Below are 57057 nucleotides of genomic sequence, written 5' to 3'. Positions count from 1 at the left end.
CGATTCGCAAACCAATTGAGCGTTTCGGCAGCGCAATCGGGCGAAACCAGCAGCACAAACCCGATTCCCATGTTGAAGGTGTTGAACATCTCCAAGCGATCGACATTGCCTTGAGATTCCAACCATTCGAACACGGGCGGAATCGGCCAGCTTGTCGAACGAATTGCGATCGCCTGATTCGATTGAATTGATCTCGGTAGATTTTCTGGCAGGCCGCCGCCTGTGATGTGCGCCATTGCGTGAATGTCCAGTCCGGCTTTTTGCGCTGCCAGAATTGACGAAACGTAGATGCGAGTTGGAGTCAGTAATTCTGCGGCTAAGGAGCGATCGCCAAACGCCGCAGCGTCTAAGCTGCGCCCCTCAATGATTTTTCGCACCAAACTAAAGCCGTTGCTGTGAACGCCAGAGCTTGCCAGCCCGATCGCCACATCGCCAACCTGCACTCGCGAACTGTCTAAAATTTGACTTTTTTCGACAATGCCAACCGCAAATCCCGCCAAATCGTATTCTCCAGGCTGATAGAAACCGGGCATTTCTGCGGTTTCGCCACCAAGCAGCGCACAGCCTGCCTGCTCACAGCCGATCGCAATGCCGCTGACAACCTGCGCCAACTGTTCTGGCTGCAATTTTCCGGTTGCCAAATAATCTAGAAAAAACAGCGGTTCGGCTCCACAAGTCAGCACATCATTCACGCACATTGCAACTAAATCAGTGCCGACCGTATCGTGCCGATCGATTTGCTGCGCCAGCTTTAATTTTGTGCCAACGCCGTCCGTTCCAGAAACCAAAATTGGCTCTTGATAGCCTGCTGGAAGCTGAAACATTCCGCTGAATCCGCCCAAATTTCCTAATACTTCGGGGCGGCGAGTGCGATCGACCATGCTGCGAATTTGCTGTACAAAGGCGCGGCCTGCTTCAACATCAACACCTGCTGATTTATAGTCCATAGCAAAAGGGGAATTTCTAGAGAATGTGAGATGCGATCGCGTGCTTCGATCGACTGCATCATATAGCGTTCTATAAGATCTTTGTCGCCTCTAATTTTTATAGCGGCTTCGTTTACCCGGATAAAATAATCGCCAAAATCTCACCAAAATTAAAGATTTGAAGTTCTCAGTCGTCAACTCATATCATCACTTGTTGATTCATTTGTTTCTGCACTTTTGTTTTTTCAAGCTGATTGGGCGATCGAATGTTTAAAGAACTCTTTTGAAACTTCAATTCTGCGATCGCTCAACAAACTAATTTTTGCGAAAGCATCAGTGCTCGATCGAATTTCTTTTGACATTGTTTTGATTCGGCTTGCAAATTCTCTTCCTACGCACGGCTGCTTGATGCAATCACGAAGCTTGCCGAACGGTATCGCTTTGCTAAACCTCGTCGTCTGAAATTATCGCTCAGCTTGGCGGCTTTGCTTCAACAGAATATGCAGAATTTTTCAATTGACGGTGCTTCTGCTGCTCAACAACTTCCACATCGCCAAGATTTCGACAAATAAAACAGATTCCACTTGCGATCGTCGGTCTGCACGTCCGGTTCGATGGCGTACTGGTGCCGGGGTGGAGCGATCAGACGGAAAAGGGAATGATCTCCGTGCGGCTGGAACTTCCTGGCCTAGAATAATTCAAAATTAGGAGAACGCTACTGTTGTTTCAGTTTTTGAATCGTTAAACGCTGCCATGAAGAAGTTTTTTCACCTGCCAAAACCGCTGTCACCCTTGCTGGCGGGTGCATCGCTGCTGGGAATGCTGATGCTGGCTCCAGTTCCAAGTTTGCGTCCGACCGTTTTTGGGGTCACAGCCGCTTACGCGCAATCTGCCGTCAGCAATCAAGAAGTTCAAAACTACGCGCGATCGATTCTTGAAATTGAACCGCTCCGTCAAGCCGCCTACGACCAAATTAAGCGCATCACCGGATCGGACGTGCCGCCGATTATGTGCAATCGGCCCGAGAGCCTGAACCGTCTCAGCCGCGAGGTACGGCAAATTGCCGTGAATTACTGCAATCGATCGGTGCAAATTGCTGCGGGTCACGGGTTGCCAGCCGATCGCTTCAATGCTATTACTGCCGCTTTGCAAAATGATCCTGACCTTGCTGCCCGCATTCAAGAAGCAATGGTGCAGATTCAGCGCAATCGCTAAAACCTGTGTTGCAGCAGGACTTGAAGAGCAAGAGTTGAGGAGTAAGCCGTCCGCTGGCGCACGACCTGTGCCAAAGTCAGCAGTCGTTTTGGTTTTCTATCGAAGTCGCGAACGCACAAGCTGCTCAAATCGATCGCGTCCATTGTCTAGTTCGGGCGGCACACCGTTTGGATAAGTTTCAGAAATGAGAGCTTGGAGACGCTGGACGCGATTGCCCGGATCAGGGTGCGTGCTGAAAAATTCCGGTTGCCGTCCGCTACGCGACGCTTGGGCGAGGATTTGCATCAGTTCCACGATGCCCGTTGGGTTGTATCCGGTTTCGGTCATGAACCGGAAACCGAGGCGATCGCTTTCCAGTTCATCTTCTCGTCCATAGCGCAAGCTCACCATTTGATTGACTGCCTGCGCCAAAACTGCCGCTTGCCGTCCACCGTCTTCACCGTCGCTGGCCGCCACGCCGATCGCCGTCACCAGAGCTTGTCCTAGCTGCTGTTTGGCAAGATGTTCGGCTCCGTGTCTGGCAACCACGTGACCAATTTCGTGACCAAGGACTCCGGCAAGTTGCGCTTCAGTGGAAAGTCGAGACAGCAGGGCGGCGGTGATGAACACTTGCCCACCCGGAAGGGCAAAAGCGTTGACGGTTTGGGGATCGCGCAAGAGGTGGAACTCGAACGGATAGGGGGATTGTCCTGCTGCCGATCGCTCCACAATCCTTTCACCAACGGTATCGACGTACTGCTGAAGCTGCTGATCGGGAAATAGTCCGCCGTGCTGAGCGGCCATTTCCTGGCGCGCCTGCAAACCAAGCTGAATTTCCTGCTGGGCAGAAAGCTGGATGCGCTGCTGCTCTCCGGTAATCGGATTGTCTGAGGTAGTGCTGCAATAGCTAATCAGTCCAAACAGCGCGAACAAAAGCCCGATCGCCAAGCGAACAAGAAACCTCATGGCACTATCCAAACTTTGCCTCAGAAACTACCACAGTTGAGCTATTTCGAGCATCTGTCTGGAGATAAAGCGCGAGCTAGGGCGCGATCGATCCCAGCATCGCCTCTACTGCTTCGACCGAGAGTGGCTGAGCGAACAGGTAGCCCTGACCGTATTCTGCACCGAGGGCTTGCAGTTGAACGAGTTGCGCGACAGTTTCGACACCTTCGGCAATTACGCTCATGTCGAGCGTGTGGGCAAGAGAGACGATCGCTCGGACAATTTCTGACTGGTCACTTTTGGAATCCATGCCGCTGACAAACGACTGATCGATCTTCACCATGTCGAAGGGAAATCGATGCAGGTAGCTCAGTGATGAGTAGCCTGTGCCGAAATCATCGATCAGCAATTTCACGCCTAGATCTTTAAGCTGTTGCAAAAGCGCCGTCGCCTTATCGGGATTTTCCATGATCGCGCTTTCGGTAATTTCCAGCTTCAGGTCGAGCGTCAAGCCGCGAATCTGGGTTTGCTGCAAGATTTGGTGAACCTGCTCCATCAAGTTCGTCTGCGTAAACTGTTTGGTGGAGAGGTTGACGCTCATTGACAGCGGCAGACAGTGCGGAAATTGCGCTTGCCACGATCGCAACTGCTCGCAGGCTTGTGTGAGAATCCACTGGCCGAGCGGCACAATCAGTCCGGTATCTTCGGCCAGTGGAATGAATTCAGCCGGATCGATCCAGCCGCGATCGGGATGCTGCCAGCGCACCAGCGCTTCAAAGCCCACAATGCAGCGAGTATCAAGCGCGACGATCGGCTGATAGCGCAGTTGAAATTCAGGAAGCTGAAGCGGAGCGCGGCTGAGAGCACGACGCAAATCGGTTTCCAGTTGCAGCAGCGCGACGACGCGATCGCGCATTGCCTGATCAAAAACGGCATGGCGATCGCGGCCTCTAGCTTTCGCCTGATACATCGCTGTGTCTGCATTTCGCAACAGTTCTTCGGGACTGCTGACGCCATCTTTCAGGGCAATGCCGATGCTGGCGGCGGTGAATACTTCTTGTCCGCGCAGGCGAAACGGCGATCGCAACCGTTGCCGCAAACTGTTGGCAACGTGAATGGCCTGCGAGTGATCGGCATCCAGCAGCAAAATTGCGAACTCATCGCCGCCCCAGCGCGCGATCGTATCTTCGGCATCCAGGCAGGATTGCAGACGACGCGCGATCGCCACCAAAAGCTGATCGCCCAGTCCGTGCCCCAAACTGTCGTTGATCACTTTGAAGTGGTCAAGTCCAAGAAACAGCACGGCAAACGCCTGATCAGTTTGCGTCAGCGATTCGAGGCGCTGCAAAAATAAGGTGCGATTTGCCAGTCCGGTCAAGCTGTCGTGCAAAGCATCGTGGCGCAGTTTGGCTTCAGCCTGTTTGCGATCGCTGATGTCTAGTCCGACAAAGACGGCGGCTTGATTTTGCGAATATTTTTGGGCGGCAATTAAAAAGCTGCGCGGGATGCCGTCGATCGTTGTGTCGATTTCGATCGCACCTGCGGTGTCTGAATTGCCAATGAACGATCGCACAAATTCAGCAAAGCTTGATTTTGGCGTGCTGTCCGACTGAAATCGCGCATCCATGAAGCCAAGCGGTTGACCAATCACCTGAGCAGGATCAAGCTTGAACGTTGCTGCTAGATAGCGATTGATCCCCAAATAGCGCAGGTCGGCGCTGAACCAGGAAACGCAGGCCGGAACTGCATCGAGCACGGCCTGAAGCTGATTTTGCGCCTGCTGCAAGTCGGCTTTGACGCGCTCATGCTCTGGAGCGATCGATCGGCCTCGAACCGCCACAGCGATCGCTTGTCCATCCACGCTGATCGGCTCAAGCGTGATGCTCAGTTCTGCTAGTTCTGTGGTGAAAGCAGCGCCTTGCAGGGCGCGATCGTAGCAGGTTGCCCAGCGCGATCGCGCCTCAGTTGGCAGGCAAGTCACCAAGTTCAATCCGGCAATCGGCAAGATCTGATAGGCGGCTTCAAACCACTGTTGAAAGGCCGAGTTGCCCGCGACGAGGCAATAGCTGGAATCGATCGACCATAGTGCTTCTGAAGCAAGATTGGTCAGAGCAAGCAGATGGGCAGACAAAGCGACTGAGGCAGATGCATTGTGAGGGTCATCAGATGCAACAGCCGACGAAATGTTCATGCGAGTCGATCAAAGAGTGAAGAAATTGCAGCAGAACCGTGAAATTAGCAATGCGCCGCCAGCGAAGCTCGATCGCTAGCTTGAAAAATCGCCACAAAAATAAAGCTTTGTGAAGCATTCAATCAAATTTTCGTGATGCAAACCTGAAGTCCGGAATAGATGCAGGAATCATAGAAGCGGGTGAACCCCGAATCGGTTCTTTGCAGAGTAAGGGATATAACACTTCTAGCCTCCTTGATTTTACTTAGGAATTTCTACTGAGTTGCAGAGCAACTGTGTAAATTCTTGATGATTTTCAATTGAAGGTTTTTGAAGCCGCAGAAAACCAAGCAAGGTGATTCATGAACGGTTAACATTTATGAAGGCAATCGATCGGCCATTTTCCACCCTGGAGACTTCAATTTCATGCTGCGACTCGAACATATCAGTAAAATTTATCCGACTGGCGAAGTCCTCAAGGATGTCAGTTGGGAAGTGAAGGTGGGCGATCGGATCGGCTTAGTGGGTGTCAACGGAGCCGGAAAATCGACGCAGCTCAAGATCATTGCCGGAGAAATTGAACCAACCAGCGGCGAAGTCATCCGCCCCAACAGTCTCCACATTGCCTATCTCACTCAGGAATTCGAGGTTGATCCCACACGGACGGTACGCGAAGAATTTTGGCGGGCGTTTGGGGAAGCCAATCGCGTTCATGAAGCTTTAGGCGAAGTGCATCGGCAGATGGAAACGGCGGATGCGAAAGAACTCGATCGCCTGATTCACAAAATGGATAAGCTTCAGCGTCAGTTTGAAGGCATGGATGGCTACGGCCTAGAAGCGCGAATCGAGAAAATTCTGCCGGAATTGGGCTTTGAAGCGGAAGATGGCGATCGACTGGTGAGTGCCTTCAGCGGCGGCTGGCAGATGCGAATGAGTTTAGGAAAAATTCTCTTGCAGTCGCCGGATTTGCTGCTGCTGGACGAACCGACAAACCATCTCGATCTGGAGACGATCGAATGGCTGGAAATCTATCTCAAAGGCTTAACAACCCCGATGGTGATTGTCTCTCACGACCGGGAATTTCTCGATCGACTCTGTACGCAAATTGTCGAAACTGAACGCGGCGTTTCCACCACTTATCTGGGTAATTATTCGGCTTATCTGGCACAGAAAGAAGAAGCAAAACTCGCGCAACTGAGCGCTTTTGAGCGGCAGCAAAAAGAATTAGAAAAACAGCAGGCGTTTGTCGATCGATTCCGCGCCAGTGCGACGCGCAGCACCCAGGCAAAAAGTCGTGAAAAGCAATTGGAGAAAATTGAGCGAATTGAAGCGCCGGATAGCGATGTGCGATCGCTGCAATTTCGGTTTCCTCCGGCTCCGCGTAGCGGGCGCGAAGTTGTGGAGATTAAAGATTTGACGCATACCTATGGCGAGAAAATTCTGTTTTTGGGGGCGGAGTTATTGATTGAGCGGGGCGATCGGATTGCCTTTGTGGGTCCCAACGGAGCCGGAAAATCGACCCTCCTGCATTTGATCATGGGCATGGAGGAGCCGACCGAGGGCACGGTGATGTTAGGAAACCATAACGTGATCCCCGGTTATTTTGAACAGAATCAAGCGGAAGCACTAGACTTAGAAAAGTCGGTGATGGACACCATTCACGACGAAGTACCGGACTGGACAAATGAAGAAGTTCGGACGCTCCTGGGACGATTTTTGTTCAGCAGCGATACGGTCTTCAAGTTAGTTTCAGCCCTCAGCGGTGGAGAAAAAGCGCGGCTTGCACTGGCAAAGATGCTGCTGCGTCCCGCGAATCTTTTGATCCTCGATGAGCCGACCAATCACCTCGACATTCCGGCCAAAGAAATGCTGGAATCGGCCATTCAAAACTACGATGGGACGGTGATTGTCGTGTCGCACGATCGCTACTTCATTTCGCAAGTGGCGAACAAAATTGTCGAAATTCGCGATGGAGAACTGCGCCTCTATCGAGGCGACTATCACTACTATTTAGATAAGCTGGCCGAGGAAAAAGACAAAGCCAGACTGGAAGCGATCGAAGCCGAAAAAGCTGCCAAAGCCGCTGCTAAGCGTGAAAAGCAAAAGCAGAAGGAAAAGGCGAAAAAAGCTTAATCGGTGATCACAACAGGCGCTACCGTAGCAATTGCGAAACTCCATCAGGGCTTCGATGCTATTATTGCTGAGAAAAACTTCTACACAATCGAAACAAGGGCTATCCACATGGCACAACCGCCAGTTTCTCCTGTGGTGCTGGTGATTTTAGATGGTTGGGGATATCGAGAAGACGCGGAGGGAAATGCCGTTGCTGCGGCCAATACGCCCGTGATGGACAGCCTGTGGGCAGCATATCCTCACACCTTGATTCGCACATCGGGCAAAGATGTTGGTCTGCCAGACGGACAGATGGGCAACTCCGAAGTCGGACATCTCAACATCGGCGCGGGGCGCGTCGTGCCGCAGGAACTCGTGCGGATTACGGATGCGGTCGAAGACGGCTCGATTCTGCAAAATCAAGCACTGCTGCAAACCTGTGACAAAGTGCGCCACTCGTCCGGCAAGCTGCACCTGATCGGCTTGTGTTCTGAGGGCGGCGTTCACTCGCACATCAGCCATTTGCGCGGCCTGCTTCAGCTTGCCAAAGCGCAAGGCATCTCGGAAGTTTGCATCCATGTCATTACGGATGGACGCGATACAAAGCCGACGGACGGCATTGAGGCGATCGCCACCATCAACCGCTACATCGCTGAAATCGGCGTCGGTCAAATGGTGACAATGGGCGGACGCTACTTCGCAATGGATCGTGACCACAGATGGGATCGCGTCAAGCAGATGTACGACGTGATCACCACAGACGGCGCAGGCGCAGGCAAATCGGCAACCGAAATTCTGCAAGCCGCCTACGCCGAGGGCACAACCGACGAATTTATTCCGCCTGTGCGCCTCGCGCCCGGAGCGATCGCTCCCAGCGACGGCGTGATTTTCTACAACTTCCGACCCGATCGCGCCCGCGAACTGACGCAAGCTTTAATCGATCCCGATTTCAAGGGCTTCGATCGCGACTTGATCGCACCTTTGGCCTACGCCACGTTCACCCAGTACGATCCCAGCTTTCCGGTTGCAGTCGCCTTTGAGCCGCAAAACCTCAACAACATCCTCGGCCAGGTGATCGCCCAGCACAACCTGAAGCAGTTCCGCACGGCAGAAACCGAAAAATACGCCCACGTCACCTACTTCTTCAACGGCGGCATCGAAGATCCGTTCCCCGGTGAAGACCGCGAACTCGTGCAAAGTCCGATGGTGGCGACTTACGATCGCGCTCCGGCCATGTCTGCCGCCGCCGCCACCGATGTTGCGATCAAAGCGGTCGAAAAGCAAATCTATTCGCTGATTGTGATCAACTACGCGAATCCCGATATGGTCGGCCACACGGGGCAGATGGACGCAACGGTGAAAGCACTGGAAACGGTCGATCGCCAGCTTGGTCGGCTTTTGGACAGCATCATTCGCGCAGGCGGAACGACGATCATCATCGCGGATCACGGCAACGCCGAAGTCATGTTTGATGAGCAGGGCAATCCCTGGACGGCACACACGACTAATCCGGTTCCGTTTATTTTGGTAGAAGGCGAAAAGCGCAAAATTCCCGGTCATGGCACAGACGTGAATTTGCGATCGGATGGTCGCCTGTCCGACATTGCGCCGACGATTCTTGACATTTTGCAACTGCCGCAGCCCGAAGAAATGACGGGTCGATCGATGATCGTTCCAGTTGAATTCGACGTTCGCGCCAATCGCACTCCGGTTCGCCTCTCTCTCTAGGCGATGTGGAACAATAGAAACTACTGCACCTTTTGGATTCCCGTGACGTTGAGACTATGACCCTGACAACCATTCTTCAAGTAATTTGGGCGATCGCCGCTGTTGGCCTGATCGTGCTTGTCCTCCTGCACAGTCCCAAAGGCGACGGCTTGGGCGGCTTGGGCGGACAGGCGCAACTGTTCACCAGCACCAAAAGCGCCGAAACCACGCTCAATCGCGTGACGTGGACGCTGACCGTTTTGTTTATGGGCTTGACGGTGATTCTCAGTGCGGGCTGGCTGGCGTAGAGCGCTCTGCTGGGCGATCGCGCTGATCGCCTCCCTTTCACTGAGCCTGCTGCTTCCCGTTCACGCGCAAGAATCGTTCTTTGATTCCAATCCGCGATCGAGCGACATCGCACCTATCCCACAGGTGCATCCGCTTCCTGCCTCTCTCAATCGCTGGCAACCTGACGATCAAGGCGACTACTTCGAGCAAATCGAACCGATCGCAATGGGCTATCTCATCTGGTCGCGCTTTCCGATTCGCGTCTTTGTCGAACCGTCCGATCGATCGAACTGGGTGGACGCTGTGCAGCAGGCGATCGGAGAGTGGACGGTGTATTTGCCGCTGGTGACGGTCGATCGCGCTGAAACTGCCGACATTGCGATTTGGTGCAGAACGCCGCCCTTACAGTGGAACCGAGGCGAATTGGGACGGGTGCGATCGGCAGAGACACGATTTGAAGTGGGGATCGATCGCTCCACCGATCCCCCACTTCTCGCGCACCGCTTGCAAATCTGGCTGCGTCCTGACCAAACGGCGAATTATCTGCAAGCTGCCGCCCGTCACGAACTCGGTCACGCTTTGGGAATCTGGGGACACAGCTTGGAGCCGACTGACGCGCTGTACTTTTCTCAGGTTCGCAATCCAGCCGCAATTTCTGCCAGAGACGTAAACACGCTCAAGCGAATTTATCAGCAGCCGACGCGGTTGGGCTGGGCGATCGAGTGAACCTTTCAGCCACCAACCACGTGCGTCACTTGATACAGATGAAACTCATTGCGAGCCAAACCCTTCCAATATGGTTCATCCGGGTTGAATCCGGGCTGTTTCAAAATTGCCTCAAACGCTGCTTGACTTTCCCATTGGCCGTAGTTGAACATGCGTGTGCCGTCGAGACTGCGGTGAAAGGTGGCTGAGATCAAGCCGGGTGAACTCATGGCGCGATCGAGTTCTTCAGTTGTGCGCTTCACCATTTCCGGTTGGTTGACAGGCTGCATTCTAAATTCGGCCAAGTGAGTGATCGTTGTACCGACCTTGATTTCCACCTCGGTAGACGTTGATCGACTGGCAGTTACTTCAAGCTGAAGCGCATCGGGCGGGAAAAATTCGGCAAATCGCTCCAGACGATTCAAGCTGCGGTGATCAAACTTCGGCTCCCACTGGCTGTAAGTGAAAACACGAACACCATCGAGACTGCGGTGAACGCTGGTCGATCGAAAGAAAGGATTCGCGCTCCAGGCTTGAATCTGCTCCGCGATCGCTTCGACTAAATCCGCCTGATGACGATCGGCAACCGTGTACAGATCCAGGCCAACGCTGATTGTATTTGCGCGATCGATCTGCACCATTCCACAGGCTCCAGAACTAAAAATCTGACTTGATTATTCTTCAATCATCACGATAATGTCTACTGCCGGAGTCGATCGATCGCTGCTTGCAGTTTCGATCGCAACCGTTGCGCCCAAGCATACGCATCAGAAGTGGATTGAAATGAATCTTGATCGAGTCGCTCGATCGGCTGAATGAAGTAGTGCAGACGCGATCGCACCGCCCAAACGCCCAGCGAAGGAAACAGCACAAACGCTACAACGAGGGGCGAAATGGGAAACAGCGGCAGCTTCAGCCAGCGTCCGAGCTTCGCAAGATTGACGGTGAACGGATGCAGATTTTCGCTGCCGATGCAGATGGTGGGCAGGATCGGAACTTGGTGGCGATCGCACAGTCGCACAAAGCTGGGATCAAACGTCGTGAGCTGATAGCGATGCCGCCAGCCTTTTGCCAGACCGCGCCAGCCTTCCGGGGCATAGAGTAATGCTTGATTTGGAGTATCGGCAAGCGTGGCGATCGCTTCAGCAAACGGTTCGCGCTCTGCCCGCACCCCGCCCAAAACTTGCGACCAGCCAGAGGGAAGCCACCAGCGCAGCCAGGGATGATCGAAAAACAATTCATGCGCTACAGGCTGCACCGTCCAATCCCGTTCACGACCCAGCAGCACACCCAGCGCGATGAAATCCCAGGGAAAGCACATTCCGGCATGATTGAGCGTGACGAGAATTGAACCTGCCGCAGGCAAATTTTCAGCCTGATGCAGTTCAGCACGAAAGTAGCGATCGACGATCGGCACTAAAATTTCATCGCGAAACGCCTGCTGATACTGCAAATCCACAGGCTGATCCGAAGGACGGGGCGATCGACAGCCCAACCGCAGCCAGCGAATCAGCAGCGCGACGTAAAAGCCTGCGGGAACCAAAAACAAAGCATATTCCAGCCAGTTCCAGCCGTCGGGATCATCGTGATAGTGCTGCCAGTGGCGATTAAACAAAATCAACCAGGCAGGCGGATACCACAGACAGAATCGATCGAACCAACTCCAGCGATCGCCGAATGCAGGCTGAACGACCATGAGCGGAGTTAGGGTTGTCTTCATTGCACTACCGAGTGGAGTCGATCGAGATTCAGTCTGCCCTAGATATCCTCGATTTTAGACAGTTCAGCGTCTACCGCAAGTTAGGGGTGAGGGGTGAGCGTGAGGGAAGCGAGTAGCACGAGGGACGCGGCGGGAAAGCAAATGCGAAGCGCGACATAACCTTGCGAGTAACCCCTTGCGTCGGGTGCATGGGAGGACTCTCCCTGCTGGGGTTGGAGGTGTGTGTGGGGGCAACCCCAACACTCCACTGGCTCGGAAACCAGAAGTAGTCTGAAGGGCGATCCGTTCCGGATCAGCTTTGCTGGCCGCGAAGCGCTGTCCGCAGGAATCGATCCAATTCGCAAAAAGAATGATTTGATTGACGTGCGATCGCTGCCGCCAATCGATCGCGCTCAGTCCATCAGAACTTATGGCATTCTGGATCATACGCTTGCGAACTTTGGGCTTCGTCCGCAGCCGCATCCGACGAACCAATGCACCGAATTTTTGAGCGCTGGCGCAAGAATTACTCAACCTAGAAGCAGGAAGGAACTGATGGACGACAAACTCATGCTGATGATTCCGGGGCCGACTCCCGTGCCCGAAAAAGTCTTGCTGGCAATGGCAAAGCATCCGATCGGCCACCGCACCAAAGACTTTGAGAGCATCATCGCGGAAGTCACACAGGGCTTAAAGTGGCTGCACCAAACCGAAAGCGACGTGCTGATCCTTACCGCGAGCGGCACAGGCGCAATGGAAGCAGGCATGATTAACTTTTTGAGTCCGGGCGATCGCGTCTTAGTCGGCAACAACGGCAAATTTGGCGAACGGTGGGTGAAAGTGGCCGAAGCCTACGGATTAAACGTCGAACCCGTGACCGCAGAATGGGGCAAACCGCTCGACCCGGAAGTCTTTCGCGAAAAATTAGAAGCGGATACAGAGCGCACGATCAAAGCCGTCGTCATCACCCACAGCGAAACCTCAACAGGCGTTCTCAACGACTTAGAAACGATCAACCGCCACGTCAAAGCGCACGGTGCACTGATCATGGTCGATGCCGTGACGAGTTTGGGAGCCGTGCATCTGCCGATCGACCAGTGGGGCTTAGATGTGGTCGCGTCGGGATCGCAAAAAGGCTACATGCTGCCGCCCGGACTCGGCTTTGTCGCCGTCAGCCCGAAAGCCTGGGAAGCCTACGCAACCGCAAAACTGCCGAAGTTCTACCTCGATTTGGGCAAATATCGCAAAGAAGCCGCCAAAAACAGCCATCCATTCACGCCACCCGTGAACATGTATTTCGGTCTGCAAGCCGCTCTGAAGATGATGCAGGCGGAAGGACTTGAAGCAATCTTTGCCCGACATCAGCGCCACATGCGAGCGACCAGAGCCGCCGCAAAAGCTTTGAGTTTGCCGTTATTTGCGGCTGATGGTGCGTCGAGTCCGGCCATTACCGCGATCGCTCCTACCGGAGTCGATGCCGAACAGATTCGATCGCTGCTGAAAAAACGCTTCGACATCGCCACAGCCGGAGGCCAAGATCATCTGAAAGGCAAAATTTTCCGCGTCGGCCATCTGGGATTTGTCAGCGATCGGGACATCCTGACGGCGATCGGCGCACTCGAAGCGGTTCTACAGGAACTCGGATTCGAGAATTTCAATCCGGGTGCAGGCATTGCTGCCGCTGCTCAAGCCATTAATTCGTAGTTCGTCATTCGTCATTTTTGGGGCGGTTTGCCAAGGCTGATCGCCCCTACGCTGATTCAAGCCAGTCAAAAATTTTGTCAAGCTGATCGATCGTCACCAGCCCGTACTGCCACAGAATCATCGGCAGCAGGCCGGGGTCTTGACCTTGCCGCTGGGCGATCGCGATCGAGGAATCTGAAATTGCCAAATCTTCTCGCAAAAACCGAATAAAGCGCGAATAAGTTGCTGGCGTCATGAGAATCACCTCCCTGATGCTTCTTTTTTTGACAAAGTGAACCGAATGCACCTGCTCCAGCCAAAACCAGCGAACCGCAAGGCATCAAGCGCTTTGCAACTCCGCTGACTCCTGCCGAGCAGGTAATTTATTATTCACTAACCAGGGTAAAGATTACCCGTAGATGCCAAGCAATTTCATGAACTTTTCGCGAAAAAACAGTTCACACGAATCGCTTTCTAAAGCGGATATCGTAGCAGGCAACGGTCAAATTTAGGCATCAATATTTTTCGCGAAATTTTTGTGAAATCGATCGCTACTCGATCGGCCTGATATCGAGTCGCTGCCCGACCCGCAGCCGTAGCTCTGCGGCTCGCCCGCCCCGCAGTTCGATCACCTGATTGCTCGGCGCATCGGGGCCATAGGTCGGACAGGTCGGCGTTGTGCAGGGCGGCGCACTGCGGACAATTCCTTGAATCACGCCGTTCCGCAAGAACACCATGTCAAGCGGAATCAGCGTATTCCGCATCCAAAAGCGTAAAGGCTGCACCGAATCAAACGTGAACAACATGCCGCGATTTGCTCCTAGCCTGCGGCGAAACATCAGACCAATTTCGCGCTGGCGCGGCGTCCGGGCTTCTTCCAGCCGAATCGTTTGACCGTTCGCCTCAAACTGCAAGGTCAGCGGCAGCGACTGCGGCCTGTCGATCGCCTGCGCCACGATCGCCTCATTCGGTTCTGGCGGCGCACTGACCGAAGGCGTAGGAGTGCAGCCCAACAGCGCGATCGCCAAACTCAGGCCAAAGACTTTAACAAACTTCCGATTCATCGTTCCTAACAAAAAGAATGTGCGTTGCTTGACGCCGATCGCCGTTCGCAAGTGCCCTATGATTCGCGTAACACGTAGCCGACGCCGCGCACCGTTTGAATCAGGCGCTTTTCGCCTTCATCTTCAATCTTCAGCCTGAGATAGCGAATGTAGACTTCAATCACGTTCGATTCGCCCATGAAGTCATAGCCCCAGACGTTTTCGAGAATCTGTTCGCGAGTCAAAACTTCACGCGGATGCTCCATGAGATATTTGAGCAGGTCAAATTCTTTCATCGTCAAATCGATCGCCCGCTCATGCCGAAACGCCCGCCGCGTTGCCAAATCGAGCGAGAGATCGCCAAAGCGCAACTGTTCGCTACCAACTTTATCCGGCTGCAAATACAGCTTGACGAGCTTGAGAAATTCCTCACTGCGATACGGCTTGAGGAAATAATCATCGGCTCCCGCTTCCAGGGCAGCGGCGCGATCGTCCACGCTGTCTCGCGCCATCATCAGCAACACGGGCATCCGTGCGCCCTGCGATCGCAACTGGTGACACAGCGACAGCCCCGACTCTCCGGCCAACAAGCGATCGATCACGATCAACGACGGCTGAAATTCTTCAACCTGGTGCATTCCGGTCGAAGTGTCATGCGCGATCGCGGTTTCATAGCCGGATTCTTGCAGGTCAAAGCTGACATGCTGCGCCAAAGTTTCATCCGTTTCGATCAGCAAAACACGCGGGCTGCGATCGTGCGTTGCGGCTGTCATAACCCCTCGTCCTTCACGGAATTACCCTTGTTGTAGCACGGCCTAGCGATCGCTGATGCTTCTAGCGGCGGCGTTCCTGCAATTTGCGGTAGACCGATCGCAAATCGACTTTGTGATGTGCCAGAGCGACCAGCGTGTGATAAAACAAGTCTGCCGCTTCTGAGGCGATCGCGTCCGCATCGTCGTCTTTGCAGGCCATGACGACTTCAGCGGCTTCTTCGCCAATTTTTTTGAGAATTTTGTTGTCTCCTCCGGCCAACAGCTTGCAGGTGTAGGAATCGGGATTCGGCTGGTCACGTCGATCGCAAATTACGTCAAACACCTGCGAAAGCGTGTCGGCGGGTGGCGCAGCGATCGCCCCTTCCACCTGATGAAAGCAGCTTCGCTCTCCGGTGTGACAGGCAATCTCGCCAATTTGCTCCACGCCAATCAGCAGCGCATCGCTGTCGCAGTCATAGCGCATCGACTTGATCTGCTGAAGATGGCCGGAAGTTGCGCCCTTGTGCCAAAGTTCCGATCGCGATCGACTCCAGAACCAAGTTTCGCCCGTGTCGATCGTTTTTTGTAGCGAGTCGCGATTCATCCAGGCCAGCATCAACACAGTGCCGTCAAGATAGTCCTGCACGATCGCAGGAACCAAGCCTTGCTCGTTAAAGCGAATTCGATCGGCGGAAATGGAAGCAACTGACATGAAGCACGAGAAAAGCAACAGATTTTATTATCGAGCTACATCAGAACTTTTGTTTGCTGGAGGGCATCGAGGTCGAGTTGCGCCAAGCGATCGTAAGCGCGATCGATCGCTCCCTTCCCGCGCAGATAGCCGCTGCTTGCCCCCGGACAAATGAACGCCAGCGATTCGGGTGAAAATGCTTCAAGAATGCGGCGGGTACTTTGAATTTGGCGCGGCCAGTGAAAAGTTTTGGCCGATCGCAATGGAGCGGGATCGGCCTGTGCCGTCGGCAAAAGATGCCGTCCCGTAAACAAAATGCCGCCCTGAGCGCTCCAGTGCAGGCAGGCGGAACCGGGAGAATGTCCGGGTGTCCAAAGGGCGCGGGCGGAACTGCTCAACTGCATCTCTCGCTCAAACGTCGTGACCTCCAGATTCGGCAGCAAGTAAGCTTCCTGCTCTTGCACGACAATTTCACAGCCAAAGGTTTTTTGAATTTCGATCGCCTTGCCATGTCCGCCGCGATGGGTGAGAAACAAGCGCTGAACGCCACCCTGCTGCTGCAAAAACTCTTGCGTTTCGTCGTTCCAGGCAGGCGCATCGATTAATAAATTTTTGGCTGTGCTGGCATCTTTGGCTGCGTCGGCAGAATTTTCTACAATCAAATAGGCTGTTCCGCCCAAGGTGTCGCGATTGGGCGCGAAAGCAAAAATCGAATCGAAAATCGATCGCGGCCAGCGAGTTTGAATCTGCACAAGGGTTGCGGCTTAAGGGTGCGAATTTGATCTTAAAAGAAAAGCTTTCGATCGCGTCAATTCAAGCTTTTCTCCAAAAAGGTATCCTAAAGATTGAGGTATGCTGTTTGGTTTGATCGATCGACAGCATTTGTGTTCACTTCACCCAAAGCCACAGCATGATCATCTGGCTACTTTTGTTAGGACTTTTTACCTATCTAATCGTGCAGCGCAGCGTCGCCAACATTACGCGCACGCCTGTCTGGGTGCTGTGGCTGGTGATGATGACACCTGCTTTTATTTGGACGGGCTGGATTTTGATGAATGGCGAAAACGAACGAATGCCTGTGCTGCTGCTGTTTGGCCCCTTCATCGCCTGTCCAATTCTTTACTACTTGCTGATTCAGTGGGGCAGACCCGCCAAATCTGCTGCCACCTCGCAGCCTGGACAACCCGAAGCAACCGCCTCGCAGCAGCGATCGCCCATCCCCGCGCTTGATCCCCGTCCGGTTCTGCGCCCGATCGACAAAGAAGAAGAAGCCGCGCTGCAAAACTGCTTCCCCTGGTCGGTCTACTATCTGCAAAATGTCGAATATCGCCCGCAAGCTTTGATCTGTCGTGGTCAACTCCGCACTTCGCCCGAAGTCGCCTACAAAACGATTCAGGAAAATATTCAGCAGCAGTTTGGCGATCGATTCCTGGTCGTTTTTCAAGAAGGACTCAACGGCAAACCGTTCTTTGCGCTTGTGCCAAACACGATCGCGCAAACGCAATCGCAGGCGCGATTGACTCGTCCGGGCTGGGCGATCGGGCTGCTGCTGGCAACCATTTTCACGACCACCTTGGCGGGAACCGTGATTGCAGGTGTGACGGAGGAACAGCTTCAGGACAATATCGGCTTGTTGCGGCAAGGATTGCCGTATGCGCTCTCACTAATGGCAATTTTGGGAACGCATGAACTCGCGCACTATTTCGCCGCCCGGCGCTATCGAATTCGCGCTACGCTGCCTTATTTCATTCCGGTTCCGCCAGCGGCGTTTTTTCCGTTTGGCACGTTTGGCGCGTTTATTCAGATGCGATCGCCCGTCCCCAACCGCAAAGCGCTATTCGATGTCGGCATTGCTGGCCCCCTGGCCGGATTTCTCGTTGCCCTGCCGCTGTTGATTTGGGGCTTGGCACACTCCACGCCGACCGAACTCGGAGAAACCTCCAGCCTGCTCAATTTCACGTCATTTACGCCGACCAATTCACTGTTGCTGACGCTGCTCTCGAAAATGGCGCTGGGCAGTCAGTTTACGGCAGAAAGCGCGCTGAAGCTGCATCCGATCGCCGTTGCAGGCTGCTTAGGCTTGGTCGTGACCGCTCTAAACCTGATGCCTGTGGGTCAGCTTGACGGCGGCCACATGGTTCACGCGATGTTTGGTCAGCGGGTTGGTGCAGTCATTGGGCAGGTGTCACGCCTGATTGTGCTGGCGCTTGCCTTGAAGGTGCAAGAATATTTGCTGTGGGCGATTTTGCTGTTCTTTATGCCCGTCGTGGACGAGCCTGCGCTGAACGACGTGAGCGATCTCGACAACCGCCGCGACTTCCTTGGCCTGATGGCGCTTTCGCTGCTCGTCCTGATTGTGCTTCCGGCTCCGCCCGCAGTGACGCAGATTTTGTTCTAGACTTCTACCCATCTCGGCATGAAACAGCGATGACTCAGGATGTCCGGCAGTGGCTCGCAGAAATTGAATCGTTACGGCAAAGCATCGATCGCGCCAACCAAGAACGCGAAGAAGCCTATGCGAGTGCTGCCCGATGGCGATCGCTCTACGAAACCGAAGCCAAACAGCGCCGCAGCGATGCCGCTATTGCCCAACAGTCGATCGCCCGCCTGCAAGCAGAACTTGATGTCCTGCGTTCTCCCTCCAGCATCGCTGTTGATGCGGGATCGATCGAATCCATTGCCGAAATGCCGCCGGATGCGCTGAAAGAACGGCTGGCCACCGCTTTGAGCGAGTGCGATCGCCTGATGCAAGCGCTTCGCGCCGAGCAAGCCGAACATGCCAAGACGCGCAAAGACCTGACGAGCGCCTTGGGCGATACGGTGGATTTGCTGGCGAAAGAACGCGCTAAAAACCCATTGCCTGCGCCACCGCCTCCAGCGTCGGAGTGATGCCGCCTTTGAGCTGCACGTTGCAGTGGGCGATCGCCGTGTCGGGATCTTTCAGTCCGTTTCCGGTCAGGACGCAGACGATTTTTGCGCCCGCTGGCACTCGGTCTTTCACCTTCAGCAGTCCAGCAACCGAGGCAGCGCTGGCAGGCTCGCAAAAAATGCCTTCTTCCGAAGCCAGCATTCGATAAGCCGCCAAAATTTCTTCATCCGTCACGGCATGAAATTCGCCTTGACTGGCATCGCGGACGGCGATCGCTTTGCCCCAACTGGCCGGATTGCCAATCCGAATCGCGGTCGCGATCGTTTCGGGATGCTCGATCGGTTCGCCGCCTACCAGTGGAGCCGCGCCCGCCGCCTGAAAGCCCATCATCCGAGGCAGGCGATCGCTCTTGCCGTCTTGATGATACTGACAAAAGCCCATCCAGTAGGCGCTGATATTTCCTGCCGCCCCAACGGGAATGCAGAGCCAGTCGGGAGCCGTGCCCAAAACATCAATAATTTCAAAAGCAGCGGTTTTTTGACCTTCCAGCCGATAGGGATTGAGCGAATTGACGAGCGTAACCGGATATTCATCGGCCACCTTGCGGGCGATCGACAGGGCGCGATCGAAATTTCCCTGAATTGACAGAACTTCCGCTCCATACAGCAACGCCTGAGCCAGCTTGCCTGTTGCCACATAGCCATCGGGGATCAAGACATAGGCTCGCATTCCGCCGCGTCGGGCATAGGCAGCAGCAGCGGCTGAAGTGTTTCCGGTACTGGCGCAGATCACGGCTTCTGCTTTGGCTTCTTTGGCTTTTGAGATCGCCATTGTCATGCCGCGATCTTTGAAGCTGCCTGTCGGATTGAGGCCATCGTACTTCAGCCAAACCTGCACATCGCGATCGATCGCCCGCGCAATGGCCGGAGCGGGAATCAGCGGCGTATTGCCTTCGAGCAGCGTGACGATCGGCGTTTGTTCCGTGACAGGCAAATAAGCTTGATACGCCCGGATCAGTCCCGGCCAAGTTGAAGAGTGAGAAATCGAAGCAGGATTGGAGAACAAACTGAAAGTCACGGCGTCAACAAGCTCAATTGCAAAGGAAGCAGTCTCTTAGTTTAGCGCAGTCACTTCGCGACACAAAAGGGGCATCATCCACAGGGCAGATGTATGATTGCGGGCGATCGGACTCAATCAACAAAGAACATGAATTTGTGCTTCTGTTCCACTTCTAGCGGAAATTGAAAGCGGCACAAAACCCTTGGCACAAATCGATACATCCTCTACCTTCAAATCAGCAGATTACGTTACAATACCGAAATGGTGTGAGTAAGTACAAATGACTAGTCAAACATTAATCCCCCAAGTCTCCCAGTCTGCCCCCCAGCCCGCTAGCAGTTCTCGCCTGCCGCTACACGGCAACTGCGCCACCGAGCTACAGCATCTCCAGGCCGACGCCGAAGCGCTGTTGCAGCAGCTTCAAGCCCTCAAAGAGCAGCGGCTTTCCACGATGAAGTCGGATTTGTAGCTGGCAAATTCGGCAAAGCGAAACAGGTTAGGAACAAGAAGCAATTCTGCTGTTTCTAACCTGTTTTGTTGCGGTCACATCGCGTAGATCCGATGACAGGCAATCGCGACTCAAGCCGTAGTTCAACTGCAATTTGTCTGCCATGCGATCGCCGCATTGCTTTTGGATAGCTGCGCGATTGCCCTCAGCGCATGGTATAAAAATGAAGGCTTGATTCATATTTCGTTACAGATTAAGTCGGGTTGAAACCTGACAAATTTGAGTTTAAGCCTTGATCTTCCCGCCTCATCGACGGGGCGCTTGCCATGTCTGCCAATTGATCTGGAGAAAGTTTTTCCATCCATGACTGTATCCCCGGTAAAACCGATCGCGACTGATCTGCCACAGTTGCCTCCCACTCACTTAAAACAAATTTTACGCACGCTCCCCAAAGAATGCTTCGAGAAGCAGCCGCGCAAAGCGTGGACGGCAGTTGCAATCAGCCTTGCGATGGTGAGCTTGGGCGAACTGGCGATCGCCTTTTCTCCTTGGTTTTTGCTGCCGATCGCCTGGTTGTTTACCGGAACAGCGGCAACCGGACTGTTTGTGCTGGCGCATGACTGCGGACATCGATCGTTCGCCAAACGCCGCTGGGTGAATGATTGGGTCGGCCATCTGCTGATGCTGCCGCTGGTCTACCCGTTTCATAGCTGGCGCATCCTGCACGACTTCCACCACAAGCACACCAACAAGCTCGACATCGATAATGCTTGGCAGCCTTGGCAACCGGACGATTACGACCAGATGAACGTTTTGGGTCGCAAAGGCTATGCGGCTTTGCGCGGTCGCCTGTGGTGGATTGCTTCGATCGTCCACTGGGTCGGCCTGCATTTTGATCTACGCAACTTCGCAGCGAAAGACCGTAAAAAGGTTGCTGTTTCGATCGCCGCTGTGGTCACGTTTGCCGCGATCGCTTTTCCCCTCCTGCTTGCCACAACAGGACTTTGGGGCTTTGTTAAATTCTGGCTGATGCCTTGGCTGGCCTATCATTTCTGGATGAGTACCTTTACGCTTGTGCATCACACCGATCCTGACATTGCCTTTGAGCCGATCGCCTCTTGGAATGCCGCTCAAGCTCAGCTCATGGGAACGGTTCACTGCAACTATCCGCGCTGGGTAGAATGGCTCTGCCACGACATCAGCGTGCATGTGCCGCACCATATTTCAACGGCAATTCCTTCCTACAATTTGTGGATGGCGCATCGCAGTTTGCAGCAATTTTGGGGAGCCTGGATGCAGCCAGAGCGCCAGTTCTCCTGGAAAATGATGCGCGAAATTGTCGATCGCTGCCATCTGTACGATCGCGATGCGGTCTATCGATCGTTCACGCAGCATCACGCCCATCGCGAATAAACTGTCGTAACGTTTCTTTGCAGATCGCTCGGCCTCGGTCGGGCGATTATCGCTATTCTAGGAAAAATGTTTTTTAGGGTAGCGCTGCCATGAAGACAAACAGTTGGATCGGCTCGATCGGGCTGTTGCTGGCGATCGCAAGCTGCGGACAACACCAAGCCTCAAATCAAACTGCACCGACGACAACTGTTGTCGTATCGCCACTGGCTGCTCCCCAAGCGGCTCAGTCTCCGACCGGGTCAGTAGCTTCGCCGCTGGGTGCAGTTCCGCCCGCCCCGTCCGTTTTGCCCGTCCCCAATTTGATTCCACCGACTTCGGCCACTGCTCGCGTTTCCCAAATTGATGCAGGACGCAGCAACCCTTATGCAAACGTGACGACAACGCCCCGCGTCACCGTTTCGCCAGCCGCCCGTCCACGCAGTTCCACTCCGACGGTGGCGGTTCAGGCTGCGGCTTCAGTGCGATCGAGTCCAGCATCGCTCCCAGCGCGTTCAAATCGTCCGACGACTCCAAACGCATCGACCGCTGCCCGTCCCAGTTTACAAAGCAATCCGAGTCCTGTTGCACCCGTTGCCGTTCGTCCTGCCCCTAGTTCTCCTACACCACAAGCAACTCCTATCAGACCCACTGCGGAACTTGCCCGATCGATTGCAGTGAGCGGCGTCGTGCAGACAAGCGGACAAACCAGTGCAATCGTGCAATCTCCGCAAGAAGGCAGTCGCTATGTCAGCGTGGGCGATCGCTTGGCGGGCGGGCGCGTTTTGGTGAAGCGGATCGAGGTGGGCACGGGCGAAGAGGCGATCGTCGTTTTTGAGCAGGATGGCGTGGAGGTGAGTCGATCGGTTGGGGCAGGTGTGCAGTAGCGTTCAGCAAATCGCTACTATGAATTGAGTGTGTGCGAAGAACTATGAGCCGAACTGAATTCCGCGCCAACAAAACTGCGAGCCGCGAACTCAGGCCGCTAAATTTTCAAGGACAGTATTTGTGTCCGGTTTGCCGTCACGGGCAGATCGCCGGATTGACGCTGATGGATGCGTTTGCCTGCGATTTTTGTCGGCATATTTTTACGGCAAATTTGAACGATCAATCGCTACAGGTGGTGGATAGTTCGCAGCCGATGTCCTGGCGCTGGAATGGCCGGACTTGGCAAGTTGCCCACCGCGACGAGTTTAATCTCACGGCAGTAATTTGGATTGTCAGTACGGTCTTAGTCGTGCTGCCTCCGGCTCTGGTGTGGCTGTCGGCCTATACGTTTCCACCTCTGCCAGATAGCGCTTGGGCGTGGTTTCCGCTTGCTTGGGCGATCGGCACCTTCACCATTCACTTTTTGATGGTGTTTTGGCTGATGGCCGAACACTATCAGCTACCGCTGTATGTCGCCAGCAAAATTCGGCTGCAACAGCTATTTCGCCAGCGCCAGTAGCAGCGTAATTTGGCGAACTTCACCCACTTCCCTAGCGGCATCAGATTGATTAAGATGAAAAGAGAACAGTTGCGTTTGTTTGCGAGTCCATGACCTCTCCAATTCTGGTTGAAAAGAAAAAGCTGGCAAAGGCTCCGTTAAAGCTGCACTATCTGGGCGATCGAGTCCTGCGTCAGCCCGCCAAGCGCATCAGCAAAATCGACAGCGAAGTGCGGCAGTTGGCGAAGGAAATGCTGCAAACGATGTACAGCGAAGACGGCATCGGCCTCGCCGCTCCACAAATTGGCATCAGCAAGCAAATTCTCGTGGTCGATATCAACCTCGAAGAAGCCGCGACGCCGCCGATCGTGATGATCAACCCGGAAATTAAGCAGGAAAGCCGTGACACCTGCGTCATCCAAGAAGGCTGCCTCAGCATTCCCAAGGTGTTCCTCGATGTGACGCGCCCGGAAGTCGTGGAAGTGTCCTACAAAGACGAAAACGGACGGCTTCAGCGCTTCACGGCCAAAGGTCTGCTGGCGCGAGTGATTCAGCACGAGATTGACCACCTGAACGGCATTATGTTTGTCGATCGCGTCGAAAATACTTTGGCGCTCAATCAAGAACTCGCCAAGTATGGCTTTTCTGCTCAAGCCGTCAAACCGATCGCATAAGGAAAATCTCACCATGATGACTCCCAAAAGCGGCGCGTTTCTCGCTGGCTCTTGCATCGCGGGAATTGCCGCAGTCGGTTCGGTCTTTGAGCTTTCTTCGGGTGCGCCGCAGTGGGGCACGGTTGCAACCGCTGTCACCCTCGCCTTGAGCATTCCGCTGACGGTTGTGTGCTTCTTTGCCGCCGTGCGCGATGCGCGAGCCAATCTGTAGCGGATGATGAATTGATGAGCGTATTGTGAAAGAGCGGCCAAAACGCTGCTCTTTTTTGTTGCGTATGAATTCTGTTTCTTCAGCCCGACTGCGACGACTGCCCGCTGCGATCGCCACAGGCGCACCCATCATTGCTCTCGATGCGGCAGACGTGCTAATCGGGCGCGACCCGCAGTGTCAAATTGTGTTTGACTCGCAGCTTTTTGGCGGCATTTCACGTCAGCACGCGAAAGTTTGCGCGATCGAATTCGGCTGGCAAATTTGCGATTTGAACAGCGCCAACGGTACGTTTGTCAACGGTCAGCGCGTTTCCGGCTGTCGGCTGCTGCAAAATGGCGATCGCATTGCTTTAGGTTTGGGCGAACCGCAGTTTATCTTTGAGCAGCCGCAGTCTGCGTCGATCGCGTCTGCGGCCAGTTCGATCGCGTCGCCCGATCAGGTAACGCTCAGTCAGCTTTTGCCGATCGTTTCGACTGGGCGCGATTTAACGCGCAAAGCCTTTTTGATTCCGGCGATGTTGAACGTGGCGTTTGTCGTGCTGCTGTTTGTGGCGATCGGTCGGCCAACCGCGTTTAATTTGCTGCTGGCGGCGTATCTAGCGGGCGCGGCGTTTTATTTTGTCTACCAGCTTTGCGGCAAGCACAAACCCTGGTGGCTGCTGCTGGGCGTGGCAGCCAGCATGATGCTGATTTTGCTTAGCCCAATTCTGACCGTGTTTGGCTTTGTGTTTCGCCAATTGCTGCCTGGTGCAATTCCCGCTCCGGACGAATTCATTCCGTTTCCGGTTCTGCTGGTGCGGATGTTTTTTGGCGCAGGCTTAATGGAAGAACTGCTCAAAGCGATTCCGGTTCTCGTCCTGTGCGGCGTGACGCCAATTTTGCCGCGTCGCTGGAAGTCGATCGAGGTGAGCGAACCGCTAGACGGTATTTTGCTGGGAGCGGCGGCTGCGGTCGGCTTTGCGCTGATCGAAACTTTGCGGCAGTACGTTCCGGCGATCGCACAAGAATCGTCACTGCCGATTCAGTCGGGTGAACTGCTGGGTTTGCAACTGCTGATTCCGCGCATCCTGGGATTGGTGGCTGGACACATGGCCTACAGCGGCTACTTTGGCTATTTCATCGGCTTGAGCGTGCTGAAGCCGAATCATCGGTGGCGAATTTTGGGAGTCGGCTATCTAAGTGCGGCAAGTTTGCACGCGCTTTGGAATGCGACAGGTGTGTTTAATATTGTCGTTCTGGCGATCGTTGGCGTCTTGTCTTACGCATTTTTGGCGGCGGCGATTCTCAAAGCCAGAGCGCTCTCGCCCAATCGACCTTCTAACTTTGCGACCCGCTTTACTCGCTTGCCTTAGGTTCGTCGGTCAGGGCAGCATGAGCGATCGCCAAACTCAAAAAGGCTTGCTCTCCAGCAGAAAGTTCGCTCCAGTCTGCTTCACGCACCTGCTGTAATGCCGTGTCTACAAAGTTGTTCGTGGTGCCGCGCGATCGCACAACCGCAAATTTCCGACTGGTCAGCAGCAGATCTTCGGGATTACAGTCCGCGACAAACTCCTGCACACACTGCACCATCCGCTCGGTGAGCGACAAATTTGACGTAATCAACTGCTGCGATCGCTGCACGATGCCCGCGATAATTTGCTGCGGGACGCGGCCTGCAACGCGCGAGAACAAGGTGGCGACCTGGGGAGTCGCGGCGGTTTGATCGATCTGCGCCCAAAGCGAATCAAGCTGACTGGCGATCGCGTGTCCTCGTGCGGCGAGTTCTCCAGTTTCCCACTCGTCGGCAGTTGCAGCTTCAATCCCCGCAAAAAACGCTTCCGACTCAGCCGGATTCCAAGGATACTGCACCTGCTCTTGCAAAATCAGTTGCAGCAGATCTTGTTCAATTTCTGCACGAGAAAACATCGAATCTGCCATGACCTGCTCCTAATGCCTAATCATCTAGGGGTTAACGATACATACCTACATTTCCAATCCGGCCAGTTCCGCAACTGGTTAAAATCTCCGCCAAATGACGGAGATCAAAGTTAAGCTTAGTTCGCCGCTGGCTCGTGGATGACAAATTCGTGCGGCGAATTGTCTTCGCTGCCAAATTTTAGCTGCATTTTCGATCGCAGTGGAATTTCGCGCTGATGCACGAGATGCCAGCCGTTTGATTCGGCGACGTATGTGCCATAGCGAGACGAATCGCGCAAGAAGTAAGCGGGCTGGGTGCCATTGCCCATCGCCGTGCGAACGATCGTGGCGTGGTCGCGCGACACTCCTTCTTCGCTGAGCACAAAGTCGTTGTTGTCGCTGCGGCCAATCCGAATGAGGCCGCCCTGCATCGAGCAAACTTTCGCGGGCGGAACCAGCGATCGCAAAATTGCCGTTGGGGTCGGCGGCTTGCGGCCTTCTTTTTCGCGAAAGACGGTGCGGCTGCGATCGACCGCAATCAGTTCGCCATCAAACTGCGGATGCATGTAGAGAACCGGAAGCGTCCAGGCAGGCCAGTTGAATTTGTATTCGGTGAGCAAATGCTGACGAGCGATCGCCACCGCCCGATCGATCGATTTGCGCTGCGCCAGTTCGCGGGCAAAGACTTGAATGAAGCTGAGGGCTTCGCGGTCTTCGATCGAATCGCGCATCGCCAGCACAGCCGGAACGCCGTGATGCAGCAGCACTTCGGCCAGACTCGATCGCGGCATCGCTTTTTTTTGCGTTTCGTCGGGCTGTGCGCCCCAGCAGGAATTGAACACGGCCAGCTTGACACGGCAGCGGCTCAACACCTGCGCCAGTTCCGTACCGTTCATCGTGGCATCGTCGGCCAAAAACAGCAGGCCACCATCTGCACCAACTTCGCCATGTCCCGAATAGAAAAAGACGTTGTACTGCTCGGTTTCGAGGTGCTGTGCCAGTTCAGCGGCGCTCGGCTGCAACAGCGTTTTCACCTGGCAGCGGCAGGGCGGCGCAGCAGTCGCCGCATCGGTCGATTGCTCCAGGGTCGATCGCTGCAAAATTCGCGACAGGGCACTGGCTTCTTCATCAAGCTGGAGCCGAGCGTTGCTTTGTCCATCTTGCTCCAAGCCCAGGACGAGCAAAATGTTGAGGCTTTGTTCCGATCGCAAGTCGGGCAGCGGCTCGACTGCGCTACTGGTGCGGCTAAAGAGCAACTGCTGGCTGAGCGAAACTGCCTGCATTCCTTCTTGCGGCTGCATAATTTCCCAGGGCAGCGCGATCAAATCCGGGTCGCGAATGTCGAGCCTGAGGCGCAGCGGCAGTCCTTGACCGATCGCCATGCCGCGACTTTGATCGAAGCTGCTTTGAATTGGACCGTCAAACAGCCATTTCCACAGCGAGACGCCCAACTGCTGCATGACGCGGCTGCCCTGACTGGCGGGCGGAATATTCGGTTGGGCGTCTGTTGCGATCGGCGGCGGCGCAACCACGTACTCAACCGGAACTCTCGGAATTTCCGGCAGACCGCGCATCGAATAGAGGCTGTGCCAGGTTTGCCAAATCTGCGTCAGCGAGTCCGGCCAAATTCGATCGAAATGGCCGTAGCCGCTGGGATAAGGCGGCTGCAATACCCAAATGGCGTAGTGGTCGGGTCGGGCTGCGGTGAGGCGATCGATAGCCACGCTCAGGCAAGGACTCTCTGGCATATAAAACCGCTGATGTTAAAACCTGGCAAGACTTAAATTTCTTCTCCTTCTTCAGTCTATCTGGTTCCCTGCTGGAGTTGAAGCGGGGGAAGCAGGCGGAGAAGCGGCGGGTGTGCAAGCGCCTTGCTCGATCGTGGCAGGCGACTGAGCGACAAGCGGGGCAGCAGTCGCTTCAGCCAGCCAGCCTGTGTCGCCAGGCTTGACGTTGAGTTTGTCGATCGCCGTTGCGGGCGTTCCCGCCGCAGGCGCATCGGGCAGCGTACAAACGCGCACCTGCACCCAGCGCTCCTGATTGCTGCTTTGGCGCTTCAACACCTGCAAAACTGTTCCCACTGGTAGCTGCCGCACGGCATCGGCTGAACCTGCGGTACTCGGCTCAGCGAGGAGCGGGAGCGAATTGGTGGCAGGGGCGATCGCCAAAAACGAATTGACTTGCAGCGGCGGAACAGGCGAAGCAGTTGCAGTCGGTGAAGTTGTTGGAGATGGATCTGGCGGATCAGACGGATTCGAGGCAATCCGGCGGCCAAACAAACTGGGAAACAGCAAGGCCGCCAAGCCGCCTCCAATGCCCAGCAAAATCACAATGCTCAGCAGCAGCGGTAGCAGGCGTGGTTTGGTGGACGCAGGTTTAACAATTTGCGTTTTCAGGGTTGAATTGGGTGCGGCGGCAGGTGGTGGAGCGGCAGTAGCGGGAGCGATCGCCTTGGGCGCAACCGGAACGGTAGCAGTTGGTGAGGTCGTCACCGATTGCAGCGCAGGCAGATTCAGCGGCGGGACGACACCGCGATCGCTCACCTGACAGTGCAGCAGAGCAACCGTGACGTTATCGTGGCCGTTGCGCGTGTTGGCTAGTTCGACGAGTCGATCGCAGACGCGGCTGAGATTGCCGCCGTTGAGCAGCGGCAAAATTTCGCTGTCCCAAATTTCGTGGACGCGATCGTTATCGCTCAGTCCATCCGAACACAACAGAAATACGCAGTCTTCATCCAGCACAAACCGCTGCACGGTCGGATGCAGACTGTGTGATGCGCCCATGCCCAGGGCTTGAATCAGCGAACCGGAACCGGGATTTTGCAGCGCTTCGCGGTAAGCACTGTAGCCCAATCGCACTTCCCGCGAGGCGATGTCATCATCCAGCGTGACTTGCCGACAGCCCCAGCGCGTAATTCGATAGGCGCGGCTGTCACCGACATGCGTGGTGTATAGCTCGTGGCCGCGCACCAAGCTCATGACAAGGGTTGTACCCATGCGCTGGCGATCGAGCCGCTGTTCGCTATCGTTGCGCTGACTGATGCGATCGTTGGCTGCCCAAACTGCGGCTTCCAGCGCGGCGGTTAATTCAGCCGGATTCAATTGTTCGGCGTGAATGCCCTGTAGCTGTTCACCCAACGTATCGATCGCCAGATTTGACGCGACATCGCCGCCTTGATGTCCGCCGATGCCGTCACAGACGATCGCCAAAGCCGGATCAGCAGCGGTTTGATTGGCGCTAATCGTCAAGGTTTTCACCGTGCCGCTGGGCGGAAAGCAAGCGTCTTCGTTGCGCTGGCGCGTCGGGCCTTGGTCGGTGCGGGTGGCGATGTGAATTTGTAACTGCTGCCCCTGGGCGATTGTCTCCATCGCTCGATCGAGCAGATCGACCAACTGTTCGGACTGCCGAATTTCTCCGGTAATCAACTGATGGCAGAGGCGATCGAAAAACTCGGCGATCGCTGGGTCGGCAGTTTGCGTCCACAGTGCCCACTGTTCGCCAAGCTGCATCAATGTTGGCGAGGTGTCTTGCGGTGGCACAAGCTCTAGCAGGCGAACGATGCCGCCTTCTGCTCTAAGCAGTTGATTTTGCAGCAAACTGGCGGCGGTGTGTTCGATCGACAACGGCTGCCACAAGGAAGCAATTTGCCACAGCCAGCTTAGCTGCCGCAGGGCGGAGGCTTGCGACCAAACTTCTTTCAAAGCTGGAAGCACCTGCACTTCGCCGTTCGCCATCACCGCGACCGCTGCTTCGTCGAGCATGACGGTTTTGGCGTCCAGCACTTCATACACCTGGGGGACATGAAGCTGGTAGGGCGACAGCCTAAGATAGCTGGTGAAGGAAGGCGGCACTTCGATCGCAGGCTCGCCAATTAGCCCAGGTTTGGTGTCAAGAAAAACGCCTGGAACCTTGCACAAGAAACGGCTTTGCACCAGTTCCCCTGGTTTGGTGGCCGCCACCTGTTCACCGATCGCCCACAGGTAGTGCTTTGGCAGCGTCGTTCGGCACTTTTGGCAAAACTTGTGCGTTTCCGGGTTGGGAGTCTGGCAGCTATAGTTGGGGCAGTAGAGCATTACCTTGGCATTTCACATCCAGGTTGGGTCTTATCAGGATAGCTCAACCCTGCTTGCGCCATCATCCCACTCGATCGCAATACCGCTCGAACCGTTTAAAGGGCGGGGCCGTCTGCCGAAACGCGAGGCAAGCCAAGGCTGTAGTTTCGCACTCGGCTTTTGAGATTGTAGGAAATCTGGCCGGACTGCAACAGCGATCGCACCAAATGCTCTAGATCCGAGCCAATCCGCCGCAAATTATAGTCGGTTAGATCTGCACCTTCATAGCCCGCGACGAGTTCTTCAAACTTGCGATAAACCGTTTGCAGTGCGTCGTCGTTCCAAATGAGTTCGTTGTCGGGATCAACGTCGATCGTTAGGCGATCGGACGACTCCACAAACGCTTCATTTCCATCAACTTCAGCCGCAAAAATGCGAATATGGCGAGTCGTAGACTTAATCAGCATAAAATGTCGAAGGATTCGGGATTTACCGTTATTCTTACAGAAGATCGGCAGCAACCGTTAGCAACTTGCTAGCAAAATTGCGATCGATCTTTTATCTCCGCCATGCTAGATTGATTAGTACATTTGTTCCAACTGGTTGCAAGCCATGACAGGATCACGCCAGCCACTCGATCGATCCCAACCGCGCCCGCTGGTCGGGCTGATCAGTCAGTTGTCTTTGCTGATGACAGGTGGCCTGCTGGTCGGCGGCACGTTCGTAGGCTTTGGCCTGTGGCGAGCGGGCGATCGCTTCATTCAAGATTTACGATCGCTCCTGAATCCGCCACAGCCCGCTCCGCAGGTGGATATCCGATCGATTGTGGTCGATCGCGTTCAGCAGGTGAGCGAACTGACCACAGCGGTTTTTGCGATGGAAGCGGTTGTGCCGACCAGTCGCGATCGCACCTTTGGCGGCTACGTTGTTGGAACAACCAAGCTGATCTACATTGCCTATGGCGAAGTGCGAGCCGGAATTGACCTGAGCCAACTGCGACCAGACGATGTGCAGGTGACAGGCGATGTTGTGACACTGCGCCTGCCTGCTCCGCAAATTCTCGACAGCAAAATTGACGTGACTCGATCGCGCGTTTTCGATTACGATCGCGGTTTCCTCGGCTTGGGGCCAGACATCGCTCCGCAACTTCAGTCGATCGCGCAGCAAGAAACGCTGCAAAAAATTACGCAAACCGCTTGCGACCAAGGCATTCTCAACACGGCCAATCAGAAAGCGGATCTTGCCATCACCCAGCTTTTAGAGACAGCGGAAAGCTCGCAGCAGTTCATTGTGGAAACGCAACCGCCCGCCGCCTGCGCTGTCACCGCGCCTGCCGCCTCTACGCCCGCAGAAGCGCCGATCGCCACGCCGCTGCCGTCCACCCCGTAAGCTCAAGCTGCAAAGTCCCACATCACCGGATTGTCGTCCAGGTGATCGGTGACGCTGCGTCCGATCGCATCGATCGCCGCCAAATCTTCGGGTGAAAGCTGGATGTTGGCCGCTTGCGCGTTTTGTTGAGCTTGGTCAGAATTGCGAGCACCGACGATCGCGCTGGTTTGCGGCTGCGCGATCAGCCACGCGATCGCGAGCTGTCCGAGCGTGCAGCGGTAGCGATCGGCGACTGGTCTAAGTTGATCCAAAGCGGCTTGAGCGCGATCGTAATTTTCGCCTTTGAACAGTTTGTTTTTGAGGCGAATGTCGCCTTCTTGAAATTGGTGATCGGCTTTGAATTTTCCGGTCAGCAATCCTTGGGCGAGGGGCGAATAGGCGACGATCGAAATATTTTGCTCAACGCAGTAGGGCATCAAGTCTTGTTCAACACCGCGCCAAAACAGATTGTAGGGCGGCTGCAAGCTGTCAACTCGACCGTACTGCATCGCTTCGGCAAGCTGGTTGCGAGAAAAATTGGAAACGCCGATCGCCCGAATTTTACCTTGCTGCTTGAGCATATTTAATGCTTCCATTGTTTCAGCAATCGGCACAATTTCAGTATTGAAACTACCTGTCGGCCAATGAATTTGATACAGGTCAATGTAGTCAGTTTGCAGATTCTTTAGCGAGCGATCGCACGCTTCAATCACCTGATCTTTCTTGAGATGATTGGCAAACACTTTGGTAGCGAGAATGACGCGATTGCGATCGTTCACCAATGCTTTACCCACAAGCTGTTCAGAGTAGCCATTGCCATATACTTCAGCCGTATCAAATGTGGTAATGCCGCTGGCAAGTGCGGCCTGCATTGCCTCAATCACCGCATCGTCTTCAATGCCGACCCAGCCGCTTTTTCCAGCTTGCCAAGTGCCAAAAATAATCGGTGTGATTTCAATTTGTGAACTGCCCAGTTTGCGCGTTTGCATCTACTTTTCTTAAATTCTTCACCTTCAACTATAGAAGCAGAAAAATGATTCGCGCTATGTAAAGCGATGATGTATTCTAAATTACAAAAGTTGTCAGATCATGCGATCGAGCGTCACATAAATCACACCATTACTTTATATTTCTCGGACTTCTCTACACAAAGGGATATGTTAGTTTAGGCTTGGTGCGCTAATTTCCTGTTTCGCGATTGCCCAATAACGTTCATTTCTGCTGCTTTCGTCCTGCTTGACCGCAAGCTTTGCTTGTCGGAGCAATCTACCAAATGACTTGCTGCAATCGCCTAGTTTTAGGTTAGTTTACTCAGACATGAAAGCGTTTTTGCCCAGCAACGAAGAACAGCGCCTTAAAAAACTGCGAAGCTATGAAATCTTAGATTCAATCGAAGAATCGGCTTACGACGATGTTGCCCTGGTTGCTGCCCATATCTGCGAAACGCCGATCGCCCTGATCAGCTTGGTCGATCGCGATCGCCAGTGGTTCAAATCGCGAGTCGGGATCGGCGTTGATCAGACGCATCGTGATTTGTCGTTTTGCAGCCATGCCATTCTGATGCCCGATCGCGTGCTGGTCGTTTCAGATGCCCAAAAAGACGATCGCTTTACTGATAATTCGCTGGTAACGGATGCGCCAAAGATTCGCTTTTATGCAGGTGCGCCCCTCGTTACGCCTGATGGGTTCACGCTGGGAACGCTCTGTGTGATTGACTTTCAGCCGCGCCAGTTGACTGATCGGCAAACAAGCGCTCTGCAAGCGCTGAGCCGCCAGATCGTCGCGCAGCTTGAGCTACGGCGAAACCTGAAAGAACTCGCGCAGGAAACCGTCGATCGCCAACAGGCCGAAGCACAAGTTCGTCGGCTGAATGCAGAGCTAGAGGCACGTGTGCAGCAGCGCACCGCCCAACTGCAACTGCAAACCCAAGAACTGCAACACACGCTCCATCAGCTTCAGCAAACACAAACGCAACTAATTCACGCCGAAAAGATTGCTTCACTCGGCCAGCTTGTAGCCGGAGTCGCACACGAGATCAACAATCCGCTCAGCTTCATTTCCGGCAATTTGCCCCACGTGCGCGACTACATGCAGAACTTGCTGCATCTGGTGAAAGTCTACCAAAATCATTTTCCCGTTCCGCCTGCGGCGATCGCGACCGTCACCGAGCAAATCGAACTGGACTATTTGAGCGAAGATTTGCCGAAGCTGCTGAACTCGTTGCAGGTCGGAGCCGATCGCATCCGCGAAATTGTCGATTCGCTGCGGCAGTTTTCTCGCAGCGACGAGCGACACAAATTGGCCGATCTGCACGTTGGCCTCGACAATACGTTGATGCTGCTGCGCCATCGCCTCAAAGCCACATCGACCCGACCAGAGATTCGCGTCGATCGCAACGATGGCGATTTGCCGCCGATCGCCTGCTGCATCGGTCAGCTTAATCAGGTGTTCATGAATTTAATCAGCAACGCGATCGACGCGATCGATGCGAGGCACAGCCAGCAGCCTCAATTGTCGATTCGCACGTTTGTCGAGAGCGATCGCGTCTGCATTGCAATTGCCGACAACGGCACTGGAATGGATGCCAGCCTCCAAAAGCACATTTTCGATCCGTTTTTCACCACCAAACCGCTTGGCAAAGGAACTGGACTGGGACTGTCAATTAGCTATCAAATTGTGATGAATCACGACGGTCAATTAATTTGCCGATCCAGCTTGGGAAGCGGAACGGAATTTACGATCGAACTGCCGATGGCGCGAGCGCGTGACAGTGCGATCGAACTGGCAGCAAGCTGCGGATAAATACTTGGGTAGAAGCGATCGCTTGCAAAAATTGCTATTGTAAGCGCTGTTAGCTTTTGGGTTGAATCACAAGCAATGACACTGACTGTTTACGGCACTCCAATTAGTGTCTATGTCCGCATTGTTCGCTTGCTGCTTGAAGAAGCAGGCGCAGACTATCAGCTTCAATCAGTTGATATTTTTGGGGAAAATCGATCGCCCGACTATCTCCGCAAAAATCCGTTTGGCAAAGTGCCAACGATCGAAATTGACGGAGAATTTCTGTATGAAACGGCGGCGATCGTTGGCTATCTTGACGCTGTTTTTGCCAGCAGCAAGTTCAGCCCTGCCGAACCGCTGCAACTCGCTCGAATGCGGCAGATGATGGGCATTGTAGACAGCCACCTTTATGCGCCTGCGATTCAGTCGATCGTGATTCAGCGGTTAATTGTGCCGTCTCAAGGTGGTCAAACCGATGAAAACAAAGTCAAAGATGCGATCGCCCCTGCCAAAACCGCCGCCGAAGCGATCGAATCGCTGGGCAAATTCAATCCTTATTTGCTCGGCAGCAACCTGACGATCGCGGACTTCTACGTGATTCCCGTTTTCATCTATCTGGCAAAAACGCCAGAATTTGCCGAAATCACGTCGGAAACGCCCAAGCTGCGATCGTGGTGGGATTCGGTGAGTCAGCATCCCACCGTGCAGAAAGTCTGCGGATAGCGGCATCGATCGCAAAAAGCGCCAGAGTGATATCCTCTGGCGCTGACGAGCGATTTAACTATCTTGCAGATTGCGGCTAGGGCGTGGGTTCCTCGATCGGAGCGGGCGGATTGAGCATGTATTCAATCTGGTCGCGCAGCATTTGAGCCATTTCGCGATTGCCCGATTCTTCATACAGTGCGGCAGCGCGGCGATAGTCTGCGATCGCCTCTTCCCCAAATTGGCCTTCTGCTAGCGCAATCCGTACATCTGCCCGACCCAGATAAGCATCTGGCTGATTTGGATCAAGGCGAATCGCGCTGTCGTAATTGGTGAGCGCGGTTTGCATGTCGCCTTCAAGCAGCGATTTGTAGGCGCGATCGAACGCCTCATCGTACTCGGTGGCAGGCCGAACCGTCACTGAGTAGTTGCCGCCGCCGCCAGAGAAAGCGCGAGCCATTACTTTGTAGGTTCCGGTGCGAGGCAGCGTCAGCACAATTTGAGAATTGAGGCTGCGGCCATAATCGTCGTTGACGGCAATTTCTTGATTGCTCGGATCGAGCAGACGCACCACCGTATCAAAATCCGGACTGGTCAGCGAAATCACAACCGTTTGCCCAGCCTGACCAGAGAAGGTGTATTCATCTTCGGCAGGCTGCAAGTTGCCCTGCTGCTCCAGCAAAACCTGAGCCGAAACAGGCGCGATCGCTCCAATCGTCAAGCTGCCGAATGTCAAGGTTGCCATCAGCGCCAAACCCAAATTTCTCACACCACAATTTCGCATCTTCCCAGTTCCTTCATCGAGTTGCATACCAAACCAGCTTCAGTGACGATCGCATTCATTCCGTAATCTCTCGCATGTGCCAGTCAAAAAACTGGCTGCAAAGCGATCGATGCCTTTCTTAAATTTAGAGCGATCGATCAGACCATACGGCGAACCGCGATCGATTCCCGGACAAATCTGATAAAGAGGCGATCGATTTTTTTGAATACTTCAAGAAAATGAGCTGAAGTATTTCTTTTCAAACTTTCATGGAAAGATTTGAACAGACGAGCTGAACCGTGCATCTAGTCACTGCTAGAAGATTCAGAATTCGCTTCGTTTTCGAGCACATTCATGCTGTAAAGATTGCCTTCCCAATCGACTTCAAGTGCAAAAACAGCATCATCACCATGCTCAGTTGCTAACAAATTCATGCGCTCAAGCTGCTGCTCTAGCCATTTGCCCAAATAGCCGCGAAATGATTCAAAAGCCCGCACTGCTTGTTCGCAGGCTTCTAGATCACCTGTTTCCAGCACGGCTGCAAGTGCTTCCTGCACGTCTTCCAGCGAATATTGCGTGTAGGGCTGCAAATTGAGCGCTTCAATCCAGCGACGATGTAGCGGGTCTCTGTCGTCAAAAGCGAAAGCTAATATCGTTTCATTGTTGTACGGAGGCAAATTGTTGATATCCATTGCAGGGGGAGCTAATCAGGCAAGTTGAATGAAATGGTTATTTTGAACGCAATCAGTCAAGCCATTATAGCGAGGCTGTCAACCGTTGCTCAGCGCAAATTGTCACTGCTCTGCTTACCAAATTGCGCGATCGCCCGTCGGTCACGGCACTGACATACCCCGATGAGCGATCGCCAAGCCACATCGTCTGGTCAAATTCTTGCGTCGATTCAGCCCTAGCCAACTTCTCGCCGCTCAAACAGCAACCGCTCAATTCCTTGCAAACCTACTTGCCCGATCCACCGCTCACTTTCGCCTTATAGCCAAGACCAACGAGAATTTGCGTGAGCTTTTGCGCGTGATCGCCTTGAATTTCAATTTCGTTGTCTTTCAGCGTTCCGCCTGCTCCACACTGCGCTTTCAGCTTCTTCAACAGTGCCGTCAGCGTCTCTTCATTCGACTGAAAACCAGAAATCACCGTGACGGTTTTGCCGCCGCGCCCTTTGCGAGACGCTTGGACGCGCAGATTTTGCTGATTGGGCGGCAGGTCTGGGGTGGCGCGTTCAAAGGCGGCTGGATTGTCACCAAATTCTGAGTAGACAATGCGATCGCGAGCTTGTGGAACGATATCGCCTTGAGATGAATTGGATTTGCGTTTTGCAGACGCCATAGCGATTTGCAAGTCGGAGACTTTCTTATAATAAGCGTTGTCCCCTTCGTTCTAGGCACAGCTTCGTGACACAAACTCCGCTCTCTCCCAATCAGCAGACCACCCCATCTACACCAGACGCGATCGGGCGGTTTGGACGCTTTGGCGGCAAATACGTTCCAGAAACGCTGATGCCCGCTTTGAGCGAGTTAGAAGCAGCCTTTTACGAATATCGACATCAGCCAGAATTTCAACTTGAATTGCAGGGCTTGATGCGCGACTATGTTGGTCGTCCGAGTCCTCTGTACTTCGCGGAACGATTGACTGAGCATTACGCCACTTCCAAAGGAAGTCCGCAAATTTACCTAAAGCGCGAAGACCTCAACCATACGGGAGCGCACAAAATCAACAACGCCCTCGCTCAAGTCCTGCTTGCCAAACGGATGGGCAAACAGCGGATCATTGCCGAAACCGGAGCCGGACAGCACGGCGTTGCCACTGCTACGGTTTGCGCCCGCTTTGGCTTGAACTGCATTATCTACATGGGCGTTCACGACATGGAACGGCAGGCGCTCAACGTCTTTCGGATGCGCCTGATGGGGGCGGAAGTGCGTCCGGTCGCATCGGGAACCGGAACGCTCAAAGATGCTACGTCGGAGGCGATTCGCGACTGGGTGACGAATGTCGAATCCACGCACTACATTCTCGGTTCGGTGGCGGGGCCGCATCCCTACCCGATGATCGTCCGAGACTTTCAAGCGGTGATCGGTGAAGAAACCCGCGCTCAGGCTCAAGAAAAATGGGGCGGACTGCCGGATATTTTGCTGGCCTGCGTCGGCGGCGGTTCAAACGCGATGGGACTGTTTCACGAATTTGTCAACGAATCCAGTGTCCGCATGATCGGCATTGAGGCAGCAGGTGAAGGTGTCGAAACGGGCAAACACGCCGCCACGCTGACGGCGGGACGAGTCGGCGTTTTGCACGGCGCGATGAGCTATTTGCTGCAAGACGAAGACGGACAGGTGATCGAACCCTATTCGATCAGCGCGGGATTGGACTATCCGGGTGTGGGGCCAGAACACAGCTACTTCAAGGATTCTGGTCGGGTGGAATACTACGGAATCACGGATGCACAGGCACTTGAAGGGCTTCAGCTTGTGTCGCGACTGGAAGGCATCATTCCGGCTTTGGAAACGGCACACGCGATCGCCTACCTCGATCGACTCTGCCCGGAACTTTCCGGCAGTCCGCGCATCGTAATCAACTGCTCCGGTCGCGGAGACAAAGACATGCAAACGATCGCCAGAGTTCTTAATCTCACTTGATGTTTCGACTATTCTCGATCGCTCTCACTGGAGCCACTGCTCTGCTTGCTTCCGGCTGGCTCCTGCTCTCTGAACAAACCGGAACCCCGCTCACGCCCACCGAATTTGCCGAACAGCTAGGCCGACTGCGCGATCAGGTGACTGATGTGCCGCCGCCCGCCGTTGCCGCTACCAGTCAATACGCCAATCTGGAACAAGCGGTTCACGATCAGGTAAACGAATATCGGGCTGAGCAAGGCTTACCACCGCTGACGCTCGATCCACGCATCAGCGAAATTGCCCGCCAGCACAGCGCAGACATGGCCGCAGGGCGAGTTGAGTTCGGTCACGCTGGCTTTGAAAGTCGGGTGCGATCGATCGCCCGTGCCGTTCCCTATCGCTCTGCTGCCGAAAATGTAGCCTACAACCAAGGCTACTCAACTCCAGTCGAGCAAGCCGTGCAGGGCTGGATCGAAAGTCCCGGCCATCGCGTCAACATGGAAGGACAATTTAACCTGACGGGAATTGGCGTGACGCGCACAGCCGACGGCAAATACTACTTCACGCAAATTTTTATCCGGCGATTGCTCTAATGGAATTTGAAGCCCAAAAAGAAGACTTCTTGGTTTGCGATCGCGACCTGCCCGACGATGCCCTCGATCAGTTTCTGGAAGCAGACTCGATCGCCGTTGATACCGAAACGATGGGACTTTTGCCGTTGCGCGATCGATTGTGCCTTGTGCAGCTTTGCAATCCGCAAGGCCAAGTTGCCGCCATTCGCATCGCTAAAGGACAGACGGAAGCACCGAATTTGAAGCAGCTAATGGAATCGCCCGCTTGTAAAGTGTTTCACTTTGCCCGCTTCGACATCACCACGCTGCGGCATCATTTGGGCATTCACGTCGCGCCAATTTTCTGCACGAAAATCGCCAGCAAGCTCGCCCGCACCTACACAAATCGTCACGGCTTGAAAGATGTGGTGATGGAACTGGAGCAAATTGAACTGGACAAAAGCGCTCAAAGTTCCGACTGGGGAAATGTGGCGAGCCTGTCGGCGCAGCAGTTGCGCTATGCCGCCAACGATGTGCGCTATTTGCTGAAGGTGCGATCGAAACTGATGGAAATGCTTCAGCGCGAAGACCGCTGGGAACTGGCGCAGGAGTGTTTCGCCTGTTTGCCGACGATCGCCTCGCTGGACTTGCTGCAATACCCCAATGTGTTTGAACATTAAAGCAGCGATCGAGGTGTTGAAATGACTGCAACTTGGGGAACGCCCTGCACGACTGAGGCCAAGCGTCTGCTGCTGCTCGGTTCGGGTGAATTGGGTCGCGAGGTGGCGATCGAAGCGATGCGGTTGGGCGTCGAAGTGATCGCCGCTGACGCCTACGCGAATGCGCCCGCGATGCAAATCGCCCACAAGTCCTCAGTGATCAATATGCTCGATGGCGACCAACTGCGCGAACTGGTGGAGCGTGAACAGCCCAGCTTGATCGTCCCGGAAGTCGAAGCGATCGCCACTGCCACGCTAATCGAACTGGAGCAAGAAGGCTGGCGCGTCATTCCCACCGCCAAAGCAACGCAGCTAACGATGAACCGCGAAGGCATTCGCCGATTAGCCGCAGAAGAATTGGGCTTGAAAACTTCGCCGTATCGGTTTGCGGATACCGAAACTGAATATCGAGACGCGATCGCTGCCCTTGGACTTCCCTGCGTCGTCAAGCCCGTCATGAGTTCGTCCGGCAAAGGGCAATCGATCGTGCGTCAGGAATCGGAAATCGAAACGGCGTGGAACTATGCTCACAGCGGCGGACGGACGAGGAGCGATCGCGTCATTGTCGAAGGCTTTGTCGAATTCGAGACGGAAATTACACTGCTAACGGTGAGGGCGATCGACGGGACGCATTTTTGTCCGCCGATCGGTCATGTCCAAATCAGCGGCGACTATCGCGAATCGTGGCAACCTTGCCCGCTCTCAGAAAGTACATTGCGAGATTGTGAGGCGATCGCGGCTCAAATCACCGAAGCGCTCGGCGGCTGGGGACTCTTCGGCGTGGAACTGTTCATTCAAGGCGAAACGGTTTACTTTAGCGAAGTCAGCCCGCGCCCGCACGATACCGGAATGGTGACGCTGATTAGCCAAAATCAATCGGAGTTTGAACTGCACGTGCGGGCAATTTTGGGATTGCCGATCGACCCGATTACGGTCATCCAACCGGGAGCCTCCGCCGTGATTCTGGCAACCGAGGCAGGCGAATCTCCGCGATATGAAGGCATCGATCGCGCCCTGCAAATTCCGACGAGCAAACTGCGAATTTTCGGCAAACCCAAAGCTTACAAAAATCGCCGGATGGGAGTTGCGCTAGCCTTGGGAGATTCGATCGAAGCGGCACGCGATCGCGCCAAAGCCTGCGCTGCTGAAGTTAAAGTGATTGTTTAACTCGAAGCTGACATTTTTATGAGAAGAAATTGGAAACAAATTGGCGTGTTTGCCCTGCTGGGATTGGTTTTAAGCTGGGCGATCGCAAGCTGTAGTCCCGGCGGGCAGGAGCGATCGACCTCGGCCAATCCGGAAGTCGAGTTTTGGACGATGCAGCTACAGCCGCAGTTCACCGACTATTTCAACCAGCTCATTGCCGACTTTCAAACCGAAAATCCGGGCGTGACCGTGCGCTGGGTGGATGTGCCTTGGGCGGATATGCAAAGCAAAATTCTCACCGCCGTTTCCGCCAAAACCGCGCCGGATGTCGTCAATCTCAACCCGGATTTCGCCTCGCAATTGGCCGGACGCAACGCTTGGCTCCCGCTCGATGACAAAGTTCCGGCTGACGTGAAGCAGCAGTATTTGCCGAAAATCTGGGAAGCGGGAACGCTGGACGGTCAAACGTTTGGGATTCCCTGGTATCTGACGACGAGCGTGGCGATCGTCAACACTGACCTGATGAATCAAGCCGGAATCGCCACGCCGCCCAAAACCTACGAGGAACTGGCAACCGTCGCCCGTCAGGTGAAAGAAAGAACCGGAAAATACGCTTTCTTCACCACTTTTGTACCGGAAGATTCGGCTGAGGTGATGCAGTCGTTTGTGCAGATGGGCGCAACGCTGCTGGACGATCAGGGCAAAGCCGCCTTCAACACGCCAGAAGGCAAAGCCGTTTTTCAATACTGGACGGATTTGTATAAAAATGATTTGCTGCCGCGTGAAGTGCTGACGCAAGGGCACAGACGGGCGATCGAACTCTACCAGTCCGGCCAAACGGCGCTTCTCTCAACGGGGCCGCAGTTTCTCAAGGCGATCGAAACGAATGCGCCTGCTGTGGCAAAAGTCTCGACTGCCGCACCGCAGATCACCGGATCAACCGGAGCGAAAAACGTCGCCGTGATGAATCTTGTCATTCCCCGCGACACCGATCAGCCGGATGCTGCCGTCAAGTTTGCGCTGTTTGTCACCAACAACGCCAATCAGCTTGAGTTTGCCAAAGCCGCAAACGTCCTGCCCTCGACGACAGCCGCTTTGCAAGATAGCTACTTCAAAACCGGAACGGCTCCACTTGACAAAGCCCGTCAGATTAGCGCCACGCAAATGACCGATGCCAGGCCGCTCAGCCCGCCGATCGCAGATGTGAAAGAACTGCAAAAAATCCTCTACGACAATCTGCAAGCCGCCATGCTCGATGAGAAATCAGTCGATCAGGCGATCGCAGATGCCGCAGAAGAATGGAATTCACGGTCGTAAGCCTGTTTCAATTCCAGCTTCGGCTTCCAGGGCGATCGCTCTCAACTGATCGAGCATCTGATCAGAAGCGGTCGCCCACAAGCCGCGCTGATTTGCTTCGAGCAAGCGTTCGGCCATGTCGCGCAGTGCCCAGGGATTTTTCTGCTGCACAAATTCCTGAACGGATCGATCGAGCAAATAAGCTTGAGCAACGCCGTCATACATGAAATCTTCAACACATCGGGCAGTCGCATCGTAGGCAAACAGATAGTCTACGGTCGCGGCTAGCTCGAATGCGCCTTTGTAGCCGTGCCGCATCGCGCCTGCAATCCACTTGGGATTCACGACTCGCGATCGATATACACGCGCAATTTCTTCTCGCAGCGATCGAACTTTTGGATTTTCCGGCAGGGCATGATCCCCAAAGTAAGTTTGCGGATTTTGGCCTGTCAGTGACCGAACGGCCACCGTTAAGCCGCCCTGAAACTGATAGTAGTCATCTGAATCGAGCAAATCATGTTCACGGTTGTCCTGGTTGTGCAGCACAATTTGCAGTTGTCGCAACCGCTGCTCGAACGCTTCTGGCGCAGCTTTGCCTTCCCCTGAACTGTAAGCGTAACTGCTCCAGTTGATGTAGGCTCGCGCCAAATCCTCCTCAGATGTCCAGTTTTGCGCGTCGATCAAGCCTTGCAGTCCGGCTCCGTATGCTCCAGGTTTTGAGCCGAAGATGCGGTAAGCGGCGCGATCGATCGCCTGCTCCTGGGTTAACCCTTCCGCCTGCCAAGCTTCCGTATCTTGTCGGATTTGAGCGGCGATCGGATTTTGGTCGGCAGGTTCATCCAGGGTGGAAACGGCCTGCACTGCCTGATGAAACAGCGTGATCAAATTGGGAAAAGCATCGCGGAAGAAGCCAGAAATCCGTAGGGTGACATCGACGCGGGGACGCTGCAAGACCGCAAGCGGCAAAATCTCAAAGTCAATTATCCTTCTTGCTGAACCGTCCCAAATCGGCTGAACGCCAATCAGAGCCAGCGCTTCGGCAATGTCGTCGCCACCTGTTCGCATGGTAGACGTGCCCCAGACCGAAAGGGCGATCGATCGAGGATATTCCCCGTTCTCCTGCGTATAGCGCTCGATTACCGCCTCAGCCGCCGCCCGCCCGACTGACCAAGCCGTTTCTGTCGGAATCGCCCGAATATCAACGGAGTAGAAGTTGCGTCCAGTTGGCAGAACTTCCGATCGCCCTCGTGTCGGTGCGCCCGATGCCCCACTGGGAACGTAGCCGCCATCAAGTCCGTGTAGGAGATTCGTGATTTCTTGCGGCGTTTGGCGGAGGGCGGGAAGGAGGGTCGTAGCGATCCAGTGAAGTTCGCGATCGACGAGAGTGTCGAGTGTCGGGTGTCGGGTGTCGGCTGATTGCAGCCAGTGATTGATCAGGTTGGCGGCGTCGTCTTCAAGGTGAGCGATCGCATCTCCGATCGTCCGCAGCGAATCAGAAAAAGGTTCGGTTGGCTCGGCAGTCAGCGGATCAAAATCCCAGCCTAGATCAAGCGCGATCGCCCGCGTCAACCCCAGCCGTCCCGCGCTTGGATGGCGAGCAATGGCGATGATCAAATCGCGCAACTGTCGATCGTTGGGACATTGGCCGAGAATATGCAGTCCGTCGCGGATTTGGGCTTCCTTGAGTTCGCACAAATAGCCGTCGGTGCGCGTCAGCAGGTTTGTCCAGTCGTCGGGGGAGATGGCGAGATCGGAGGTGAAATTTTCCTGTTGAATCAGCGAGATGATGCTCGATCGAATCAAGGGCAATCGGGTCGGGTCAAGGCTTTGCGCTTCGTAATACTCATCAATCAGATTTTCTAGCTGCTGAAGCGATCCGTACAGTTCGGCTCGCGTCATCGGAGGCGTCAGGTGGTCGATGATCACGGCTTGAGCGCGGCGTTTCGCCTGAGAACCTTCGCCCGGATCGTTGACGATGAACGGATACAGGTGCGGCAGTGCGCCGATCGCCACTTCGGGAAAGCAATTTTCCGAAAGCGCAACGCTCTTACCCGGAAGCCATTCGAGATTGCCGTGTTTGCCCACATGGACGATCGCCTGCGCTTGCCACTGAAGCCGCACCCAAGCGTAGAAGGCCAGATAGCGATGCGGCGGCACGAGATCCGGTGCGTGGTAGTTCAAGCTGGGGTCGCGATCGTATCCCCGCGCAGGCTGAACGCCGACAAACACATTGTCCAATTGAATTCCAGACACGATCAGATCTTCAGATGCGGGTACGCCCCAGCGATCGAGGACGGCTTGCTGAACCGCGAGAGGCAAACTGTTGAAAAAATCTGCGTAGATCGAGCGCGGCAAGGTTTGCGAAATTTTGCGCCAATCGCCTTCTGCATCGTTGGTGATGGTGGCAGTGAGGCGAGCAATCAGTTCGTCGCTGTCTTTCGGCCAATTTGAGATGGTGTATCCCGCTTCTGCCATTGCTTTAAGCAGTTCCACACAGCTTGCAGGCGTATCAAGGCCGACGCCATTGGCAAGACGAGCATCACGGGTTGGGTAGTTTGCCAGAATCAGGGCGATGCGGCGATCGCTCACCACTGTATTGCTTAACTTCGCCCAAGCTGCGGCAAGATCGGCAACAAAGGCGACGCGATCCGGCACAGGTTCATACACGACCACATCTGTTTCCAAAGCACTGCTTCTCGTTTGCACTGCTTTGAAAGAAATGGCACGAGTAATAATCCGGCCATCGACTTCCGGCAGGGCAACATTCATCGCCACATCGCGGGCGGAAAGTCCCTGCGTGGAATCTTGCCACTGCTCGATCGTGCCACCGCTGAGGATGACTTGCAGAATTGGCACATCCAGCGATCGCCACAAGTCCGGCGCATCCCCGTCAATCTGAGCCAGCGAAAAACTCGTCGCATTCAGCAAAACGGCCAGATTTCCAGACGAGAACTGCTGCAAAAGCGCCTGCTGCACTTCAATTTCGCGCAACGAGGACAGGAAAATCGGGACGGGCTGCAAGTGGCGATCGACCAACGCCGAACAGAGCGCATCGATCGCAGCGGTATTGCCGGAAAGGTAGTGCGATCGATAAAACAACACGCCGACCTGTGGCGCATCGGGATCGATCGACGCGGCAAACGGATAAATCCCCACTCGCGGAATCGGCTGCGGCGAGTCGATCGATCCGGGCAAGTTCAGGCTGATATTGCCGATAAATTTCAGCGCGTTGATGGTGTTTTCGATGCCGCCTTCGCAGAAATAGCGCCAAAGCTGATCGGCTGCGGCGAGAGGAACGGTGGAATGGCTGGCAAGTTCGGGATCGGGGCGATCGTCTCCTGGCAGCACCCACAAATCCACCTGGGTTTGTTCAGCAATTTGTTTTGCCACTTCCAGACCATACGGCCAGTAGGCGCGTCCACCCAGCAAGCGCAGCACGATCGCCTTGGCCGAACCGAGAACATTTTCGCCGTAATCGTCGATCGAAAATTGCTGCTGGAGGTTCAGCAAATTCGTGACGCGGACGGCAGGAAAGTCTGGTGGTAGCTGGTCGATCGCCTGCGCCAAAGTTTGAATCTCGGTGTCGGCGGCGGTGAGAAATACGATCGGGGCGGGCGTTTGCTCGATCGCCACAACGCCTTCAGCTTCAGGATTCCAACCGCCCGGAGCGGCAGCGATGCGGTGCATGAGAAAAGCCGTTAAAGGTGCTTTGACAGCTTATCGTAGGTCAGAATCGATCGACCCTTATGCCCCGCCCAAGACGGTCACAATCTTTTCAGCCTTGTTGAGCTTGAAAACGCGATCGCCTGCTCCTTCCTTACCACGCGGCTTCAAATCGTCCACTAAGAGCGGCAGGAGGCGATCGTCACTGGTCAAGACGTTGGCGTTGCCACTGGTGAGTCCGGCGATCGCATCCGTCTTCGTGGCGAACTGAATCGCCTGCATTCCCAATCCGCCGCGATTGGCGGGTTTGAGGACGCTGGCAGGTAGGCGTTTGGCGTAGCCGAGGCTGGTGATCAGCGTAAAGCTGGCAGTCGGTTCGATCGCCACACAGCCAACGATCGTTTCTTGCTTGCCGACGCGCATCGCCTGCAAGCCTTGCGTGGTGCGGGCTTGAATCGGTAGCTGTTCGTCGTTGAGCGCAAAGCTGAGCAGTCGTCCGCCGGATGCGGCGAGAATGATTTGGTCGTTCGGCTTTGCCAAGAGTGCAAGCTGAAGTTCGTCGTCGTCTTTCAGTTTGGCGGCTGTAAGTCCGCGTCCGGTCAGGTTCGTAAATTCATTCAGCGGCAAACGTTTGATCCGGCCTTGCTGCGTGAGCAGAATTAAATCGCGGCCTTGCGTTTCGGGTGTGAGAACGAACTGCGTCAGAACCGCTTCGGCATTGGGCAGGAGGGACGCGATCGCCGTTCCCTTTGCGTGGCGCGGCGTTTGCGGAATATCGCGAATGGCGATCGAATACGCTTTGCCGCTCTTCGTTAGCACCAGCATTTCCTGATGGGTGGTAGCCGATTCGATTTTCACGATCGGATCGTCCTCGTTGCCTTCTGCCTGTTTCTGCTTGGGAGTGCGACGACGGATATAGCCGCGCTGGGTGAATTCCAGGACGACGGGCTGTTCCGGTTCGCTGCTCACTTCCGGTTCGATCGCTTCCACTTCGATCGCGTCGGCCTGAATCCGAGTGCGGCGATCGTCTCCAAACTTGCGCTTCAACGCTCTGAGGTCTTTTTTCAGCGATTTGAGCAGCTCGCGGCGATCGCCCAGCAGCTTTCGCAATTCCTGCATCCGCTTGTTGAGTTCGTCAAATTCATTTTGCAAATTTTGCCGCTCCAGTCCGGTCAGTCGGCGCAAGGGCATTGAGAGGATCGCGTCAGATTGGCGATCGCTAAAGCCAAACTGCTCTTGCATCAAGCCTTTGGCCGTACTGCCGTCCGGCGCGTTCCGCAGAATATCGATCACGGCATCGAGGTTGGAGAGTGCGCCCAACAGTCCTTCGACCAGGTGCGATCGACTTTCGGCCTGATCGAGTTCGTACTGATACTGGCGCGTTAGAGTTGTTTCGCGGAAGTTGAGGAACTGTTGCAGCAGTTCGCGCAAGGGCAGTTGGCGCGGCTGACCGTCTACCAGGGCGAGCATGATCGCGCCGAAGTTAGATTGCAGCGGCGTTTGCTTGTGAAGCTGGGTGAGGATGCGCTGGGGAGACGCTTCGCGCCGCAGTTCGATCACGACGCGCATTCCGTCGCGATCGCTTTCATCGCGAATATCGGCAATCCCCTCGATTTTGCCTTGGTTCACCAGTTCGGCAATCTTTTCGATCCAGGCGGCTTTGTTGACCTGATAGGGCAATTCGGTGACGACGATCGCCGTGCGTCGATGTCGTCCGCGTCCGGCTGCAACTTCCTCAAAGCTGGCAATGCCGCGCATCGTAATCGAGCCGCGTCCGGTCGTGTAGGCTTCGCGGATTCCGGCTGTGCCAATGATTTCGCCTCCGGTGGGAAAGTCGGGTGCGGGGATCAAAGCGAATAAATCGTCGTCCGAGAGATCTGGCTGATCGATCAGGGCAACTAGACCGTCAATCACTTCCGAGACGTTGTGCGGCGGAATGTTCGTCGCCATGCCGACCGCGATCCCCGATGAGCCATTCAGGACGAGGAACGGCAGTTGCGCGGGCAAAACGATCGGTTCTTGCTGCGAGTTGTCAAAGTTGCCAATGAAGTCAACAGTGGCATCTCCGATTTCGCTCAGCATCGCTTCGTGACCGATCGCCGCCAGTCGCGTCTCCGTATACCGCATCGCCGCTGGAGGATCGTTGTCCACCGAGCCGAAATTTCCGTGTCCGCCCAGCAGAGGGTAGCGAGTTGAAAAGTCTTGAACCAGCCGCACCAAGGCATCGTAGACCGCTTGATCGCCGTGCGGGTGATATTTCCCCAGCACGTCACCGACGACGCGGGCGCATTTGCGGTAAGGGCGATCGGGCGTCAAGCCCAACTCGTGCATCGCGTAGAGAATGCGGCGGTGAACAGGTTTGAGGCCATCGCGCACATCGGGCAGGGCGCGACCCACGATGACGCTCATGGCATATTCCAGGTACGATCGCTGCACTTCGGTGTGCAGAGCGGTCGTAATCACCTGTCCAGATGGAAGCATGTTTAACTGTCTTGCCATGAGTCTTTTACCTTGCAAATCGTTTCGGTCGCGCTGAGAGCAGCAAATTAGAATATCAAGCTTTGGTTTCCTGGCCGAACCCTGGTTTAAGATTGTGGCGTTAAGGGCGATCGCCCGCGCGAGTCTCGTTCACCGCCGACGGTATTCCTAACACACTTTTCCCTGTCTCGCGTCCTTTGTCTCACAGTAATATCAAACCGCAAGGCTTGAAATGCTTCATTCCAATCAAAGCGGAGGAATTTGATGAGAACCGTTCTAATTGTGGAAGACGATTTAATCAATGCCAGAGTCTTCTCCAAAATTCTCACCAAGCGTGGTGGCCTTGATGTGAAGCATACCGAAGATGTCGAGGAAGTGATGCAGGTCGCTCAGTCAGGAGCTGCCGACATCATCTTGATGGATGTGTCGCTTTCGCGCAGCGTCTACCAGGGTAAACCAGTAGACGGCATCAAGATTACGCAGATGCTCAAGGCCGATCCGCAAACTGTAAATCTGCCGATCATTTTGGTGACTGCCCACGCGATGGAGGGCGATCGCGAAAATTTCCTCAAGCAAAGCGGCGCAGACGGCTACATCTCAAAGCCTGTTGTGGATCATCAGCAGTTTGTTGATCAAATTCTCGCCCTCCTGCCGCCCGAATAGCTGATCATCTTAAGTGCATACGTACTATTTTGACAAGTTTTTGATGAATCGGGAATTTGGTGCGGAAATCCCGTAGGATACTGGGTCGATGGAATCGCGCAACTTGAGCGATCGATCTGCGTCTCAATCCTCGTATTTCTTCGCACCTCTCCTGTGATTTCCCTCAAACTTAAACGCCGCCTTCTACCGCTGTTGCTGATCTTCAGCTTCGGGCTGGCGATCGCGCTTCAGTCCCCCAGCCTCGCCCAAACCACACCAACCGTCACGGAACTGCGCGGCGTTTGGCTCACCAACATTGACAGCGATGTGCTGTTTTCGCGCTGGAATGTGACGCGATCGATTCGTCGTCTGGCCGCGATGAACTTCAACACGCTCTACCCGACCGTGTGGAATTGGGGCTATACGCTGTATCCGAGTCGCGTGGCTCAGCAGGTGATTGGGCGATCGCTTGACCCGACTCCGGGACTTCAAGGACGCGATATGCTGCGCGAAGTAGTCGATCGCGGTCATCAGCGCAACATGGCCGTGATTCCCTGGTTTGAGTTTGGCTTTATGGCTCCTGCCGATTCCGACTTGGCAAAGCGGCATCCCACTTGGATCACGAGTCGGCGCGATGGCACACAAATCGTCATGGAAGGAACACATCCGCGAGTTTGGCTGAATCCGTTTTTGCCAGACGTACAGCAAACGATGCTGGCCTTCATTCGCGAAATTGTCACGAATTACGACATCGACGGCATCCAGTTTGACGACCACTTTGGGCTTCCGGCTGAACTCGGCTACGATGCCTACACGATCGGACTGTATCGACAGGAAACAGGCCGGACTGCGCCCGCCAACTTCCAAGATGCCGCTTGGACGCGCTGGCGAGCCGACAAAATTACGCAGTTCATGTCGCAGGTGTTTTTCGCGATCAAGGCGGTCAAGCCGGACTGCATCGTATCGGTTTCTCCGAATCCGCAGCAGTTTTCCTACAGTGCGTATCTGGCGGACTGGCAGCGGTGGGAACGCGCAGGCTACATCGAAGAACTGATCGTGCAGGTGTATCGCGACAGTTTGACGAACTTTGCTGCCGAACTCGATCGCCCCGAAGTCCGCGCTGCCCAAACACACATTCCCACCGCAGTCGGCATCTTGGCCGGACTCAGAAATCGTGACGTGCCGATCGCCCAAATTCGATCGCAAGTGCAAGCCGCCCGCGATCGCCGTTTAGCAGGCGTGTCGTTTTTCTTCTACGAAACGTTGGGACAGCGCGATCGCGACTTTCGATTCATGTTTCCCACTGCGGCAAGGCGACCCACACTAAGCAGCTAATTTACTGGGGCGGCGTTTCTGGAGAGGTTGCGGAGGTGTTCGAGCCAGTCAGACGGGCGATCGTGGCTTGCATCTGTGGCGTTTCGAGAAACTGTTGAGCTGCGGTTACGAGCCGATCGCCCCACAAGTTCTGCCGCTGAAAGTCTTCTTCAGCATATTGGATGTCGAGCGTTAGAGCGGTTTCGCCCAGTTGCAAGGCTTGCTCTTCGTCGCCCAATCCATAGTAGGCAACGGCAAGGGCAAGCAGCGGTTCGGCTTGCTGATCGTCGATTTCGAGGGCGGCTTGCCATTTTTCGATCGCGCCTTCGACATCGCCTTGTTCGTACAGCACCAGTCCGATGTTGTTGACGGCAGGCCAAAAGGTTTCATCGAGCTTGGCGGCTTGCTCAAACTGTTCGATCGCGTCGTCGTAGCGATTCAGCTTGTAGTAAGCATTTCCGAGGTCAAACAGCGCACCGGGAATGTCGCCTGTGACGCGCAGTCCGGCTTCAAGATAGCGGGCGGCTTCGGTGTAGTTTTCTTTTTGCAGGTAGGCGGAACCGAGCGAGTATAAGATCGCGGGGCTGTTGCGCTGAATCGAGTTGGCTTCTTGGAGGACGACGATCGCTCGATTCACCTCGTCAATTTCCAGATAAAGGTTGCCCAACAGTGCCCAAACATCGGGATTGTTGGGGGCAAGCTGGGTGGCAAGCTGGGCGCGAGGCAGGGCAAGATCGATGCGTTGAAATTGGGCAAGCTGGGCGGCTTCTTGGGCAAGGTTGAGTCCTTGCTCTTCGAGGCGATCGCTGTCAAGTTGCAGCACGTGCGGAACCAGTGCTTGGGCAGAGACGGGGGTGGCCGTGCCGCACATGATCAGCAGCAAAAGCGGAACCGCAAAACGCTTTGACACGATGTTTCAAGTGAAAAAACAAAAGGACTGTCAGATAGCTTAGTCGATTAGTGGGTGATTCGTCACAAGAAATTGCGGCGCGATCGATTGATTATCGAAGCGTGAGTGCTGGAGGGTGAGGGAGCGATACCGTTCCGCAAGCGGTAGTGGTATTTCGTAAAGAGTAGAGAAAAAGCTAAATTCTGAAAGCCTGACCTGACAACGCTTCTAAAAATGGTCATGATTCTCTGCTCCTTTAAGAAATAGGACTACCCTCACGCGCTGAGCTGGCTTAACTGGGTCAAATACCGCAAGGCTTCCGCAATGAAGCGGGCGCACAGGGCGGGCGAAGTTTCATAGAAATTGTGCCATGCGGTCGCTTTGTGTTCGTCATAGCTGTGAATGTGTTCGGGATGGCGATCGAGCCAGCACAGTCGAACCGCGTGACCGATCAAAACATCCAGCACGATCGAATCGTCGATTTGCAGGGCAGGGTTGCGCTGAGCGATCGCGGCTAGTTCCATCAGAGTTTCGATGTTCACCTGACGATATTCGGGCGCTTCAATTTTGTTCAGCAAATGCTCAACCCGCAAGGCGAAATTTTTCTCGCCCGGCGTCATTTCTGCCAAAATTAATTCGCTGTCGAGACGGTTACGACGCTCCAGCTTGTCACCAATTACCAAACCTTTGCAGTGCTGCATCACCTTCCAAACATTTGGATAAAATTCTTTGGGAACGCGATTGGTTGCACCGTCGCGCTGTCGTTGCTGCCGCCAGCTTTTCGCCGCAGGTTCGACCAGTTCGATCGCGCCAGTGGGAATTGACCATTCGATCGCCTGCTGCTGTCGAATATGCAGCGATTCTTGCTGAAGCAGCGTTTGATTATGTCCGGCATATTGCGCCAAAACCTGCCGCAACCGCGATTTCACTTCACAGGGACTAAGCTGCATCAGTTGTTCATAGGCTTCGTCTTGTGTCAGATTGAATTCTTGCGCGAGTTCGCTGGTAATTAACAGAATCAGATAGCCAACTCGTAAGGTTAATAGCCCATCAAACAGGTGTGGCTCGGCTTTGAGAAGGACGCTGAGATAGATCAAAATTTCTTGAGTTAAGGGGCGATCGCGAATATCTTGTCGCACAAATTCGCGAATTTTTTCCATCAGTTCGCCATGCGGCATCGGGCTGGTAATCAGCGAGGCTTCGCTGTAGGCTTTGCCGATCGCAATTTGCTTTTGCCGCACCAAAATATCCGTCACGGCATCCGACAAACCAATATCGACTTTGTTGAGCAAACCTGCTGCCCGCCGAATCACTGCCCACAGGCGAATTTGTCCGGCGTTGTTGTAAACTTCGTTGAGCAAATCGGCCACCGTCACCTTGATCCCAGGCCCACCAAAACCCGTATCAAAATCGAGTCCGCGTAGCCGAGTTAGGGTTTCGAGCAGTTCAATTTGTTCGTAAAGGTTTTCGGATTGTTTGAGGCTATCGAGCAGCAAATTGATGTTGGTTTCGCATTCGAGCAGAAATTCCTGCGTGGGGCTAAGAATGCCGTTGCGATCGAGTCGAAAAACCAAGTAGTGCGGTACGATCACCGGATGCTGTACCGAAGACTGCTTGAATTCAAAATTATGCAGAAAATCGACGCGCTCGGTTCCGGCTGTCAATAAAAGCTGGTGCAGTCGGCCTAGCTTGATCGTCACACCTTCGCAAATTTCTTCGCGCAGATCTTTCATCAAGCTCAGCATTGGAGAATTGATGTCAGCAAACATGACGTGCGTAAGCAGCAGCGTCAACGTTGGCCGACCAAGCTGATACCAATGTCGCTGAATGTAGGCGATTTCGCTTTTAATTTGATCGACCAAAAACTGATCGTCTAATGCAAGGTAAAACTGCTGCTGATCGAGCAGGGCGGGGAGAAAGACGATCGTTTCGCCGCGAATCTGAAAGACTCGCGAAGTCGTCAAGCTGCGTAAACGGCGAATCGGACGACCGGATAGTTTCAGCTTGTCGTTGCGGCCAATTTGCGAATAGATTGCCGAGAGTTCTCCAGCTTGCCGCACTTGAATTGGGGCGACCTGCTGCGGCGTTTGCGTGTCGATGCCATACGTTGCCAGTTCCGTTTGCAGGTCGGTATCTTCGGCTAGCAGCGCAATCTGCACGACGGGAGCAGGCTGATAGCCCAGTCGCAAATGTCGTCCCAGCGGATCGATATCTCCGATCGCCAACAACCCATCCCTTAGAAGTCGTCCCAGAATGTAGAGGCTCTGCGCCCAAACGAGCGGAATATTTTCGTTGGGAATGCGTAGCTGACTATGCGGGTTGGCGCGTTCGGCATCGAGTCGATCGCCCGGAACGAGATACAATTCCGGCAGCAAGCCCCAACCGTCCACTTCAATCAGCAAATTTTCGAGGCGGGCGGCGTAATCGTCGGCAGCGGTGCGATCGCCGCGAAACACAGCATCCAGCAGCAAATAGGTGAAAAACAGCGGCCATTCGCATTCGATATGCTCAAACTGCCTCAGTTCCCAAGGTTCGTAGTGCAGGCGGTGAATATCTTCAATCACCGTTTGATGTCCGTCGCGCAAAAACCGCTTGCAGCCGTATTTGCCTTGCAGCTTGCGGACGACATCGTTGCGAGTGCGATCGACCAAGCTCTCGGCCTCGATCGCAAACGCCGGATAGCTAATCACGCTGAGTAAGGCGGCATCGACTTCCTTGGAACTCGATTCGCGAGGCAGCAAGGATTCCAACGTCATGCGAGCGCGGGCAATTTCGTCGGGCAAAACGTGAATCACCGATGCCTGACTGCCGCGCACGCCAAACAGATCGAGTCCGTTGATCGCTTCCAGGGCGGCTTTTGCCATGCCGATCGAACTGGCATTCAGTTCCGGGTAGCCGTGATTGAGCTTATTTCCCCGTTCCCAGATGCCGTAATCGGGAGTGCGATAGGTGCGACCGATGTAGTAGACAAGATTTTGAATGAAATTGACTTCATCGATCGTGAAAATGATTTGCAGTCCCGATGCGGTCATCTGTGAGAGCATCAGCAGATACAGCGACGTGGCGTCTAGCTGCAAATGTCCCCATTCACCATCGCCCACGACCGTATCGCCCGTTTCCGTGTCGTATTTGGCGTGGAGCGCGTCGAGCGGAGCTTGTGTGGCTTTGAAAAATTCGACTTTGTGCGCCTGTCGCATCATCGCAAACAGCAAGCCGCGCATCAATTTCACGACGCTGTGTTCCAGTTCGTAGGCGCGTCCCTGATTGGCATCCAGCTTGCGATAGGCGATCGCCAATCCCCAAACAGCCAAAATGCTGTACACATTGTCGCGCACCCAAGCATCTGTGTAGTCGCCATGTGCGGTGATGGCAGTGCTGGCGGGCAGCAATCCCGTAATCGGACTTTGGCGCGACAGAATCAGCGCTTTGACTTCTTGGTAGTAGGCATCGAGCGATCGAGCGGTGGCAGCGGGGGAGCGATCGAGAGTCATAGCTGGCGGTGGCGAAGTCTTCTTCAATTCTGCCCCAGTAGAGATGACAGACTGTATTTCGTGCGACTTTATTATCGCCTGTTTGCCGAGTCGATCGAAAAGCCCTGCTTCGCTACAGCGCTTTCGTTAAGAAAAATCGGCTTTGTCCTTCAGGGAAGTTCGGAAGTTCTCCAAATATGACGTAGCCAAGCTTTTGATAAAATTCTGGGGCTTGAAAGCTAAAAGTATCAAGATAGGCATATTGACAGCCACGCTGAATTGCTTCGGCTTCTGCTGCTGCGATCAATGTTGTTCCATAACCGCTTTTTCTATAGAATTCATCTATCCAAAACACATCAATATACAGCCATTGCCAATAGGTACATCCAACTAATCCGCCGACCAATTTCTCATCCATGTCTCGAAGGAAAACGGCTAGCTTTTGGTAGTTTTGTTCACCAGCACAGCAATGATTGAATCGAATCAGTTGTTGAAGAATAAAATCCGCTTCATCCAATTTTGGTTTCGCTGTAATTTCGATCGATAGCTCTGGCTGCATTGCAGTTTCTTTGAGTAAAAACTGCCTTTATTTTAGGTGGAAGCGATCGAACGGACGCTACAATATCAAACTTGACCCGCCGCATCAAAAGGAGAAGACATGGACGTGATCCCCGCGATCGATTTGCTGGAAGGACGCTGTGTGCGACTGTATCAAGGCGACTATGCCCAGTCGGAAGTGTTCGACGAAAATCCGATCGCAGTGGCGCGGCAGTGGGTCGAGCAGGGCGCACAATGGCTACATCTGGTCGATTTGGACGGTGCAAAAGTCGGGCATCCGGTGAATCACGAGACGATCGCGGCGATCGTGCGGGCGGTCGATGTGCCTGTGCAGGTCGGCGGCGGCTTGCGGACTCGCGACAGCGTGGCGAATCTGCTGAAGCTGGGTGTACGGCGGGTGATTTTGGGAACCGTTGCGGTTGAACAGCCGGAACTGGTCAAGCAGGTGTGCCGCGAATTTCCAGGGCAAATTGTGATTGGCATCGATGCGCGGAACGGCAAAGTGGCAACGCACGGCTGGCTGGAAACGTCAGAAGTGGAGGCGATCGACCTTGCCCGACAGATGCAGCAGTCCGGCGCGAGCGCGATTATCTACACCGACATTCACCGCGATGGCACGATGCAAGGTCCCAACCGGGAAGCGCTCCGCAGCTTGGCCGAAGCGATCGAGATTCCCGTGATTGCTTCAGGCGGAATCAGTTCCGTCCGCGATTTACTCAGGCTCATGCCGCTCGAAACCATCGGCGTCACGGGAGCGATCGTCGGACGCGCCATCTACACCGGAGCCATTTCGCTCAAAGAAGCAGTGCAGGCAGTGGGGCCAGCCCGACTGATCGATGTGCCGCCGGATTTTGGGTCGTCCGCGATCGCCTAATCGAACGATGGCTCAGATGCGCCTTCGAGTCGATCGCGCTTCAGCTTTGGAATCGACTGCGGATCGCGAACGCTAGGCGGAGCCTGCAAAATGGCGGTTACGCTGGCATAGCCGCTGTCCAAATCGGCATCTACCAACACGGCCAAAACTTCTTGTTCAACAATTTGGGCAATTTCAACTTTGAGCGCATCTTTGATTGATTCTTGCAAATGTAGCCGCAGTTGCTTTGCAATTTCTGTTTTTCCACTGTCGATCAAAGTGCGTTCGGCAGGTGAAGTAGTGTCTTCCAGCACGATCGTTAAGCTTTCATCAAACATCTGACAAACTGCTTTCGCAGGCCGCTGCCCAATCCGATCGCGAAAAATCGTTTGAATGCGCTGTCCAAGCGCACGTTCTAATTGTCCTCTCGTCGGTTCAGCTACCATTTTAATTTCTCCTCACACGATCGCTGGGATTCACAGAGTTCACGGGATACTGATCGTAAAACAGGCGATCGCACTTTAACTTCTACCGATCGATAGCAAACCTCAATCACACTCAATACACAGCAGATGAAAATCGACGGATGAGCGATCGAACATAAGCAAACAAGCTGAACTGCCCGAAGACAGCTCAGCCTAACCTTTTGGATTAATCCGATTACGGCACTTTCAAGCAGCAAAGGCGCGATCGATCGCTACGAGATTAATCGTCGCTCTCAAAAAACTCCTTGACGCGATCGACTAGACTTTCGCCTTGCTCTTTGGCTTCACTTGTCGCATCTTCTAGGCGAGTTTGGGCTGCGCCTGTTGCTTGCTTGGCGCGACCCGCCACCTGATCAGCAGGACTACCCACTGCATCGCCATTTTCCTTTTGCATATAGCCTTCGAGTTCGCGATCGGCTGCTTCTGCTCGCCGCTCTATTTCGGTCGAAGCGACCAGTTGCGAATTGGACAAACTTGCAGCAATTGCCTTGGCTGGAACACTCACGAGCAAAACAATTACGACGGCAACGATCGCGATCGCCAACTTCCGACCCCGTTGAAACAAGCTCATCTCTAATTTCCTCAATTAAGCAATGGTTGACCTGAGAACAACAGCATTTTGCCTGTTCCAGGTACACAAGTTAACGAAGGGCGATCGCCCTGACATCTACTGAAAGATAGGCGAAAGAAAAAGTAACTTCGGCTACAGGCAGCCTAAATAGGATGTGAACAAATGGTAGGCTGAGGGTGTGCCTCAAACTCTACCCTCTCAGACAATGGAAACGCTCGAACAGTTTATTCAAAGTAACCCACATAC

52 protein-coding genes (1 of these 52 only partly in view) are annotated in these 57057 nt (G+C 54.4%); 26 read left to right on the top strand and 26 right to left on the bottom strand.

Annotated elements, in window-relative coordinates; genetic code table 11:
- On the bottom strand, positions 1–947 hold the 5' portion of the coding sequence (purM, locus tag H6F67_RS20290) for a phosphoribosylformylglycinamidine cyclo-ligase (RefSeq protein WP_190768458.1). 67 nt of this gene lie to the left of the window's left edge; the window shows 947 of its 1014 coding nt (coding positions 1–947); the start codon lies at positions 945–947; its stop codon lies beyond the left edge, outside the window.
- A gap of 732 nt (positions 948–1679) precedes the next feature.
- Between purM and H6F67_RS20285 the strand changes: the two genes are divergently transcribed.
- Entirely contained in the window at positions 1680–2141 is a 462-nt protein-coding gene (locus tag H6F67_RS20285; RefSeq protein ID WP_190768457.1) for a DUF4168 domain-containing protein, read from the top strand.
- 96 nt (positions 2142–2237) lie between these two features.
- Here the strand turns inward: H6F67_RS20285 and H6F67_RS20280 are convergent, their stop codons facing one another.
- Positions 2238–3086 (bottom strand): M48 family metallopeptidase, encoded by an 849-nt coding sequence (locus H6F67_RS20280; protein WP_190768456.1) that lies wholly within the window; start codon positions 3084–3086, stop codon positions 2238–2240.
- A 76-nt stretch (positions 3087–3162) separates the two neighbouring features.
- Positions 3163–5256: a bifunctional diguanylate cyclase/phosphodiesterase gene (locus tag H6F67_RS20275; protein WP_190768455.1), complete on the bottom strand. Its 2094-nt coding sequence runs from the start codon at positions 5254–5256 to the stop codon at positions 3163–3165.
- 405 nt (positions 5257–5661) lie between these two features.
- Here H6F67_RS20275 and H6F67_RS20270 point away from each other — a divergent pair, with 405 nt between their 5' ends.
- The 4 genes from H6F67_RS20270 to H6F67_RS20255 all read left to right on the top strand — a co-directional run bounded on the left by H6F67_RS20270 (position 5662) and on the right by H6F67_RS20255 (position 10068).
- On the top strand, positions 5662–7368 hold the full coding sequence (locus H6F67_RS20270) for an ABC-F family ATP-binding cassette domain-containing protein (RefSeq protein WP_190768454.1): 1707 nt from the start codon (positions 5662–5664) through the stop codon (positions 7366–7368).
- Positions 7369–7476: 108 nt separating this feature from the next.
- Complete coding sequence (gene gpmI / locus H6F67_RS20265; RefSeq protein WP_190768453.1) at positions 7477–9075, top strand: 2,3-bisphosphoglycerate-independent phosphoglycerate mutase; 1599 nt, start codon at positions 7477–7479, stop codon at positions 9073–9075.
- 56 nt (positions 9076–9131) lie between these two features.
- Entirely contained in the window at positions 9132–9362 is a 231-nt protein-coding gene (gene secG / locus H6F67_RS20260) for a preprotein translocase subunit SecG (RefSeq protein WP_190768452.1), read from the top strand.
- A complete protein-coding gene (locus tag H6F67_RS20255) occupies positions 9343–10068 on the top strand; it encodes a peptidase (protein ID WP_190768451.1) in 726 nt (241 codons plus the stop codon). The genes secG and H6F67_RS20255 overlap by 20 nt, the downstream gene beginning before the upstream one ends.
- A gap of 5 nt (positions 10069–10073) precedes the next feature.
- On the opposite strand, the gene H6F67_RS20250 is transcribed toward H6F67_RS20255, so the two are convergent.
- Both H6F67_RS20250 and H6F67_RS20245 read right to left on the bottom strand, forming a co-directional pair.
- Positions 10074–10688, bottom strand: coding sequence for an antibiotic biosynthesis monooxygenase (locus H6F67_RS20250; protein WP_190768450.1), 615 nt, complete (start codon positions 10686–10688; stop codon positions 10074–10076).
- Between the two features lie 59 nt (positions 10689–10747).
- Positions 10748–11767 carry a 1-acyl-sn-glycerol-3-phosphate acyltransferase gene (locus H6F67_RS20245; RefSeq protein ID WP_190768449.1) on the bottom strand — a complete coding sequence of 340 codons (1020 nt, stop codon included), beginning with the start codon at positions 11765–11767 and terminating at the stop codon, positions 10748–10750.
- 534 nt (positions 11768–12301) lie between these two features.
- Between H6F67_RS20245 and H6F67_RS20240 the strand changes: the two genes are divergently transcribed.
- Entirely contained in the window at positions 12302–13450 is a 1149-nt protein-coding gene (locus H6F67_RS20240) for an alanine--glyoxylate aminotransferase family protein (protein ID WP_190768501.1), read from the top strand.
- Positions 13451–13496: 46 nt separating this feature from the next.
- On the opposite strand, the gene H6F67_RS20235 is transcribed toward H6F67_RS20240, so the two are convergent.
- The 5 genes from H6F67_RS20235 to H6F67_RS20215 all read right to left on the bottom strand — a co-directional run bounded on the left by H6F67_RS20235 (position 13497) and on the right by H6F67_RS20215 (position 16667).
- The gene (locus tag H6F67_RS20235) at positions 13497–13685 is read right to left on the bottom strand and encodes a DUF2949 domain-containing protein (RefSeq protein WP_190768448.1); all 189 of its coding nucleotides are present in this window, start codon (positions 13683–13685) and stop codon (positions 13497–13499) included.
- 295 nt (positions 13686–13980) lie between these two features.
- Positions 13981–14493: a DUF192 domain-containing protein gene (locus H6F67_RS20230; RefSeq protein WP_190768447.1), complete on the bottom strand. Its 513-nt coding sequence runs from the start codon at positions 14491–14493 to the stop codon at positions 13981–13983.
- A 56-nt stretch (positions 14494–14549) separates the two neighbouring features.
- Positions 14550–15245 carry a response regulator transcription factor NblR gene (gene nblR / locus H6F67_RS20225; protein ID WP_190768446.1) on the bottom strand — a complete coding sequence of 232 codons (696 nt, stop codon included), beginning with the start codon at positions 15243–15245 and terminating at the stop codon, positions 14550–14552.
- Between the two features lie 61 nt (positions 15246–15306).
- Positions 15307–15936: a bifunctional phosphoribosyl-AMP cyclohydrolase/phosphoribosyl-ATP diphosphatase HisIE gene (gene hisIE, locus H6F67_RS20220; protein WP_190768445.1), complete on the bottom strand. Its 630-nt coding sequence runs from the start codon at positions 15934–15936 to the stop codon at positions 15307–15309.
- Between the two features lie 35 nt (positions 15937–15971).
- Positions 15972–16667: an MBL fold metallo-hydrolase gene (locus H6F67_RS20215; protein ID WP_190768444.1), complete on the bottom strand. Its 696-nt coding sequence runs from the start codon at positions 16665–16667 to the stop codon at positions 15972–15974.
- Between the two features lie 158 nt (positions 16668–16825).
- On the opposite strand from H6F67_RS20215, the gene H6F67_RS20210 reads away from it, so the two are divergent.
- Together H6F67_RS20210 and H6F67_RS20205 are read left to right on the top strand one after the other, a co-directional pair.
- The gene (locus H6F67_RS20210; RefSeq protein ID WP_190768443.1) at positions 16826–18313 is read left to right on the top strand and encodes a site-2 protease family protein; all 1488 of its coding nucleotides are present in this window, start codon (positions 16826–16828) and stop codon (positions 18311–18313) included.
- Positions 18314–18342: 29 nt separating this feature from the next.
- Positions 18343–18804 carry a hypothetical protein gene (locus tag H6F67_RS20205; RefSeq protein WP_190768442.1) on the top strand — a complete coding sequence of 154 codons (462 nt, stop codon included), beginning with the start codon at positions 18343–18345 and terminating at the stop codon, positions 18802–18804.
- On the opposite strand, the gene thrC is transcribed toward H6F67_RS20205, so the two are convergent.
- Entirely contained in the window at positions 18761–19861 is a 1101-nt protein-coding gene (thrC, locus tag H6F67_RS20200; RefSeq protein ID WP_313926872.1) for a threonine synthase, read from the bottom strand. The two genes, H6F67_RS20205 and thrC, sit on opposite strands and share 44 nt — an antisense overlap.
- 262 nt (positions 19862–20123) lie before the next feature.
- Between thrC and H6F67_RS20195 the strand changes: the two genes are divergently transcribed.
- The 7 genes from H6F67_RS20195 to H6F67_RS20165 all read left to right on the top strand — a co-directional run bounded on the left by H6F67_RS20195 (position 20124) and on the right by H6F67_RS20165 (position 25342).
- Complete coding sequence (locus H6F67_RS20195; RefSeq protein ID WP_190768441.1) at positions 20124–20312, top strand: hypothetical protein; 189 nt, start codon at positions 20124–20126, stop codon at positions 20310–20312.
- A gap of 342 nt (positions 20313–20654) precedes the next feature.
- Entirely contained in the window at positions 20655–21704 is a 1050-nt protein-coding gene (locus H6F67_RS20190) for a fatty acid desaturase (protein WP_190768440.1), read from the top strand.
- 89 nt (positions 21705–21793) lie between these two features.
- Complete coding sequence (locus tag H6F67_RS20185; protein WP_190768439.1) at positions 21794–22567, top strand: hypothetical protein; 774 nt, start codon at positions 21794–21796, stop codon at positions 22565–22567.
- Between the two features lie 44 nt (positions 22568–22611).
- Positions 22612–23127 (top strand): hypothetical protein, encoded by a 516-nt coding sequence (locus H6F67_RS20180; protein ID WP_190768438.1) that lies wholly within the window; start codon positions 22612–22614, stop codon positions 23125–23127.
- An 89-nt stretch (positions 23128–23216) separates the two neighbouring features.
- Entirely contained in the window at positions 23217–23780 is a 564-nt protein-coding gene (def, locus tag H6F67_RS20175) for a peptide deformylase (protein WP_190768437.1), read from the top strand.
- 13 nt (positions 23781–23793) lie between these two features.
- Positions 23794–23991, top strand: coding sequence for a hypothetical protein (locus tag H6F67_RS20170; protein ID WP_199304538.1), 198 nt, complete (start codon positions 23794–23796; stop codon positions 23989–23991).
- A 64-nt stretch (positions 23992–24055) separates the two neighbouring features.
- Entirely contained in the window at positions 24056–25342 is a 1287-nt protein-coding gene (locus H6F67_RS20165) for a PrsW family glutamic-type intramembrane protease (RefSeq protein WP_190768436.1), read from the top strand.
- Here the strand turns inward: H6F67_RS20165 and H6F67_RS20160 are convergent.
- From H6F67_RS20160 to H6F67_RS20145, 4 genes are all read right to left on the bottom strand, one after another.
- Positions 25326–25907 carry a hypothetical protein gene (locus H6F67_RS20160; RefSeq protein ID WP_190768435.1) on the bottom strand — a complete coding sequence of 194 codons (582 nt, stop codon included), beginning with the start codon at positions 25905–25907 and terminating at the stop codon, positions 25326–25328. The two genes, H6F67_RS20165 and H6F67_RS20160, sit on opposite strands and share 17 nt — an antisense overlap.
- 116 nt (positions 25908–26023) lie before the next feature.
- The gene (locus tag H6F67_RS20155) at positions 26024–27634 is read right to left on the bottom strand and encodes a CHAT domain-containing protein (protein ID WP_190768434.1); all 1611 of its coding nucleotides are present in this window, start codon (positions 27632–27634) and stop codon (positions 26024–26026) included.
- A gap of 51 nt (positions 27635–27685) precedes the next feature.
- Positions 27686–29959: a protein phosphatase 2C domain-containing protein gene (locus H6F67_RS20150; protein ID WP_190768433.1), complete on the bottom strand. Its 2274-nt coding sequence runs from the start codon at positions 29957–29959 to the stop codon at positions 27686–27688.
- A 95-nt stretch (positions 29960–30054) separates the two neighbouring features.
- Positions 30055–30405, bottom strand: coding sequence for an NAD(P)H-quinone oxidoreductase subunit M (locus H6F67_RS20145; protein ID WP_190768432.1), 351 nt, complete (start codon positions 30403–30405; stop codon positions 30055–30057).
- A gap of 145 nt (positions 30406–30550) precedes the next feature.
- Between H6F67_RS20145 and H6F67_RS20140 the strand changes: the two genes are divergently transcribed.
- The gene (locus tag H6F67_RS20140) at positions 30551–31327 is read left to right on the top strand and encodes a DUF4230 domain-containing protein (protein ID WP_190768431.1); all 777 of its coding nucleotides are present in this window, start codon (positions 30551–30553) and stop codon (positions 31325–31327) included.
- Between the two features lie 2 nt (positions 31328–31329).
- Here the strand turns inward: H6F67_RS20140 and H6F67_RS20135 are convergent, their stop codons facing one another.
- Positions 31330–32295, bottom strand: coding sequence for an aldo/keto reductase (locus H6F67_RS20135; RefSeq protein ID WP_190768430.1), 966 nt, complete (start codon positions 32293–32295; stop codon positions 31330–31332).
- A gap of 328 nt (positions 32296–32623) precedes the next feature.
- Here H6F67_RS20135 and H6F67_RS20130 point away from each other — a divergent pair, with 328 nt between their 5' ends.
- Positions 32624–34108: an ATP-binding protein gene (locus H6F67_RS20130; RefSeq protein WP_190768429.1), complete on the top strand. Its 1485-nt coding sequence runs from the start codon at positions 32624–32626 to the stop codon at positions 34106–34108.
- Positions 34109–34183: 75 nt separating this feature from the next.
- Positions 34184–34810 carry a glutathione S-transferase family protein gene (locus H6F67_RS20125; protein WP_190768428.1) on the top strand — a complete coding sequence of 209 codons (627 nt, stop codon included), beginning with the start codon at positions 34184–34186 and terminating at the stop codon, positions 34808–34810.
- A gap of 76 nt (positions 34811–34886) precedes the next feature.
- Here H6F67_RS20125 and H6F67_RS20120 read toward each other — a convergent pair whose 3' ends face one another.
- The 3 genes from H6F67_RS20120 to H6F67_RS20110 all read right to left on the bottom strand — a co-directional run bounded on the left by H6F67_RS20120 (position 34887) and on the right by H6F67_RS20110 (position 36893).
- Positions 34887–35573, bottom strand: coding sequence for a PPC domain-containing protein (locus tag H6F67_RS20120; RefSeq protein ID WP_190768427.1), 687 nt, complete (start codon positions 35571–35573; stop codon positions 34887–34889).
- A gap of 284 nt (positions 35574–35857) precedes the next feature.
- Complete coding sequence (locus H6F67_RS20115; protein ID WP_190768426.1) at positions 35858–36244, bottom strand: hypothetical protein; 387 nt, start codon at positions 36242–36244, stop codon at positions 35858–35860.
- Positions 36245–36509: 265 nt separating this feature from the next.
- On the bottom strand, positions 36510–36893 hold the full coding sequence (locus tag H6F67_RS20110; protein ID WP_190768425.1) for a translation initiation factor: 384 nt from the start codon (positions 36891–36893) through the stop codon (positions 36510–36512).
- Positions 36894–36958: 65 nt separating this feature from the next.
- On the opposite strand from H6F67_RS20110, the gene trpB reads away from it, so the two are divergent.
- From trpB to H6F67_RS20085, 5 genes are read left to right on the top strand one after another with little or no spacing between them, the layout of a single operon-like run.
- Complete coding sequence (trpB, locus tag H6F67_RS20105; protein WP_190768424.1) at positions 36959–38197, top strand: tryptophan synthase subunit beta; 1239 nt, start codon at positions 36959–36961, stop codon at positions 38195–38197.
- Positions 38197–38769, top strand: coding sequence for a CAP domain-containing protein (locus H6F67_RS20100; protein WP_190768423.1), 573 nt, complete (start codon positions 38197–38199; stop codon positions 38767–38769). Before trpB ends, H6F67_RS20100 begins: the two co-directional genes overlap by 1 nt.
- Complete coding sequence (locus tag H6F67_RS20095; protein ID WP_190768422.1) at positions 38769–39407, top strand: ribonuclease D; 639 nt, start codon at positions 38769–38771, stop codon at positions 39405–39407. Before H6F67_RS20100 ends, H6F67_RS20095 begins: the two co-directional genes overlap by 1 nt.
- Before the next feature lie 21 nt (positions 39408–39428).
- On the top strand, positions 39429–40613 hold the full coding sequence (purT, locus tag H6F67_RS20090) for a formate-dependent phosphoribosylglycinamide formyltransferase (RefSeq protein WP_190768421.1): 1185 nt from the start codon (positions 39429–39431) through the stop codon (positions 40611–40613).
- Between the two features lie 18 nt (positions 40614–40631).
- Entirely contained in the window at positions 40632–41909 is a 1278-nt protein-coding gene (locus H6F67_RS20085) for a sugar ABC transporter substrate-binding protein (protein WP_190768420.1), read from the top strand.
- On the opposite strand, the gene cobN is transcribed toward H6F67_RS20085, so the two are convergent.
- The gene (cobN, locus tag H6F67_RS20080; RefSeq protein ID WP_190768419.1) at positions 41898–45575 is read right to left on the bottom strand and encodes a cobaltochelatase subunit CobN; all 3678 of its coding nucleotides are present in this window, start codon (positions 45573–45575) and stop codon (positions 41898–41900) included. The two genes, H6F67_RS20085 and cobN, sit on opposite strands and share 12 nt — an antisense overlap.
- A 57-nt stretch (positions 45576–45632) precedes the next feature.
- Positions 45633–48050 carry a DNA topoisomerase (ATP-hydrolyzing) subunit A gene (gene gyrA, locus H6F67_RS20075; RefSeq protein ID WP_190768418.1) on the bottom strand — a complete coding sequence of 806 codons (2418 nt, stop codon included), beginning with the start codon at positions 48048–48050 and terminating at the stop codon, positions 45633–45635.
- A gap of 243 nt (positions 48051–48293) precedes the next feature.
- On the opposite strand from gyrA, the gene H6F67_RS20070 reads away from it, so the two are divergent.
- Together H6F67_RS20070 and H6F67_RS20065 are read left to right on the top strand one after the other, a co-directional pair.
- The gene (locus H6F67_RS20070; protein ID WP_190768417.1) at positions 48294–48692 is read left to right on the top strand and encodes a response regulator; all 399 of its coding nucleotides are present in this window, start codon (positions 48294–48296) and stop codon (positions 48690–48692) included.
- Between the two features lie 153 nt (positions 48693–48845).
- A complete protein-coding gene (locus tag H6F67_RS20065; RefSeq protein ID WP_313926871.1) occupies positions 48846–50006 on the top strand; it encodes a glycoside hydrolase family 10 protein in 1161 nt (386 codons plus the stop codon).
- 1 nt (position 50007) lies between these two features.
- On the opposite strand, the gene H6F67_RS20060 is transcribed toward H6F67_RS20065, so the two are convergent.
- The 3 genes from H6F67_RS20060 to H6F67_RS20050 all read right to left on the bottom strand — a co-directional run bounded on the left by H6F67_RS20060 (position 50008) and on the right by H6F67_RS20050 (position 54903).
- Positions 50008–50895 carry a tetratricopeptide repeat protein gene (locus tag H6F67_RS20060; RefSeq protein ID WP_313926870.1) on the bottom strand — a complete coding sequence of 296 codons (888 nt, stop codon included), beginning with the start codon at positions 50893–50895 and terminating at the stop codon, positions 50008–50010.
- 254 nt (positions 50896–51149) lie between these two features.
- The gene (locus H6F67_RS20055) at positions 51150–54365 is read right to left on the bottom strand and encodes a glycoside hydrolase family 15 protein (protein ID WP_190768416.1); all 3216 of its coding nucleotides are present in this window, start codon (positions 54363–54365) and stop codon (positions 51150–51152) included.
- Between the two features lie 112 nt (positions 54366–54477).
- The gene (locus H6F67_RS20050) at positions 54478–54903 is read right to left on the bottom strand and encodes an N-acetyltransferase (protein ID WP_190768415.1); all 426 of its coding nucleotides are present in this window, start codon (positions 54901–54903) and stop codon (positions 54478–54480) included.
- A 99-nt stretch (positions 54904–55002) separates the two neighbouring features.
- Between H6F67_RS20050 and hisA the strand changes: the two genes are divergently transcribed.
- Positions 55003–55776, top strand: a complete 774-nt coding sequence (gene hisA, locus H6F67_RS20045; protein WP_190768414.1) for a 1-(5-phosphoribosyl)-5-[(5-phosphoribosylamino)methylideneamino]imidazole-4-carboxamide isomerase — start codon at positions 55003–55005, stop codon at positions 55774–55776.
- On the opposite strand, the gene H6F67_RS20040 is transcribed toward hisA, so the two are convergent.
- The gene (locus tag H6F67_RS20040) at positions 55773–56201 is read right to left on the bottom strand and encodes a DUF2294 domain-containing protein (RefSeq protein WP_190768413.1); all 429 of its coding nucleotides are present in this window, start codon (positions 56199–56201) and stop codon (positions 55773–55775) included. The two genes, hisA and H6F67_RS20040, sit on opposite strands and share 4 nt — an antisense overlap.
- Before the next feature lie 259 nt (positions 56202–56460).
- The gene (locus tag H6F67_RS20035) at positions 56461–56811 is read right to left on the bottom strand and encodes a CsbD family protein (RefSeq protein ID WP_190768412.1); all 351 of its coding nucleotides are present in this window, start codon (positions 56809–56811) and stop codon (positions 56461–56463) included.
- Between the last annotated feature and the right edge of the window lie 246 nt (positions 56812–57057).

It is taken from the genome of Microcoleus sp. FACHB-1515 (genome assembly GCF_014696105.1).
Classification (GTDB): Bacteria; Cyanobacteriota; Cyanobacteriia; order Elainellales; family Elainellaceae; genus JAAUTJ01.
Note: the sequence above shows the minus strand (reverse complement) of the source record. Positions and strands in the feature narration are given on the sequence as shown.

Bases quoted from the DNA above. Each gene is read 5' to 3' on its own strand.
- H6F67_RS20285 (WP_190768457.1), top strand. From the start codon at position 1,680: ATGAAGAAGTTTTTTCACCTGCCAAAACCGCTGTCACCCTTGCTGGCG.
- H6F67_RS20280 (WP_190768456.1), bottom strand. From the start codon at position 3,086: ATGAGGTTTCTTGTTCGCTTGGCGATCGGGCTTTTGTTCGCGCTGTTT.
- H6F67_RS20275 (WP_190768455.1), bottom strand. From the start codon at position 5,256: ATGAACATTTCGTCGGCTGTTGCATCTGATGACCCTCACAATGCATCT.
- H6F67_RS20270 (WP_190768454.1), top strand. From the start codon at position 5,662: ATGCTGCGACTCGAACATATCAGTAAAATTTATCCGACTGGCGAAGTC.
- gpmI (WP_190768453.1), top strand. From the start codon at position 7,477: ATGGCACAACCGCCAGTTTCTCCTGTGGTGCTGGTGATTTTAGATGGT.
- secG (WP_190768452.1), top strand. From the start codon at position 9,132: ATGACCCTGACAACCATTCTTCAAGTAATTTGGGCGATCGCCGCTGTT.
- H6F67_RS20250 (WP_190768450.1), bottom strand. From the start codon at position 10,688: ATGGTGCAGATCGATCGCGCAAATACAATCAGCGTTGGCCTGGATCTG.
- H6F67_RS20245 (WP_190768449.1), bottom strand. From the start codon at position 11,767: ATGAAGACAACCCTAACTCCGCTCATGGTCGTTCAGCCTGCATTCGGC.
- H6F67_RS20240 (WP_190768501.1), top strand. From the start codon at position 12,302: ATGGACGACAAACTCATGCTGATGATTCCGGGGCCGACTCCCGTGCCC.
- H6F67_RS20235 (WP_190768448.1), bottom strand. From the start codon at position 13,685: ATGACGCCAGCAACTTATTCGCGCTTTATTCGGTTTTTGCGAGAAGAT.
- H6F67_RS20230 (WP_190768447.1), bottom strand. From the start codon at position 14,493: ATGAATCGGAAGTTTGTTAAAGTCTTTGGCCTGAGTTTGGCGATCGCG.
- nblR (WP_190768446.1), bottom strand. From the start codon at position 15,245: ATGACAGCCGCAACGCACGATCGCAGCCCGCGTGTTTTGCTGATCGAA.
- hisIE (WP_190768445.1), bottom strand. From the start codon at position 15,936: ATGTCAGTTGCTTCCATTTCCGCCGATCGAATTCGCTTTAACGAGCAA.
- H6F67_RS20210 (WP_190768443.1), top strand. From the start codon at position 16,826: ATGATCATCTGGCTACTTTTGTTAGGACTTTTTACCTATCTAATCGTG.
- H6F67_RS20205 (WP_190768442.1), top strand. From the start codon at position 18,343: ATGACTCAGGATGTCCGGCAGTGGCTCGCAGAAATTGAATCGTTACGG.
- H6F67_RS20195 (WP_190768441.1), top strand. From the start codon at position 20,124: ATGACTAGTCAAACATTAATCCCCCAAGTCTCCCAGTCTGCCCCCCAG.
- H6F67_RS20190 (WP_190768440.1), top strand. From the start codon at position 20,655: ATGACTGTATCCCCGGTAAAACCGATCGCGACTGATCTGCCACAGTTG.
- H6F67_RS20185 (WP_190768439.1), top strand. From the start codon at position 21,794: ATGAAGACAAACAGTTGGATCGGCTCGATCGGGCTGTTGCTGGCGATC.
- H6F67_RS20180 (WP_190768438.1), top strand. From the start codon at position 22,612: ATGAGCCGAACTGAATTCCGCGCCAACAAAACTGCGAGCCGCGAACTC.
- def (WP_190768437.1), top strand. From the start codon at position 23,217: ATGACCTCTCCAATTCTGGTTGAAAAGAAAAAGCTGGCAAAGGCTCCG.
- H6F67_RS20170 (WP_199304538.1), top strand. From the start codon at position 23,794: ATGATGACTCCCAAAAGCGGCGCGTTTCTCGCTGGCTCTTGCATCGCG.
- H6F67_RS20165 (WP_190768436.1), top strand. From the start codon at position 24,056: ATGAATTCTGTTTCTTCAGCCCGACTGCGACGACTGCCCGCTGCGATC.
- H6F67_RS20160 (WP_190768435.1), bottom strand. From the start codon at position 25,907: ATGGCAGATTCGATGTTTTCTCGTGCAGAAATTGAACAAGATCTGCTG.
- H6F67_RS20155 (WP_190768434.1), bottom strand. From the start codon at position 27,634: ATGCCAGAGAGTCCTTGCCTGAGCGTGGCTATCGATCGCCTCACCGCA.
- H6F67_RS20150 (WP_190768433.1), bottom strand. From the start codon at position 29,959: ATGCTCTACTGCCCCAACTATAGCTGCCAGACTCCCAACCCGGAAACG.
- H6F67_RS20145 (WP_190768432.1), bottom strand. From the start codon at position 30,405: ATGCTGATTAAGTCTACGACTCGCCATATTCGCATTTTTGCGGCTGAA.
- H6F67_RS20140 (WP_190768431.1), top strand. From the start codon at position 30,551: ATGACAGGATCACGCCAGCCACTCGATCGATCCCAACCGCGCCCGCTG.
- H6F67_RS20135 (WP_190768430.1), bottom strand. From the start codon at position 32,295: ATGCAAACGCGCAAACTGGGCAGTTCACAAATTGAAATCACACCGATT.
- H6F67_RS20130 (WP_190768429.1), top strand. From the start codon at position 32,624: ATGAAAGCGTTTTTGCCCAGCAACGAAGAACAGCGCCTTAAAAAACTG.
- H6F67_RS20125 (WP_190768428.1), top strand. From the start codon at position 34,184: ATGACACTGACTGTTTACGGCACTCCAATTAGTGTCTATGTCCGCATT.
- H6F67_RS20120 (WP_190768427.1), bottom strand. From the start codon at position 35,573: ATGCGAAATTGTGGTGTGAGAAATTTGGGTTTGGCGCTGATGGCAACC.
- H6F67_RS20115 (WP_190768426.1), bottom strand. From the start codon at position 36,244: ATGGATATCAACAATTTGCCTCCGTACAACAATGAAACGATATTAGCT.
- H6F67_RS20110 (WP_190768425.1), bottom strand. From the start codon at position 36,893: ATGGCGTCTGCAAAACGCAAATCCAATTCATCTCAAGGCGATATCGTT.
- H6F67_RS20100 (WP_190768423.1), top strand. From the start codon at position 38,197: ATGTTTCGACTATTCTCGATCGCTCTCACTGGAGCCACTGCTCTGCTT.
- H6F67_RS20095 (WP_190768422.1), top strand. From the start codon at position 38,769: ATGGAATTTGAAGCCCAAAAAGAAGACTTCTTGGTTTGCGATCGCGAC.
- purT (WP_190768421.1), top strand. From the start codon at position 39,429: ATGACTGCAACTTGGGGAACGCCCTGCACGACTGAGGCCAAGCGTCTG.
- H6F67_RS20085 (WP_190768420.1), top strand. From the start codon at position 40,632: ATGAGAAGAAATTGGAAACAAATTGGCGTGTTTGCCCTGCTGGGATTG.
- cobN (WP_190768419.1), bottom strand. From the start codon at position 45,575: ATGCACCGCATCGCTGCCGCTCCGGGCGGTTGGAATCCTGAAGCTGAA.
- gyrA (WP_190768418.1), bottom strand. From the start codon at position 48,050: ATGGCAAGACAGTTAAACATGCTTCCATCTGGACAGGTGATTACGACC.
- H6F67_RS20070 (WP_190768417.1), top strand. From the start codon at position 48,294: ATGAGAACCGTTCTAATTGTGGAAGACGATTTAATCAATGCCAGAGTC.
- H6F67_RS20055 (WP_190768416.1), bottom strand. From the start codon at position 54,365: ATGACTCTCGATCGCTCCCCCGCTGCCACCGCTCGATCGCTCGATGCC.
- H6F67_RS20050 (WP_190768415.1), bottom strand. From the start codon at position 54,903: ATGCAGCCAGAGCTATCGATCGAAATTACAGCGAAACCAAAATTGGAT.
- hisA (WP_190768414.1), top strand. From the start codon at position 55,003: ATGGACGTGATCCCCGCGATCGATTTGCTGGAAGGACGCTGTGTGCGA.
- H6F67_RS20040 (WP_190768413.1), bottom strand. From the start codon at position 56,201: ATGGTAGCTGAACCGACGAGAGGACAATTAGAACGTGCGCTTGGACAG.
- H6F67_RS20035 (WP_190768412.1), bottom strand. From the start codon at position 56,811: ATGAGCTTGTTTCAACGGGGTCGGAAGTTGGCGATCGCGATCGTTGCC.